This window comes from Brachybacterium sp. SGAir0954 (assembly GCF_005490785.1).
Taxonomy (GTDB): Bacteria; Actinomycetota; Actinomycetes; order Actinomycetales; family Dermabacteraceae; genus Brachybacterium; species Brachybacterium rhamnosum.
Genome location: NZ_CP027295.1, coordinates 1,189,524 through 1,245,280, shown reverse-complemented (window position 1 = coordinate 1,245,280; position 55,757 = coordinate 1,189,524). Strand labels below are relative to the sequence as shown.

General features: G+C 73.7%; 52 protein-coding genes and 2 tRNA genes (2 of these 54 cut by a window edge). 30 read left to right on the top strand and 24 right to left on the bottom strand.

Annotated features, from left to right (window positions below; genetic code table 11):
- Positions 1-203, bottom strand: the 5' portion of a protein-coding gene (locus C1N80_RS05425; RefSeq protein WP_137769848.1) for a hypothetical protein. The gene continues 91 nt to the left of window position 1, outside the view; 203 of the gene's 294 nt are visible here — the first part of the coding sequence; the start codon lies at positions 201-203; its stop codon lies beyond the left edge, outside the window.
- 14 nt (positions 204-217) lie between these two features.
- Between C1N80_RS05425 and C1N80_RS05420 the strand changes: the two genes are divergently transcribed.
- Entirely contained in the window at positions 218-1,015 is a 798-nt protein-coding gene (locus C1N80_RS05420) for a uroporphyrinogen-III synthase (protein WP_137769847.1), read from the top strand.
- 2 nt (positions 1,016-1,017) lie between these two features.
- Positions 1,018-1,398: a hypothetical protein gene (locus C1N80_RS05415; RefSeq protein ID WP_137769846.1), complete on the top strand. Its 381-nt coding sequence runs from the start codon at positions 1,018-1,020 to the stop codon at positions 1,396-1,398.
- Here C1N80_RS05415 and C1N80_RS05410 read toward each other — a convergent pair.
- Positions 1,363-2,769, bottom strand: a complete 1,407-nt coding sequence (locus tag C1N80_RS05410) for a glutamyl-tRNA reductase (protein WP_137769845.1) — start codon at positions 2,767-2,769, stop codon at positions 1,363-1,365. The two genes, C1N80_RS05415 and C1N80_RS05410, sit on opposite strands and share 36 nt — an antisense overlap.
- A 238-nt stretch (positions 2,770-3,007) precedes the next feature.
- On the opposite strand from C1N80_RS05410, the gene hemE reads away from it, so the two are divergent.
- From hemE to hemL, 8 genes are all read left to right on the top strand, one after another.
- Positions 3,008-4,048, top strand: coding sequence for a uroporphyrinogen decarboxylase (gene hemE / locus C1N80_RS05405; protein ID WP_137771664.1), 1,041 nt, complete (start codon positions 3,008-3,010; stop codon positions 4,046-4,048).
- Positions 4,045-5,541, top strand: a complete 1,497-nt coding sequence (locus tag C1N80_RS05400; RefSeq protein ID WP_137769844.1) for an NAD(P)/FAD-dependent oxidoreductase — start codon at positions 4,045-4,047, stop codon at positions 5,539-5,541. Before hemE ends, C1N80_RS05400 begins: the two co-directional genes overlap by 4 nt.
- Positions 5,538-6,275 (top strand): hydrogen peroxide-dependent heme synthase, encoded by a 738-nt coding sequence (gene hemQ / locus C1N80_RS05395; protein WP_137769843.1) that lies wholly within the window; start codon positions 5,538-5,540, stop codon positions 6,273-6,275. The genes C1N80_RS05400 and hemQ overlap by 4 nt, the downstream gene beginning before the upstream one ends.
- Positions 6,276-6,309: 34 nt before the next feature.
- Positions 6,310-7,560, top strand: coding sequence for a ferrochelatase (locus C1N80_RS05390; RefSeq protein ID WP_370297226.1), 1,251 nt, complete (start codon positions 6,310-6,312; stop codon positions 7,558-7,560).
- Positions 7,557-8,507 (top strand): hydroxymethylbilane synthase, encoded by a 951-nt coding sequence (gene hemC / locus C1N80_RS05385; protein ID WP_137769842.1) that lies wholly within the window; start codon positions 7,557-7,559, stop codon positions 8,505-8,507. Before C1N80_RS05390 ends, hemC begins: the two co-directional genes overlap by 4 nt.
- The gene (locus C1N80_RS05380; RefSeq protein WP_137769841.1) at positions 8,504-9,349 is read left to right on the top strand and encodes a uroporphyrinogen-III synthase; all 846 of its coding nucleotides are present in this window, start codon (positions 8,504-8,506) and stop codon (positions 9,347-9,349) included. The genes hemC and C1N80_RS05380 overlap by 4 nt, the downstream gene beginning before the upstream one ends.
- Positions 9,346-10,416, top strand: a complete 1,071-nt coding sequence (hemB, locus tag C1N80_RS05375; RefSeq protein WP_137769840.1) for a porphobilinogen synthase — start codon at positions 9,346-9,348, stop codon at positions 10,414-10,416. Before C1N80_RS05380 ends, hemB begins: the two co-directional genes overlap by 4 nt.
- A gap of 124 nt (positions 10,417-10,540) precedes the next feature.
- Positions 10,541-11,845 carry a glutamate-1-semialdehyde 2,1-aminomutase gene (hemL, locus tag C1N80_RS05370; protein ID WP_137769839.1) on the top strand — a complete coding sequence of 435 codons (1,305 nt, stop codon included), beginning with the start codon at positions 10,541-10,543 and terminating at the stop codon, positions 11,843-11,845.
- A 36-nt stretch (positions 11,846-11,881) separates the two neighbouring features.
- Here hemL and C1N80_RS05365 read toward each other — a convergent pair whose 3' ends face one another.
- The 3 genes from C1N80_RS05365 to C1N80_RS05355 all read right to left on the bottom strand — a co-directional run bounded on the left by C1N80_RS05365 (position 11,882) and on the right by C1N80_RS05355 (position 15,247).
- Positions 11,882-13,327: a tagaturonate epimerase family protein gene (locus tag C1N80_RS05365; protein WP_137769838.1), complete on the bottom strand. Its 1,446-nt coding sequence runs from the start codon at positions 13,325-13,327 to the stop codon at positions 11,882-11,884.
- Between the two features lie 216 nt (positions 13,328-13,543).
- Positions 13,544-14,506, bottom strand: coding sequence for an HNH endonuclease (locus C1N80_RS05360; RefSeq protein WP_137769837.1), 963 nt, complete (start codon positions 14,504-14,506; stop codon positions 13,544-13,546).
- 102 nt (positions 14,507-14,608) lie between these two features.
- Entirely contained in the window at positions 14,609-15,247 is a 639-nt protein-coding gene (locus C1N80_RS05355) for a hypothetical protein (RefSeq protein ID WP_137769836.1), read from the bottom strand.
- A gap of 151 nt (positions 15,248-15,398) precedes the next feature.
- Here C1N80_RS05355 and C1N80_RS05350 point away from each other — a divergent pair.
- Positions 15,399-15,472: transfer RNA gene (locus tag C1N80_RS05350), tRNA-Met, on the top strand.
- A gap of 31 nt (positions 15,473-15,503) precedes the next feature.
- On the top strand, positions 15,504-16,121 hold the full coding sequence (locus C1N80_RS05345) for a pentapeptide repeat-containing protein (protein WP_137769835.1): 618 nt from the start codon (positions 15,504-15,506) through the stop codon (positions 16,119-16,121).
- A gap of 64 nt (positions 16,122-16,185) precedes the next feature.
- Here C1N80_RS05345 and C1N80_RS05340 read toward each other — a convergent pair whose 3' ends face one another.
- Genes C1N80_RS05340 through C1N80_RS05310 form a run of 7 tightly spaced genes read right to left on the bottom strand, consistent with a single transcriptional unit; the run spans position 16,186 to position 24,219 of the window.
- Positions 16,186-16,764, bottom strand: coding sequence for a CoA-binding protein (locus C1N80_RS05340; RefSeq protein ID WP_137769834.1), 579 nt, complete (start codon positions 16,762-16,764; stop codon positions 16,186-16,188).
- Entirely contained in the window at positions 16,761-18,173 is a 1,413-nt protein-coding gene (locus C1N80_RS05335) for an O-acetylhomoserine aminocarboxypropyltransferase/cysteine synthase family protein (RefSeq protein WP_240811243.1), read from the bottom strand. The genes C1N80_RS05340 and C1N80_RS05335 overlap by 4 nt, the downstream gene beginning before the upstream one ends.
- Positions 18,170-19,354 carry a dimethylsulfone monooxygenase SfnG gene (gene sfnG, locus C1N80_RS05330; RefSeq protein ID WP_137769833.1) on the bottom strand — a complete coding sequence of 395 codons (1,185 nt, stop codon included), beginning with the start codon at positions 19,352-19,354 and terminating at the stop codon, positions 18,170-18,172. The genes C1N80_RS05335 and sfnG overlap by 4 nt, the downstream gene beginning before the upstream one ends.
- 50 nt (positions 19,355-19,404) lie before the next feature.
- Entirely contained in the window at positions 19,405-21,489 is a 2,085-nt protein-coding gene (gene acs / locus C1N80_RS05325) for an acetate--CoA ligase (protein WP_137769832.1), read from the bottom strand.
- Positions 21,486-22,316: an ABC transporter permease gene (locus C1N80_RS05320; RefSeq protein WP_137769831.1), complete on the bottom strand. Its 831-nt coding sequence runs from the start codon at positions 22,314-22,316 to the stop codon at positions 21,486-21,488. Before C1N80_RS05320 ends, acs begins: the two co-directional genes overlap by 4 nt.
- Entirely contained in the window at positions 22,313-23,392 is a 1,080-nt protein-coding gene (locus C1N80_RS05315; protein ID WP_137769830.1) for an aliphatic sulfonate ABC transporter substrate-binding protein, read from the bottom strand. The genes C1N80_RS05320 and C1N80_RS05315 overlap by 4 nt, the downstream gene beginning before the upstream one ends.
- Positions 23,389-24,219 carry an ABC transporter ATP-binding protein gene (locus C1N80_RS05310; protein WP_137769829.1) on the bottom strand — a complete coding sequence of 277 codons (831 nt, stop codon included), beginning with the start codon at positions 24,217-24,219 and terminating at the stop codon, positions 23,389-23,391. The genes C1N80_RS05315 and C1N80_RS05310 overlap by 4 nt, the downstream gene beginning before the upstream one ends.
- A gap of 426 nt (positions 24,220-24,645) precedes the next feature.
- On the opposite strand from C1N80_RS05310, the gene C1N80_RS05305 reads away from it, so the two are divergent.
- From C1N80_RS05305 to C1N80_RS05295, 3 genes are all read left to right on the top strand, one after another.
- A complete protein-coding gene (locus C1N80_RS05305) occupies positions 24,646-25,545 on the top strand; it encodes a C40 family peptidase (protein ID WP_137769828.1) in 900 nt (299 codons plus the stop codon).
- A gap of 266 nt (positions 25,546-25,811) precedes the next feature.
- Positions 25,812-26,204, top strand: coding sequence for a YciI family protein (locus C1N80_RS05300; protein WP_137769827.1), 393 nt, complete (start codon positions 25,812-25,814; stop codon positions 26,202-26,204).
- Positions 26,205-26,238: 34 nt separating this feature from the next.
- Positions 26,239-27,438 carry an RNA polymerase sigma factor gene (locus tag C1N80_RS05295; protein WP_137769826.1) on the top strand — a complete coding sequence of 400 codons (1,200 nt, stop codon included), beginning with the start codon at positions 26,239-26,241 and terminating at the stop codon, positions 27,436-27,438.
- A 24-nt stretch (positions 27,439-27,462) separates the two neighbouring features.
- Here the strand turns inward: C1N80_RS05295 and C1N80_RS05290 are convergent, their stop codons facing one another.
- Together C1N80_RS05290 and C1N80_RS05285 are read right to left on the bottom strand one after the other, a co-directional pair.
- Positions 27,463-28,581, bottom strand: coding sequence for a glycosyltransferase family 1 protein (locus C1N80_RS05290; protein ID WP_137769825.1), 1,119 nt, complete (start codon positions 28,579-28,581; stop codon positions 27,463-27,465).
- Positions 28,582-28,591: 10 nt separating this feature from the next.
- Positions 28,592-29,740, bottom strand: coding sequence for an NAD-dependent epimerase/dehydratase family protein (locus C1N80_RS05285; protein WP_137769824.1), 1,149 nt, complete (start codon positions 29,738-29,740; stop codon positions 28,592-28,594).
- 148 nt (positions 29,741-29,888) lie between these two features.
- Here C1N80_RS05285 and folP point away from each other — a divergent pair, with 148 nt between their 5' ends.
- Complete coding sequence (gene folP / locus C1N80_RS05280) at positions 29,889-30,815, top strand: dihydropteroate synthase (protein ID WP_137769823.1); 927 nt, start codon at positions 29,889-29,891, stop codon at positions 30,813-30,815.
- A gap of 68 nt (positions 30,816-30,883) precedes the next feature.
- Here the strand turns inward: folP and C1N80_RS05275 are convergent, their stop codons facing one another.
- Positions 30,884-31,696 carry a serine hydrolase gene (locus C1N80_RS05275; RefSeq protein WP_137769822.1) on the bottom strand — a complete coding sequence of 271 codons (813 nt, stop codon included), beginning with the start codon at positions 31,694-31,696 and terminating at the stop codon, positions 30,884-30,886.
- Positions 31,693-32,535 (bottom strand): serine hydrolase, encoded by an 843-nt coding sequence (locus C1N80_RS05270; RefSeq protein ID WP_137769821.1) that lies wholly within the window; start codon positions 32,533-32,535, stop codon positions 31,693-31,695. The genes C1N80_RS05275 and C1N80_RS05270 overlap by 4 nt, the downstream gene beginning before the upstream one ends.
- 224 nt (positions 32,536-32,759) lie before the next feature.
- Here C1N80_RS05270 and C1N80_RS05265 point away from each other — a divergent pair, with 224 nt between their 5' ends.
- From C1N80_RS05265 to C1N80_RS05225, 9 genes are all read left to right on the top strand, one after another.
- Complete coding sequence (locus tag C1N80_RS05265) at positions 32,760-33,524, top strand: L,D-transpeptidase family protein (protein WP_137769820.1); 765 nt, start codon at positions 32,760-32,762, stop codon at positions 33,522-33,524.
- Positions 33,525-33,774: 250 nt separating this feature from the next.
- A complete protein-coding gene (locus tag C1N80_RS05260; RefSeq protein ID WP_137769819.1) occupies positions 33,775-34,488 on the top strand; it encodes a DUF3662 and FHA domain-containing protein in 714 nt (237 codons plus the stop codon).
- Between the two features lie 7 nt (positions 34,489-34,495).
- Positions 34,496-35,008: an FHA domain-containing protein gene (locus tag C1N80_RS05255; RefSeq protein ID WP_137769818.1), complete on the top strand. Its 513-nt coding sequence runs from the start codon at positions 34,496-34,498 to the stop codon at positions 35,006-35,008.
- The gene (locus C1N80_RS05250) at positions 35,005-36,288 is read left to right on the top strand and encodes a PP2C family serine/threonine-protein phosphatase (RefSeq protein WP_137769817.1); all 1,284 of its coding nucleotides are present in this window, start codon (positions 35,005-35,007) and stop codon (positions 36,286-36,288) included. Before C1N80_RS05255 ends, C1N80_RS05250 begins: the two co-directional genes overlap by 4 nt.
- Position 36,289: 1 nt before the next feature.
- Positions 36,290-37,684, top strand: a complete 1,395-nt coding sequence (locus C1N80_RS05245) for an FtsW/RodA/SpoVE family cell cycle protein (protein ID WP_137769816.1) — start codon at positions 36,290-36,292, stop codon at positions 37,682-37,684.
- Positions 37,681-39,126 carry a penicillin-binding protein 2 gene (locus C1N80_RS05240; RefSeq protein ID WP_137769815.1) on the top strand — a complete coding sequence of 482 codons (1,446 nt, stop codon included), beginning with the start codon at positions 37,681-37,683 and terminating at the stop codon, positions 39,124-39,126. Before C1N80_RS05245 ends, C1N80_RS05240 begins: the two co-directional genes overlap by 4 nt.
- Complete coding sequence (locus C1N80_RS05235; protein ID WP_137769814.1) at positions 39,123-40,619, top strand: serine/threonine-protein kinase; 1,497 nt, start codon at positions 39,123-39,125, stop codon at positions 40,617-40,619. Before C1N80_RS05240 ends, C1N80_RS05235 begins: the two co-directional genes overlap by 4 nt.
- Before the next feature lie 62 nt (positions 40,620-40,681).
- Complete coding sequence (gene pknB / locus C1N80_RS05230) at positions 40,682-42,829, top strand: Stk1 family PASTA domain-containing Ser/Thr kinase (protein WP_240811242.1); 2,148 nt, start codon at positions 40,682-40,684, stop codon at positions 42,827-42,829.
- Positions 42,816-43,481 (top strand): aminodeoxychorismate/anthranilate synthase component II, encoded by a 666-nt coding sequence (locus tag C1N80_RS05225; protein ID WP_137769812.1) that lies wholly within the window; start codon positions 42,816-42,818, stop codon positions 43,479-43,481. Before pknB ends, C1N80_RS05225 begins: the two co-directional genes overlap by 14 nt.
- A 30-nt stretch (positions 43,482-43,511) precedes the next feature.
- Here C1N80_RS05225 and C1N80_RS05220 read toward each other — a convergent pair whose 3' ends face one another.
- Positions 43,512-44,264 (bottom strand): DUF881 domain-containing protein, encoded by a 753-nt coding sequence (locus tag C1N80_RS05220; RefSeq protein WP_137769811.1) that lies wholly within the window; start codon positions 44,262-44,264, stop codon positions 43,512-43,514.
- 113 nt (positions 44,265-44,377) lie between these two features.
- On the opposite strand from C1N80_RS05220, the gene C1N80_RS05215 reads away from it, so the two are divergent.
- From C1N80_RS05215 to C1N80_RS05200, 4 genes are all read left to right on the top strand, one after another.
- The gene (locus C1N80_RS05215; RefSeq protein ID WP_137769810.1) at positions 44,378-45,103 is read left to right on the top strand and encodes a cell division protein CrgA; all 726 of its coding nucleotides are present in this window, start codon (positions 44,378-44,380) and stop codon (positions 45,101-45,103) included.
- A 137-nt stretch (positions 45,104-45,240) separates the two neighbouring features.
- On the top strand, positions 45,241-46,293 hold the full coding sequence (locus C1N80_RS05210) for a FeoB-associated Cys-rich membrane protein (protein WP_137769809.1): 1,053 nt from the start codon (positions 45,241-45,243) through the stop codon (positions 46,291-46,293).
- Positions 46,294-46,433: 140 nt separating this feature from the next.
- Positions 46,434-46,506, top strand: a tRNA-Arg gene (locus tag C1N80_RS05205).
- A gap of 220 nt (positions 46,507-46,726) precedes the next feature.
- Positions 46,727-47,668, top strand: a complete 942-nt coding sequence (locus tag C1N80_RS05200; protein ID WP_137769808.1) for a sulfite exporter TauE/SafE family protein — start codon at positions 46,727-46,729, stop codon at positions 47,666-47,668.
- 110 nt (positions 47,669-47,778) lie between these two features.
- Here the strand turns inward: C1N80_RS05200 and C1N80_RS05195 are convergent, their stop codons facing one another.
- The 7 genes from C1N80_RS05195 to C1N80_RS05165 form a co-directional block, all read right to left on the bottom strand.
- Positions 47,779-49,023 carry a Gfo/Idh/MocA family protein gene (locus C1N80_RS05195; RefSeq protein ID WP_240811241.1) on the bottom strand — a complete coding sequence of 415 codons (1,245 nt, stop codon included), beginning with the start codon at positions 49,021-49,023 and terminating at the stop codon, positions 47,779-47,781.
- Positions 49,013-49,792, bottom strand: a complete 780-nt coding sequence (locus C1N80_RS05190; protein ID WP_137769806.1) for a ThuA domain-containing protein — start codon at positions 49,790-49,792, stop codon at positions 49,013-49,015. The genes C1N80_RS05195 and C1N80_RS05190 overlap by 11 nt, the downstream gene beginning before the upstream one ends.
- Positions 49,793-50,088: 296 nt before the next feature.
- Positions 50,089-50,523, bottom strand: coding sequence for a hypothetical protein (locus C1N80_RS05185; RefSeq protein WP_137769805.1), 435 nt, complete (start codon positions 50,521-50,523; stop codon positions 50,089-50,091).
- Positions 50,524-50,533: 10 nt separating this feature from the next.
- A complete protein-coding gene (locus tag C1N80_RS05180) occupies positions 50,534-51,139 on the bottom strand; it encodes a histidine phosphatase family protein (RefSeq protein WP_137769804.1) in 606 nt (201 codons plus the stop codon).
- A gap of 16 nt (positions 51,140-51,155) precedes the next feature.
- Positions 51,156-52,868 (bottom strand): FAD-binding oxidoreductase, encoded by a 1,713-nt coding sequence (locus C1N80_RS05175; protein ID WP_137769803.1) that lies wholly within the window; start codon positions 52,866-52,868, stop codon positions 51,156-51,158.
- The gene (locus C1N80_RS05170; protein WP_137769802.1) at positions 52,865-53,671 is read right to left on the bottom strand and encodes a lysophospholipid acyltransferase family protein; all 807 of its coding nucleotides are present in this window, start codon (positions 53,669-53,671) and stop codon (positions 52,865-52,867) included. The genes C1N80_RS05175 and C1N80_RS05170 overlap by 4 nt, the downstream gene beginning before the upstream one ends.
- Positions 53,672-53,673: 2 nt before the next feature.
- Positions 53,674-54,450, bottom strand: a complete 777-nt coding sequence (locus C1N80_RS05165) for an SDR family oxidoreductase (protein ID WP_137769801.1) — start codon at positions 54,448-54,450, stop codon at positions 53,674-53,676.
- Between the two features lie 152 nt (positions 54,451-54,602).
- On the opposite strand from C1N80_RS05165, the gene C1N80_RS05160 reads away from it, so the two are divergent.
- On the top strand, positions 54,603-55,757 hold the 5' portion of the coding sequence (locus tag C1N80_RS05160; protein WP_137769800.1) for an HAD-IB family hydrolase. 1,119 nt of this gene lie beyond the right edge of the window; the window shows 1,155 of its 2,274 coding nt (coding positions 1-1,155); the start codon lies at positions 54,603-54,605; the stop codon falls past the right edge of the window.

The window sequence follows — 55,757 nt, the reverse complement described above, 5'->3', positions numbered from 1 at the left end:
GGGTCGCCGCCGCTGCGGCGCTGGGCGTCCTTGACGAGCTCCTCCGCCTGGTACCAGGCGTCCTCGAGGTGACCGGTCTCGGCGGTGGCGAGGGCGAGCTCGCCGCGCACGGCCATGGCCTCCTCGGTCGTGGACTCGCCGGCCTCGAGCAGCTCGAGCAGGCGGTGGGTGGCGTCGTGGACACGCTGGGCGGGACTGGTCACGGCACAATGGTGCCATGACCGCCGCCAGCGCCCTCCCCGTCCTCGTCCCCTCCGCCGCGGGGCACGGGGTCCCGCTCATCGAGGCGCTGCAGTCCCGCGGGTACACGATCGACCACTGCCCCTTCCTCGAGCTGCGCCCGCAGCGGGACGCGGACACCCGGCTCGCGATCGAGGACCTCCTCGAGGGTCGCTACGCGCAGGTCGTGGTCGAGGGGCCGCTCTCCGCCCAGCTGCTCGTGGAGGACGTGCTCGGGACGGGCTCCGCGCTCCCGCCCGGGCTGCGCGTGGTCTCCGCCGGCTTCGAGACGACGGAGGCGCTCCGGGCGGGCGGCATCACCCCCACCGCGACCGCCTCGGACGCCGAGGCCTCGATCGCGCAGGCCGTCGGTCCTGCGGGCGGCGGTGCTGCCGGTGACCGCGCGGCAGCCGGGCCGTCCGAGCTGCTGCTGCTCGGCTCGGCCCTGCTCCCGCCGACCCTGCGCACCTCCCTCGAGCGCGCCGGGCACCGGGTGACCACGGTCGTCGGCTACCGGCCCCGCACCACGAGCCTGGACCCGCAGGTCGTCCGGGACCTGCGGCTCGCGGGGTACAGCGCGGTCGTGCTGCCCACGACGCTGCTCGCCTCCCTCGCGGGGCACCTCGGCATCCACCGGGACATCCGGGTGATCACCGTGCACCACGAGGCCACGGGCGCCGCCCAGGCGAAGGGCCTCACCGTCCACGGCGAGGCGGCCGAGCCCAGCCCGTGGGCGCTCGCGGCGGCGGTCGACGCGTCCGTCCGCGCCGCCGTCCCCGTCACGGGCAGGCCCTGAGCATGGAGATCAACCCGTACGACTCCCGGCTGCGGATGCTGCAGCAGGTCGACTCGGTCCAGCAGCAGCGTGAGGCGACGCCCGGCGAGGAGACCGCCGGATGCCCCGGCTGTCCCTACTTCTGGACCTGCCCGGTGCCGCACCGCGGCGAGGAGGTGCGGGCGCCCGAGCAGATCGAGATCGCGGACGTCGCCGATCAGCTGGCGCCGCGGGGCGAGTACCGCCCGCGGGACGAGAGCGACGTGGGCTGGACCGACGTCTGGATCGAGACGGACGAACCCGATGTGCCCGTTGAGGCCGAAGGGGCTGACGAGCCCGAGGTGCCGCACGCGGCGGCGCCCTCGCGCTCAGGCCGTCGTCGCCTCTTCCGGCGTCGCCGCTGAGATCCCGCGGCGCACGGCGGCCTGGGCGAGATCGCGCGCGGAGGACGGCGGGACCGTGAGGTCCACGCGCATCCACCCGGCGGTGTGCATCGGGTCGTCCTCGGCGGCGCCGGCGCCACCGGTCACCGCGGCGGCGCTCACGCCCTCGCCCGAGATGTCGATGCCGAAGATCGTGTGGAAGGCCTCGACGTAGGCGTCGGCCTGGCCGGTCTGCGCGAGGTGCCGGGCGCGCTCGGAGGGGTCGTGCATGACCTTCGCGAGGATCCGGCGGATGCTGCGCTCGAGGACGTCGGCCGTCTCGCCGTCGACGTCCTGGCGCAGGCGGTCGATCTCGGCATCGGCCGTGTCGGCGACCTGGCGGCGCAGGGCGGCCATCGCCGGGTCCACACGACGCACCTCCTGCTGCACGCGGAAGGCCTCGACGGTCTCCTCGACGATGTCCTGGGCGAGCAGCAGGGCCGGGTCGGCGTCGTCCGTCCCCACCTCGAGGTCGCGCAGGCCCAGCACGGTCACGCCGCGCAGGTGCCGCACGAGGGGGTGCAGGTCGGAGTGCAGGGCCAGGTCGAGGACGACGGTGCGGCCCGCGCCGAGGAAGCGGTCCGGGAACAGGCTCGTGCCGCGGCCGGAGCAGGCGACCACGAGATCCGCCTCCGCGATCGCCTGCTCGAGGCTCTCCGCGCCGACGGCCTCGATGCCGTGGCGGCGGGCGAAGCCGAGCTCGCGGCCCGAGGGCGAGTGGACCTGGATGCGCTCGGCGCCGCGGCGCAGCAGCTCGGCGACGCCGAGGCGCGCGTAGGCGCCGGTGCCGACCACGAGCGCCCTGCGCCCCTCCATGCCGCCGAGCTCCGCGGCAGCGCGGTCGATCGCGACGGCGGCGCCGGAGCGGCCGGACGCGCCGATCGGCGCCTGGGTGGCGACGCGCTTGGCGCAGCGGAAGGCGTGCTGGAAGAGGTCGTGCAGGAGGGAGGTGGTGTGGCCGGTGCGGCGCGCGGCCTCGTAGGCGGCGCGCACCTGCCCGGCGATCTCCGCCTCGCCGAGGACGACGGAGCGCAGCCCCGAGGTGACCTCGTCGAGGTGGCGGGCGACCGCGTCGCCCATCGCGGCCTCGAAGCAGAGGGAGACGATCTCGCGGTCCAGGCCCGAGGCGGCGGAGACGGCGTCGATCACGAGGTCCACGCCGTCGTGGAAGCGCACGGCGTCGAGGTAGATCTCGAGGCGGTTGCAGGTGGAGACGACGGCCCATCCCTCGAGCGCCCCGCTCGCGGCGTTGAGCTCCGCGATGCGGGCGGGAAGGGTGTCCGCGTCCTGTGTGAGGGCGTCGAGCACATCGAGATCGAGGTGCTCGTGGGAGGCGCGGAGGGCAGCGAGCATGGCCGCAGTCTAGGCCCGCGGCCTGGATCGGGCGCCCCTGGGAGCACGCTCGCCCCGAGGTGTGCACAATAGAGGCGTCATGGCACAGAACAGCACGTCAGAGCAGGTTTTTCGCGACAGCGCGTCAGAACCTACCCCCGTCCCGACGCTCCCGCAGGTGGGGGCGTCTTCCCGGACGGCCGCCCCGTCCCTCCTGCCCGCCTCCCATCCCGCCGCGCGACCCGTCGCCGACGGCGGCGTGAGCGATGCGCCACTCCTGCGGCATCTGCGCGGGGAGCGCGGTGAGAGTGAGGACACCTCCGCCCCGGTGTGGTTCATGCGACAGGCCGGGCGCTCCCTCCCCGAGTACCGCGAGGCCCGCGGGACCACCGCGATGCTCGACGCGTGCGTCACCCCCGCGCTCGCCGCGGAGATCACCGTGCAGCCCGTGCGCCGCCACCACGTGGACGCCGGCATCTTCTTCTCCGACATCGTCGTCCCCGCCCGCCTCGCCGGGCTCGGCGTCGAGATCCGACCGGGCGTCGGGCCCGTCTTCGACCACCCGATCCGCACCGCGGCCGACGTCGACGCGCTGCCCAAGCTCGGCGACGACTACGAGGCGGCGCTCGACCCCATCCGCGAGGCCGTCGGCCTGACCGTCGCCGAGCTCGGCACGACCCCGCTCATCGGCTTCGCGGGCGCACCGTTCACCGTCGCGAGCTACATGGTCGAGGGCGGTCCGAGCCGCGACCACCTCCGCACCCGCGCGCTCATGCGCACCGAGCCGGAGACCTGGCACCGCCTCGCCTCTTGGGTCGCCGAGCTCTCCGGCCGCTTCCTGCGCGCGCAGGTGCTCGCGGGCGCCTCCGCCGTGCAGCTGTTCGACTCGTGGGTGGGCGCGCTCGGCGCGGACCTCTACCGCGAGGCCGTGCTCCCCCACTCCGCCGAGGTGCTCGGCGCCGTCGCGGACCTCCCCGTCCCCCGGATCCACTTCGGCGTGGGCGCCGCGCACCTGCTGCGCCCGATGCACGAGGCCGGCGCGACCGTCGTCGGCGTCGACCACCGGATGCGGCTCGACGAAGCGCTCGAGATCCTCCCCGAGGGCACCCCGGTGCAGGGCAACATCGACCCCGCGGTGCTCTTCACCTCCGAGGAGGTGCGCTTCGCGGAGGCCCGCGCGGTGCTCGCGGCCGGCGCCGGCGCGAGCGGCCACGTCGTGAACCTCGGCCACGGCGTCCCGCCCGAGACGGACCCGCAGGTCCTCACCGACCTCGTCGCCTTCCTGCACGCCCAGCGATGACCGTTCAGGGGCAGGTGGCCGGCCGCACCCGCGAGGCCCGCACGGTCGTCGTCGGCGGCGGCCTCGCGGGGCTGCTCGCCGCGCGCTCCGCCGCCCGCGCGGGCCGCTCCGTCCTGCTGCTCGAGGCCGGTCCCGCCCTCGGCGGGGCGATCGCGGCCGGTCACGTCGCCGGGGTCCCGCTCAGCACGGGCGCGGAGGCGTACTCCGTCGCCGGCGGGCACGTCGACGCGCTGCTCGAGGAGCTGGGGCTCGACGGGTCGGCGCCCGATGCCGCGGGGTCCCCGACGGTCGTCACCCCGCGCTCCGGGCTCGGCAGCAGGATCGTCTCCGACGCCGGCACCCATCCCGCCCCGTCGGGCTCCGTGCTCGGCGTCCCCTCCCGCCCCCTCGCGCGGGACGCCCGGGCCGTGCTGGGCCTCGTGGGCTCGCTGCGCGCGGCGCTCGAGCCGCTGCTCCCCGCCCGCATCGGATCACGCCCCGGCGCGAGCGTCGACGCCGTGATCCGCGCCCGCTGCGGGGCTCGCGTGGCCGAGCGGCTGGTCGCCCCGATCGTCGGCGGCGTGCACTCCGCCGATCCCCGCACGCTCGAGCTCGCGAGCGCGTCCCAGCCGCTCGCGGCCGGCCTCGCGCGGCACGGCTCGCTCACCGCCGCCGTGCGCGCGATCACCGCGGAGTCCGCGCGCCGCGGCAGCCCCGGCACGCGGGTGCGCTCGCTCGCGCCGACCATGGGCGCGCTGCCCGAGGCCCTCGCCGCGGAGATCCGCGCGCACGGCGGCGAGATCCGCACGGAGGCGCCCGTGCGCCGCATCTCCCGAGAGGCCGACGGCGGATGGACGGTCGCGCTCGGCACCGAGTCCGTCAGCACCGAGGAGCTCGTGCTCGCCGTCCCGCCGGACACCGCGCGCGATCTGCTCGCCGAGGCCGCCCCGTCGCTCTCCGCCGCGATCCCCCAGGCCCCCGCCGCAGCGGTGCGCCTCGTCGCCCTCGTCGTCGACGCCCCCGCCCTCGACGCCTTCCCGGCCGGCACCGGCGCGCTGGTGGCCCCCGGGACCGCCGGTGTGCGCGCCAAGGCGCTCACCCACGTGAGCGCGAAATGGGAGCACGTGCAGGCCGCCGCCCGCGCGGCCCTGCCCGAGGCCCGCTCCCCGCACGTGCTGCGCCTGTCCTACGGCCGGCCCGGCGAGACCCTCCCGGACCCGTCGGACATCGTCGACCTCGCCCTCGCGGACGCGAGCGTCATCCTCGGGACGCCGCTGCGCCGGCAGGACCTCCTCGGCAGCGCCGTGATCGACTGGGACCGCGCCATGCGCCAGGCCCGGCCGGGCCACGCCGAGGCCCTCACCGAGGTCACCGCACTGCTCACCCGGCCCGAGCATGCGGGCCTCGACCTCGCCGGCACCTGGCGCGCCGGCACCGGCATCGCGGCGATCGTCCGCGCCTCGAAACCGACCTCGTCCACCACGCCCACCACCGCGGAAGGAACCCCCTCATGACCAGCGCTCCCCTCTCCTCGACGGCTCCCACGGCCGAGGGTCCCTCGGACCAGTTCACGACGACGAACTACACGAGCTACACCGTCTACCGCCGTCTCGCGGGCCTCACCCAGGACGGCACCACCACCGCCGCCCGCATCGAGGACGCCCTCGCCGCGGTCTCCGCCCGCATCGAGGAGCTCGGTGCGCACCTGCTGGGCTACTACGACCTCACCGGCTTCCGCGCCGAGGCCGACGTCATGATCTGGCTCCGCTCCGAGGACGCCGCCGCCCTGCAGGCCGCGATCCGCGTCTTCGAGTCCTCCGCCGCCGGCGGCTTCCTCGAGCGCACGTGGGCCGCCGTGGGCGTGGACCGCCGCGCCGAGTTCGCCTCGCGCCACGTGCCCGCCTTCATCGACCCCGAGCGGGACCGCAAGGAGTGGATCACCGTCTACCCCTTCGTCCGCTCCTACGAGTGGTACCTGCTGCCCGAGGAGGAGCGTCAGCGCATGCTGCGCGAGCACGGCCTCCTGGGCCGCGACTACCCTCAGGTCAATGCCAACACCGTCGCCGCCTTCTCCCTGGGCGACTACGAATGGCTGCTCTCCTTCGAGGCGGACGACCTCCACGACCTCGTCGACATGATGCGCCACCTGCGCTACTCCGATGCCCGTCTGCACGTGCGCGACGAGCTCCCCTTCCACGCCGGTCGCCGCCTCGCCTCCCTCGCGGACGTCGCGGCCCTGCTCGCCTGACCTCCCACCGCCAGCACCCCCCCACGAGGACACCGTGACCACTCCGTCCCACACCGATCAGCACCTGACCACCCCGCTCTCCGTCGATCCGCGCTCCGCGACGCACACCCGCCGGGCGGAGCCGCGCGACTTCGACGCGATCCTCTTCGCCTCCTTCGGCGGGCCGGACGGCCAGGACGACGTCATCCCGTTCCTGCGCAACGTGACCCGAGGGCGCGGCATCCCCGACGAACGGCTCGAAGAGGTCGCCGGGCACTACCGTGCGCTCGGCGGGCGGTCCCCCATCACGGCGCAGAACCTTGAGCTCATCGCCGCGCTGGAGCAGGAGCTCTCGCGCCGGGGCATCGATCTTCCCGTCTACTTCGGCAACCGCAACTGGGAGCCGTACCACGCCGATGCCGTCCGCGCGCTGCATGCCGATGGCAGACGCCATGCGCTGGCACTGGTCACCAGCGCATACTCCTCCTACTCCTCGTGCCGTCAGTACCGCGAGGACTTCGGGATGGTCCTTCAGGAGACCGGGCTGGCCGGCGAGGTCACCATCGACAAGGCCCGCGTCTACTTCAACCACCCCGGATTCCTCGAGCCCGTGCTCGACGGATTGCGCAGCGCGCTCGACGATCTCGCTGCTCAGGGCCACGATGCCGAGAACGTCCGAGTGCTGTTCTCCACGCATTCGGTCCCGCTGTCCATGGCCGAGGCCTCGGGCCCGGAGGAGACGCGCGTCGAGGGCTCGGGCGGCTGGTACGTCGAGCAGCATCTCGCCGCGTGCCGCTGGGTCATGGACCAGATCGACGACGACGCGCCGCATGCGCCGCAGTGGGAGCTCGTCTACCAGTCACGATCGGGTGCTCCCCACATCCCGTGGCTCGAGCCGGACGTCAACGACGTGATCACCAGGCTCGCGGAGACCGGCGACAGCGGGACAGAGCCCGCGGTCGAAGCTGTCGTCGTCGTCCCGATCGGCTTCGTCACCGACCATGTCGAGGTGGTGTGGGACCTCGACACCGAGGCGAAGGAGACCGCCGCCGAGCACGGGCTGGCGTTCCGCCGGGTGGCGACCTCGGGGACCGATCCTCGGTTCGTGTCCGCCCTCGCGGATCTCGTCCAGGAGCGCCTGGATCCCGCTTTCCCGCGCGAGGAGGTGACGGACTTCGGATCGACCCCCGATGTCTGCGGAGCGAACTGCTGCGTGGGCCGGGTCTGTCGTCCCACCACCAGTGGCGTGGACTCCGCCGAGGACGTCCGGCGCGCCGGACAGCAGCAGGCGGGCGCTGAGCGGTGACAGGGCGACCAGCACGATCACCCCTGCGCCTCGGCACCCGGGCCTCCGCTCTCGCCCTCACGCAGTCCGGGCTCGTGGGCGAGGCCCTCGTCGCCGGCACGGACCGCGAGGTGGAGCTCGTGCACGTGCGCTCGCAGGGCGACGTGGACCGCACGAGCCCGCTCGCCCGGATCGGCGGAACGGGCGTGTTCGTCACCGCCGTGCGCCAGGCGCTCCTGGACGGGGACGTGGACGTCATCGTCCATTCCTGCAAGGACCTGCCGACGGCCCCCGCGCCCGGCATCGCCCTGTCCTGCGTGCCCGCGCGGGAGGACCCCCGCGACGCGCTCTGCGCCGCGGGCGGCCGCACCCTCGACCAGCTGCCCCGTGGGGCCCGCGTGGGCACCGGGTCCCCGCGCCGCGCCGCGCAGCTGCTCCGCGCCCGCCCCGATCTCGAGGTCGTCGCGATCCGCGGCAACGTCGAGACCCGCCTCGCCCGCGCGCTCGGCGCCGACGCGGACCTCGACGCGGTCGTGCTCGCCGCCTCCGGCCTGCGCCGCGTGGGCAAGGAGGAGTCGATCAGCGAGCTGCTGCCCGTCGAGGTCATGCTCCCCGCGCCCGCCCAGGGCGCCCTCGCCGTCGAGACCCGCGAGAGCACGGAGCCCTGGCTCGCCACGGCCCTCGCCGGGCACGAGGACGCCGCCACGCGTGACGCCGTGACGGCCGAGCGGGCGCTGCTGCGCACCCTCGAGGCCGGCTGCTCCGCCCCCGTCGCCGCCTTCGCGGAGCGGCGTGCGGGCAGCCTGAACCTGCGGGCGCTCGCGATCTCGACCGACGGCGCCCGCGTCGTCGAGGGCGAGCGGAGTGCCCGCGAGGGCGAGTCGGCCGCGCAGCTCGGCCAGGAGCTCGCCCGCGACCTCCTCGACCGCGGCGCCGGCACGATCCTCGCGGAGGCGACCGCGCTGTGACGCCCCGCCCGGTGCTCCTCCCCCGCCCCCTCGGGCGGGGCGGGGATCTCGCGGCGCTGCTCGAGGCGCACGGAGTGCGCGTCGACCACCACCCGCTGCTCGCGCTCACCGCGGAGGACTCCCCCGCGCTGCGCACGGCCCTGGACGCTCTCGCGGCGGGCCGGTACACGCACCTCGTCGTCACGAGCCGCACCACCGTCGGCGCCCTGCTCACCGTCCGGGAGCGGCAGGGCGCGGCGGAAGGGATCGTGGTGCCCGCGGGCACGCTGGTCATCGCCGTCGGGCCCGGCACCGCCGCCGAGCTGCGAGCGGCGGGGATCCGTGTGGATCACGTCGCCGCGGGCTCCGGCGCCGCGCTCGTCGAGGAGTTCCCGACGCTCGCCGGCCCGGCCATCGCCGGCTCGTCGACGACCGGTGGCGGCGCCGCCCCCGCTCGCGTCCTGTTCCCGACCTCGGCGGCCGCCGCGTCGACCGTGCGCCGCGGGCTCGAGGCGCTCGGCGACCTGGTCGAGAAGGTCGATCAGGTCACCGCCTACCGGCCCGAGGCGCTCACCCCGCCGCCCGCCGTGGCGGCGGCGCTCCGCGAGGGCGGCTACGCGGCCGTCGTCCTCACCAGCCCGATGATCGCCCGCCACGTCGCCGGCATCGGCGTGGGCGCCGGCACCGCCGTCGTCACCATCGGCGCACCCACCACCGAGGCCGCCCGCGAGGCCGGTCTCACGGTGAGCGTGCAGGCCGACGCCCCGGACGATACCCGCCTCGCCGCCGCCGTGCAGCAGGCGCTGCACGGGCCCGGCCCCGCCTCTCAGACCCCCACCGACGACCCCCAGGAGGATCGATGACCACCCCGTCCCAGCCCCGCACCCCGTCGGATACCCGCAACTCCCTGCCCACCGGCCCGCTGCCCGTCGAGCGGACCCGCCGCCTGCGCTCCACCTCCGCCCTGCGCTCGCTCGTGCGCGAGCACACCCTGCGCCCCGCGGACCTCGTGCTGCCGATGTTCGCCGCCGAGGACCTCACGGGCGGCGATTCCCGCCCGATCACCTCCATGCCGGGCGTCGCCCAGCACTCCCTGGACTCCCTCGCCCGCACCGCCACCGAGGCCGTCGAGCGCGGCGTCGGCGGCATCATGCTCTTCGGCGTCCCCACCGCGAAGGACGCGATCGGCTCCGGGGCGACGGATCCCGACGGCGTACTCAACCAGGGCCTCGCCCGGCTCCGCGCCGAGCTCGGCGACGACACCGTGGTCATGGCGGACCTCTGCCTAGACGAGTTCACCGACCACGGCCACTGCGGCGTGCTCGACGCCGACGGCCGCGTCGACAACGACGCGACCCTCGAGCGCTACCGCGACATGGCCGTCGCCCAGGCGGAGGCCGGGGCGCACCTCGTGGGTCCCTCCGGGATGATGGACGGGCAGATCGCGGCGATCCGCGACGCGCTCGACGTCACCGGCCACGAGGACACCGTCGTCTACGCCTACACCGCGAAGTACGCCTCGGCGTTCTTCGGCCCCTTCCGCGAGGCCGTGGACTCCTCCCTCGTGGGCGACCGCCGCACCTACCAGCAGGACCCCGCCAACGGCCGCGAAGCGCTGCGCGAGCTCGAGCTCGACGTCGCCGAGGGCGCCGACCTCGTCATGGTCAAGCCCGGCATGCCCTACCTCGACGTGCTCAAGGAGGTCTCCCAGGCCTCCCCCGTGCCCGTCGGGGCCTACCAGGTCTCCGGTGAGTACGCGATGATCGAGGCGGCCGCCGCGAACGGCTGGCTGGACCGCGAGCGCACGATCCTCGAGTCGCTGCTGGCCTTCCGCCGCGCCGGCGCGAGCACCGTGCTGACCTACCACGCGAGCGAGGTCGCCGGGTGGTTCCGCGACGGCCTGCCCGAGGGGCTCCGCGAGTTCCTCTGAGCCCGGCCTCCGCCACGCATCGTCACCGCACCCCGCCACCGCATCCGACCCCGCATCCGACCCCACCGTCGCCCCCTCGCCACCGCACCTGACCTCGCCACCGCACCTGATACAGGAGCCCGCCATGACCTCGACCCCCGCCGGCCTCTCCGAGGAGCTCTTCGCCCGCGCCCGCCGCGTGATCCCCTCCGGCGTGAACTCGCCCGTGCGGGCCTTCGGCTCCGTGGGCGGGACCCCGCCGTTCCTCACCTCCGCCTCCGGCGCGCTGCTCACCGACGCCGACGGCCGTGAGTACGTGGACCTCGTCGGCTCCTGGGGGCCGATGATCCTGGGCCACGCGAACCCCGCCGTGGTCGAGGCCGTGCGCGAGGCCGCCGGCCGCGGGCTCTCCTTCGGCGCCCCGCAGCCGGGCGAGGTCTCCCTCGCCGAGGAGATCGCCCGGCGCGTGGGCCCGATCGAGCGGCTGCGCCTGGTCAACTCCGGCACCGAGGCGACGATGAGCGCGCTGCGCGTGGCCCGCGCCGCGACCGGCCGCGACGTGGTCGTGAAGTTCGCCGGCTGCTACCACGGGCACGTGGACGCGCTGCTCGCCGAGGCCGGCAGCGGCGTCGCGACCTTCGCCCTGCCCGGCTCCGCCGGTGTCACGGCCTCCACCGCGAAGGACACCGTGGTCCTGCCCTACGGCGACCTCGACGCGGTGCGCGAGCTGTTCGCCGCCCGCGGTGACGAGATCGCCGCGGTCATCACCGAGGCCGCCCCCTGCAACATGGGCGTGGTGACCCCGCCGGAGGGCTTCCACCGCGAGCTCGCGGGCATCGTCCACGGCGGCGGCGCCCTGGTGATCAGTGACGAGGTCCTCACCGGCTTCCGGGCGAGCGCCGCGGGTTACTACGGCATCGACGGCGAGGGCTGGACGCCGGACCTCATGACCTTCGGCAAGGTGATCGGCGGCGGTCTCCCCGTGGGCGCCTTCGGCGGCCGGGCGGATCTCATGGACCTGCTCTCCCCGGCCGGCCCCGTCTACCAGGCGGGCACGCTCTCGGGGAACCCGCTCGCGACCGCCGCCGGGCTCGCGACCTTCGCGGGCCTCGACGACGCCGCCTACGCCCACCTGGACCGGGCCTCCGCGGCGCTCCAGCAGCTCGTCGCCGAGGCGCTCACGACGGCGGGTGTTCCCCACGTGATCCAGACCGCCGGGACCCTGTTCTCGGTGTTCTTCCGCAGCGAGCCGGTGCGCACCTACGAGGACTCGAAGGCGCAGGACACCGCCGCCTTCACGCGGTTCTTCCACTCGCTGCTCGACAGCGGCATCTACCTGCCGCCCTCCGCCTTCGAGGCCTGGTTCGTCTCGACGGCGCACACTCCTGAGGTCATCGACCGGATCGCCGAGGCCCTGCCCGCAGCGGCACGAGCGGCCGCCTCCGCCTGACAGCCGGGGTCCTGTGGGCCCGGCGGGGCGAGGGTGTCAGCGGGCGGCCACGGTCCCGAAGGCCTCGAGGTGCCGGCTCAGGTGCGGGACCAGCACGGCCGCGTAGTCCTCGTGGCGCTCACGGAGCACCGCGCGCAGACGCTCCACGAGCGGTGTGCCGTCCACGAGCTCGGTGGTCAGCGAGTCGCCGTAGCCCACGTGGAGGATCTGCCTGCCGTCGGCTCCCTCCAGCAGCGCCAGCAGGTCCACACCCTCGAGGGACTCGGGCGTGTTCTCCACCTGCGCGGAGACCTGGTAGGACGCGGCGGCGCGGGCGTAGGCGGCCCGCGAGATCCGCCAGATCTCCGCGAACAGCTCCGGATCACGCCGGGCGACGACCTCGAGGGCGCACAGGTAGCTGGTGCCGGAGGTCTTCAGGTGCACGAGGCCCTCGGTGGCCTCGACGGCGAGCGGGTAGATCGAGTACTTGTCCGAGCCCGAGTGCAGCGAGATCTTGTAGCCGCCGAACAGCTCGCCGATCGCGTGGTGCGCGGCGAGGTTGCTGCGCAGCTCCTCGTGGTCGCCGAGGAACTCCAGCCCCTTCTCGAACCCGTCGACGTAGCGGGGGGCGAAGCTGAACCACTCGGCGCCGAGCCGACGGAGCTCCGCGGCGAGGAAGTAGTGCTCGAAGAAGGAGGTCTGCCACGCGGTCTCGTCCACCGCGATCTCGGCCTCGACCTCGTACCCGGCGCGCGCGGCGCCCTCGCGGAGGTGGCGGTACAGCCCGATGGCCTCCGCGACCGCGCCCGCGTACTTGACGACGGCGGTGAGGACCTCCTGCTCGTCCGGCTCGAGGACGAGGCCCGGCGCGACCTCGACCCGGATGCCGGCGTAGCGGGCGAGGGTGCCCTCCCAGGTGTCCTCGAGGACATCCCAGGGCAGGGCGAGCGCCTGCTCGAGGGTCGCCCCGGCGGTGACGTCCTGGACCGCGTCGCCGGGGTCAAGGGTGAACATCGTGAAGCCCGCGTCGAGGCCCCGGTCGATGCCCTCGGTGGTCTTGATGTGGTCGCAGTCCGCGCCGTAGCCGCGGTCCCAGCCCGCCTCGACGAGACCGAAGGTCGCCTCGTCCATGACCTCGCGGGCGCTGCGGCCCAGACGGTCCATCTCGCGGATCGACTGCTGGGCGAGAACGGGCAGCACCTCCCCGCCGACCGCGGCGAAGGCGGCGGCCTGGCCGGCGGTGGCGAGGCCGAGCCGGTCGCCGGTGCCCACGGAGGTGCGGTGACCGGTGACGAGCTGCGGGCGAAGCGCGGGGATCGCGGCCCGTAGGGCGACGGCGTTCTCGTGGGAGAGCGGGCCTGCGAGCAGGTGGTCCCCGCCGTCCGTGCTGAGCTCGCCGTCGAACCCGGCGAGGGCGGCGGCGTCGCTCGCGCGGAGCAGGAGCCTGCTGCCGTCGCTGGTGCGGGTGACGTCGGCGGTGAGGGAAGCGGTGCGCAGGGTCATGTCTGTTCGTGTCCTCGATGACGCGGGGTGCAGCGTGGTGCCGCGGAGCCTGGGACTGCAAACGTTTCCATACGTCGCGCCCGCCGGCAAGCCCTTTCCCTCGATGGTCTGCCTGAAACACGTTGCAGCTTCACGAGAGCCTCCCCCACCGGGGGCGGTTCAGCCAGGGTGGGGCGGGTCAGCCAGGGTGGGACGGGTCGGTCCGGTGGGGACGGGTCAGTCCAGGCCGGACGGCGGGGGCGCCTGTGCAGGCGGGGTGAGCGCCCGCGGTCCCGTGACCCGGGTGACCCCGTTGCGGCTCCTCCAGGAGACGCGGTGCCCGGGCATGCCGTCCTCCGCGCGCGCCACCGACCTCGTCTGCTCCGCACGGCCGAGGTTGCAGTACGCGCAGCCGCCCTGGCCGTCGTCCAGGCTCGTCGCCCCGCCCTCCGCATACGGCAGCACATGGTCCATGTGACGGATGGGCGCGTCGCAGAACGGCCCGCGGCAAGTCGTGTCGCGCCAGGTGAGGAACTGTCGCATCCCCGCGGGGAAGGCTCGAGCACGGGAGTCGGCCGCGATCAGCTCGCCGGTAGTGGGATGTGTGAACAGGCGCCGGAACACGGTGCGCACGCTCGCCCCCGCGAGCCCGAAGGGGTCCGGCTCCCCGGGTGGAGGTGGGTCCAGCGCCCGTCGGATCTGCTCCCGCACGGCCTCCGCAGGGACGGCGCCGTAGCCCTCGAGGTGCGCGACGTCCCCGGACTCGGGCGCGAGGAGCGTGCGCTCGGTGATGAGCACGCCGATCTCCAGGGTGACCCGGGGCGGGGAGCCCGACGGGCCCGCCCCCGGCGCCGCTGCCTCGTCCTCGGCCTCCGTCGTGCTCTCCGTCCCCTCCGGTGACGGCTCCGATCCCGGCGCCGAGTCCTCCACCGCCGCCGGCTCCGGATCTGCCGCCGACACCGGCTCCGGCGCGGACACCGGCTCCGGCGCCGTCTCCCTCTCCGGTCCCGTCTCCGACGACGGCATCACGCTCTGCACCGCGACGGGGCCGCCCAGCAGCACCATGGAGGCGAGGTCCGCCATGAGGGCGCCGTGCCCGGTGCGGTCGCCCGCCGCCCGCCGACGCTCCGCCTCGAGCGCGAATCGCTTGCCGATCAGCGCCCCGTCCACGGCGGGCAGGTGCAGGGTCACCGAGGCCATGCCGTCCTGCCGCCGGTGCACCCTCAGGTGCCGCCGCCGTCGCGCGATCAGGTGACGACGGGCCGCACCCTCCGGATCCGCGGCCTCGACCGCGGCGGCGGCCTAGTCCTCCCACTGCCGTGTCGAGGCGGCGTCGAGGTACGGGAGCCGTGCCGCGAGCGCCTGGTCCACCTGCGCGCGACCGTCCTCGTCGAGCACGCGGACGGCGCTCGCGACCCGCAGCGCGGCCTCCGCACCGATGCCGCCCACGGCGACCGCCTCGTGGATCGAGGGCAGGGAGCGGACGAGGCGCTGCGCGGCGGAGAGGGACCAGACGGCCCGCGCGGGCGACTGCCGCGTGACCATCGAGACCTCGCGCGCGGCGGCCTGGTCCGCGCCGCGGTCGGTGCTGCGCATCGCGCGCTGGTCATGGTCGCCCTCGGCGGTGGCATGGGCGTCCCGCTCCTCGCGTCGGGTCGCCTCCGCGATCGCCGTCTGCGCCGCGGGGGCCAGGGCGTCCAGCACGCCGCGGAGCTCGACGATGCGCTGCAGCAGGGCCGTGAAGTGCGCACTGGGGTGGATGCCCGCGTCGAAGGTGCCCTCGCTGTCCAGGAGCACGCCCAGCAGCGCATGCGCGTGGTCGCCCAGGATGGCGGCGAGATCCTGCGGCGCCGGTCCCTGCGCTGGGCCGGGCAGGCTCTCGCCGGCATCCGGCGGCGGCTCGCCTGCCGGGTGCTCGGGGTCCTGTGCGTGCTCGGTCATGTCCCCAGCCTCCGCCGGGTCACGCCCGCCCGCAGCGGATGACCGCCGGCGGTGGACGAGCAGGCGATGGGGAGGAACGATCGCCGGGCCCGCGACAGAAGATGACGCGACGCTGGCCCCGGGAGCCCGGTATCGGGCACGGTGGTGGCATCGCTTCGTAGCTCAGGCCGGTAGAGCAGCTCCCCCATAAGGAGTACGTCGCAGGTTCGAATCCTGCCGGAGCGTCTCGTCGGACCCGGATGGCAGGATCGGGCCCATGCCTCCGCTCCCCCGCCGCGCCCGCTCCCGCCTCCGCGCCCCCGCGCTCACCGCCCTCGACGCCGCCGCCCTCGAGCCGGCGGGCCCCGAGGCCCTGCGGCCGGACGAGCTCGCCGACTCCCTGCTCCTCGAGGGAGCGGACCTCACGGGCGTCGACCTGCGCGGTTCCCGGATCGTGGCCAGCCGCCTGGACCGCCCCCGAGCGCCCGAGCTGCGGGCGACCGACGGCTCCTGGCGCGAGGTCGAGCTGCTCTCGCCCCGGGTGGGCGCGCTCGCCCTCGACGGCGCCGCGCTCAGCTCGGTGCTGATCAGCGGCGGCAAGGTCGACTGGCTGAGCCTGCGCGGCGCCGAGCTCACCGACGTCGTCATCGAGGACGCGACGATCACGAGCCTCGACCTCACCGAGGCGCGGCTGACCCGGGTGGCGCTGCGGGACTGCCGCATCGACGAGCTCACGATGGACCGCGCGACCTGCGTCGACGTGGACCTGCGCGAGGTGCGCCCGGGCGTGGTGCACGGGGTGGACGCACTGCGCGGGGCCACCGTGGGCCCCGCGCAGCTGATGGATCTCGCCCCGCAGCTCGCCGAGCAGCTCGGGATCCGCGTCGCCGACTGACCCGCGGCTCCTCCGCTCAGGAGCTCACCGGCTCAGCAGCTCACCGCCTCACGAGCTCACCGCCTCAGGCCAGGCGCTGCTTCCGCGAGCTGATCTCGCCGGTGTTGAAGCCGGCCAGGTGCAGGCCGCCGTGGAAGCGGGCGTGCTCGATCTTCACGCAGCGGTCCATCACCACGTCGAGGCCGGCCTCCTCGGCGATCGCCGCGGCCTCCTCGTTCCAGGATCCGAGCTGCAGCCACAGCGCCTTCGCGCCCACGGCGACGGCCTCGCGGGCCACGCCGGGGAGGTCGGCGTCCTTGCGGAACACGTCGACGATGTCGGGCACCACGGGGAGATCCGCGAGGGAATCGTAGGCCGGGTGTCCCAGGATCGTCTCCGCCCGCGGGTTCACGAAGTAGACGTCGTACGGGCTCGAGGAGAGCAGGTACGTCGCCACGAAGTAGCTCGCCCGCGCGGGGTTCGCGGAGGCGCCGACGATCGCGATGGACCGCGCGCGCCGGAGGAACGCGAGCCGCTCGGGGGCCGTCGGGCCCTGCCAGCTGCGCCCGTCGGTCCCGTCCGACCCCGTACCGCCACCCGCGCTGCCGCCCACGGCGCAGGCCGCCCCGGCGCCCTCGATGCTGATGCCGTTCGCGCCGCTCATGCCTGCTCCTCCCGGGTGCGGCCGGTGGCCGCGGTGATCGCCTGGTCGAGGTCCCACAGGATGTCCTCGACGTCCTCGAGGCCGACGGAGACCCGGATGAGGTCCGGTCGCACGCCGCCTGCGAGCAGCTGCTCGGGGCTGAGCTGCTGGTGCGTGGTCGAGGCGGGGTGGATGACGAGGGTGCGGGCGTCGCCGATGTTCGCGAGGTGCGAGGCGAGCTGCAGGTTCCCGATGACGGCCTCGCCGGTCGCACGGGCCGCGGCGGCCTCCTCGGCCTCGTCGGCGAACTCGCCGGACGGCGTGACGCCGAAGGCGAAGACGCTGCCCGGTCCGAGCGGCAGGTACTTCTGCGCCCGCGCGTGATGGGGATGGTCCTCGAGGCCCGCCCAGGTCACGAAGGAGACGCGAGGGTCCGCGTCGAGCCACTGCGCGACGGCGCGCGCCCCGGCGAGGTGCGCGTCGATGCGCTGGGGCAGGGTCTCGACGCCCTGCAGCAGCTGGAAGGCGGACTGCGCGGACAGCGAGGGGCCGATGTCCCGCAGCTGCTCGGAGCGGAGCTTCGTGAGGAAGCCGTACTCGCCGAAGTTGTCCCACCAGCGGATCCCGCCGTAGGACTCGACGGGCTCGGTCATCGTCGGGAACTTCCCGTTGCCCCAGTCGAAGCGGCCCGCCTCGACGACGACGCCGCCGAGGGTGGTGCCGTGCCCGCCGAGGAACTTCGTGGCGGAGTGGATGACGACGTCGGCCCCGTGCTCGAGCGGACGCACGAGGTAGGGGGTCGCGAGGGTCGCGTCGACGACGAGCGGGACGCCGTGCTCGTGGGCGAGGGCCGCGAGCCCCTCGAGGTCCGCGATCTCCCCGGAGGGGTTGCCGATCATCTCGACGTAGAGGACCTTCGTCTCCGGCCGGAACGCCGCGCGGTAGTCCTCCGGGTCCGACGAGGCCACGAAGGTGGTCTCCACGCCGAAGCGGCGCAGGGTGACGTCGAGCTGGGTGACGGTGCCGCCGTACAGCTGCGCGGAGGAGACGACGTGGTCGCCCGCGCCGACGAGCGCCGCGAAGGTGATGAACTCGGCGCTCATGCCCGAGGCCGTGGCGACCGCGCCGATGCCGCCCTCGAGGGACGCGATCCGCTCCTCGAAGGCGGCGACCGTGGGGTTGCCGATGCGGGAGTAGATGTTCCCGTACTTCTGGAGGGCGAAGAGGTTCGCGGCGTCCGCGGCGTCGTCGAAGACGAACGAGGTGGTCTGGTAGATCGGGACCGCGCGGGCGCCGTGCTGGGCGTCGGGGGTGCCGCCCGCGTGCAGGGCGCGGGTGCGGAAGCCGAAGCTGCGCTCAGGAGTCGCAGAACCAGGAGCCTGAGAACCGGGGGTCGGGGAAGCGGGGGCCGCGGAGCCGGGGGTCGTCATGCGGCGGCCTCCTCGGCGCTCACGCCGGGGGCGACGGGGAGCAGGTCGGTGTTCAGCTCGGTGCCGTGGGCGCGGGCGAGCTCCGCCTCCTTCTCGCGCACGATCGGCAGCACGTCGCGGCCGAAGGCGGCGACCTCCTCGGCGAAGTGGAGGTAGCCGGTGAGCAGGAGGTTCACGCCGATCTTCTTGTACTCCAGGATGCGGTCGGCGATCTCCTCGGGGGTGCCGATGAGCTGCGTCCTGAAGCCGTCGTTGTACTGGACGAGGTCCTCGAAGGAGGAGTCCGCCCACATGCCCTTGCCGTCCTTCGTGGACTGGCCGGCCTCCTTGACGGACTGCGCGAAGCCCTCGACCGCGGGGCGGTGGGCCTTGGCGATGATCTCGCGCAGGGTCTCCTCGGCCTCCTTGCGGGTCTCGCGGGCGATGACGAAGCCGTTCAGGCCGAACCGCGGGTCGCGGCCGGCCTCGGCGGCGGAGGCCTGGACGCCGGCGACGTTCCCGGCGTAGCCCTCGAGGTCGCGGCCGTTGGAGAAGTACCAGTCGGCGACGCGGCCGGCGGTGGCCTGGGCGGCGGTGGAGTTGCCGCCGAAGAAGATCTCGGGGTGCGCGCGGCCGGGGATCTCGAGCGGCTTCGGGGAGAGGTCGATGCCGGAGACCTGGTAGTACGTGCCGTCGAGGGAGAAGTCCTCCTCGGTGAGCAGGCCGCGCAGCACGCGGATGAACTCCTCGGTGCGCACGTAGCGCTGGTCGTGCTCGAGCCACGGCAGGCCGAAGTTGACGAACTCGTCCTTGAGCCAGCCGGAGACGATGTTGACGGCGGCGCGGCCGCCGGAGATGTGGTCCGCGGTGATGAGCCACTTGGCGAGCACGCCGGGGTGCCACATGCCGGGGTGCACGGCGGAGATGATCTTCAGCCGCTCGGTCGCGCCGAGCAGGCCGAGCGAGAAGGCAGTCGCCTCGTGCTGGCGGTCCGCGCCGTAGCTCGCGGCGTAGCGGGCCTGGGTGAGGGCGTACTCGAAGCCGGAGTCCTCGGCGATGCGGGCGAGGCGCCGGTTGTAGTCGAACTCCCAGTCGGTGCGCTGCTCGATCGTGGAGACGACGAGGCCGCCGGAGACGTTGGGGACCCAGTAGGCGAGCTTGAGCGGCGTCTCGTAGGTGGAGCGGGGGACGGTGGGGGTCATGGTTCCTCCTGGGGGTCGATGCTGGTCGGGCCGGGTCAGGACGGCTCTGGTCAGGACACGGCCGGGTGGCCGGCAGGCAGGGCGGCGATCCGCGCGGCGACGGCGTCGACGGCCTCGGGGTTCTGCAGGCTCGTCACGTCGCCCAGCGGGGAGGGCTCACGGCCCGCGCGGCGGTCGCGCTCGGCATGGACGAGCTGGGCGAGCAGCCGTCGCATGATCTTGCCGGAGCGGGTGCGGGGCAGGTCCGGGACGTCCAGCACGTGGCGGGGCTTGGCGATCGGACCGATCTCCCGGGCGACCCGCTCGCGCAGGGCGGCGGCGTCCACCTCGGCGCGGCCGCTCGCGATGACGAACACCGCGACGGCCTGGCCGGTGAGGGGGTCGTCGATCCCGGCGGCGCCGGCCTCGGTGACGGAGGGCTCGGCGACCAGCGCGGACTCGATCTCGATGGTGGAGAGCCGGTGCCCGGAGACGTTGACGACGTCGTCGAGGCGGCCCAGGATCCAGACGCAGCCGTCGGCGTCCACGGTCGCGGAGTCCCCGGCGACGTAGAAGCCGCCGTGCTCGCCGCGGCCGGCGTAGGCCTTCCAGTAGGAGTCGCGGTAGCGCTCGGGGTCGCCCCAGACGGTGCGGGCCATGCCGGGCCAGGGGCGGCGCACCACGAGGGTGCCGGAGCGGCCGGCGGGCAGCTCCTCCCCCGCCTCGTCGACGACGGCGGCGTCGATCCCCGGCAGCGGCCGGGTCGCGGAGCCCGGCTTGAGGGTCGTCACGCCGGGCAGCGGCGCGATCATCGCCGCGCCGGTCTCCGACTGCCACCAGGTGTCGACGATGGGCAGCTCGCCGCGGCCGAAGGTGCGGTGGAACCACACCCAGGCCTCGGGGTTGATCGCCTCGCCGACGGTGCCCAGCAGGCGCAGCGTGGAGAGGTCGTGGCCCACGGGGAGCTCCTCCCCGAACCAGGTCATGAAGGTCCGGATGAGGGTGGGGGCCGTGTAGTAGACGGTGACGCCGTAGCGCTCGATGATCTCGAGGTGCCGCTCGCGGTGCGGCTCGCCGGGCGTGCCCTCGTAGATGACCTGGGTGAGGCCGTTGCTGAGCGGCCCGTAGATCTCGTAGGTGTGGGCGGTGACCCAGGCGAGGTCCGCCGTGCACCAATGGACGTCCTCCTCCTCGGCGTCGAAGACGGCCCAGTGGGACCAGGCGGCGTGGGTGAGGTAGCCGCCGGAGCTGTGGACGAGACCCTTGGGCTTCCCCGTGGTGCCGGAGGTGTAGATGATGAACAGCGGGTGCTCGGCGTCGAAGGGCTGCGGCTCGTGGATCTCGCTCGCGATGTCCACGCTCTCGTGCCACCACACGTCGCGACCCGCGGTCCAGGGCACGTCCTGACCGGTGCGGCGCACCACGAGCACGTGCTCGAGGGCGGGGAGGTCGGCGGCGGCGACGTCGGCCTGGCTCTTCACCTCGACGGCCTGGCCGCGGCGGAACTGGCCGTCGGAGGTGACGAGGAGCTTCGCGCCGGTGTCCTCGAGGCGGAAGCGCACGGCCTCGGCGCTGAAGCCGCCGAAGACGAGCGAGTGCACCGCGCCGATCCGGGCGCAGGCCAGCGCGATGACGACGGTCTCGACGAGCACGGGGAGGTAGACGACGACCCGGTCGCCGGGGCCGATGCCGAGCGCGGTCAGGGCGTTCGCGGCGCGGGAGACGCGCGCCTGGAGGTCCGCGTAGGTGACGGCCTCGCGGTCCCCCGGCTCGCCCTCGAAGAACAGGGCGACCTTCTCGCCACGGCCGGCGCGCACGTGGCGGTCCACGCAGTTCTCGGCGACGTTGAGGCGGCCGCCGTCGAACCAGCGGGCGCGGGGCACCGGCACCTCGCCGGTGGCGGGGTCCGGGACGGGGCCCTGCCAGTCGAGCACGGTGTGCCACGGCTCGGCCCAGTCGAGGCGGCGCGCGGCCTCCTCCCAGAAGGCGAGCGGGTCGGCGGCCGCGCAGGCGTGCTCCTCGGGGCCGACGTTCGCCCGCGCGGCGGCGGCCGCGGGGGCCGGGTAGCTGCGGGTCTCGACCAGGCGGAACTCGTCCGCCGGCGGGGCGGCAGTGGTCGTGGGGCTCGTGGCGGTTGTGGGGGTCGCGGTGGTCATGCCCACCTCCTCAGCAGGTGCTTCTCGGCGACGCCCAGCAGGGCGTTGGTCAGGCTGCCCAGCAGGGCGAGCAGCACGATGGCCAGCAGGATCCGGTCCACGCGACCGTTCTGCTGGGAGTCGTTGAGCAGGAAGCCGAGGCCCATCGAGGAGGCGATGAGCTCCGCGGCGACGAGGAACAGCCACGCCTGGGCGAGGGCGAGGCGCAGTCCGGAGACGACGGCGGGCACCACCGCGGGCAGCTGCACGATGCGCAGCAGGGACCATCCGCGCAGCCCGAAGGCGCGGCCGGCCTCGACGAGCTGCGGGTCCACGTGGCGCAGCGCGGAGGAGACGGTGGTGAGCACCGGGAAGAAGGCGCCGATCGCGATGAGCGTGATCTTCGAGCTCTCCCCGATCTGCATCCACAGGATCAGCAGCGGCACCCAGGCCAGCGAGGGGACGGTGCGCAGCGCGGCGAGGGTGGGGGCGAGCAGGGCGTCGCCGAGGCGGCTCAGCCCGACGACCGCGGCGAGCGCGAGGCCGACGGTCGCGCCGATCGCGAAGCCGATGAGCACGCGCTGCACGGAGATCGCGACGTGCAGCCCGAGGTCGCCGCCCTCGGCGAGCTGTCCCGCGGCCGTGAGCACGCTCAGCGGCTCGGGAAGGCGGTAGGCGGGCACGAGGCCGGTGGAGGTGACGACCTGCCAGGCCACGAGGATGACGAGCGGCAGCAGCGCGCCGAGCGCGAGCCGCACCCCGCGCCGCTGTGTGAGGGGCCGCGCCGCGAGCAGCGGCGTGCTGCGGGAGGCGTCGGCGGACTGCCCGGTCAGGAGCTCCGCGCTCACTTCCCGGACCCCGCTGCCGCGGCCGCCGCCTCGGCGAAGTCCGCGTGGACGATCGAGGAGAGGGCCGCGGCGACGACGTCGGCCCCGCCGGCGACGTCGCCGGAGTCGGCGAGGACGGGCGAGATCCGCTCGAGCACGGCGGTCTGGTCGTCGCCGGGCACGCCGGAGACGTCGAGGTTCGAGCGCTCGGTGATGACGGTGGTGGCGACCTCGGGGGCGATGCCGGCGACCTCGGCGAGCAGCGAGGCGGTCGCCTCGAGGTTCTCGAGGGCCCAGGCGCGGGCCTGCTCGTAGGCGTCGACGACGACCTGGGCGACGTCCGCGTGCTCGGTGATGAACTGCTCGGTCGCGTTGAGGAAGCCGTAGGTGTTGAAGTCGACGTTGCGGTAGACGAGCACGTCCCCGGACTCGACCTCGGCCGCGCCCATGATCGGGTCGAGCCCGGACCAGGCGTCCACGGAGCCGCCGTCGAGCGCGGAGCGGCCGTCGGCGTGCTGGAGGGCCTGCACCTCGACGTCCTCGACCTCCAGGCCGGCCTCGGCGAGCGCCTGCACGAGGAAGAAGTACGGGTCGGTGCCGGGGGTCGCGGCGACGGGCCGCCCGGCGAGGTCCGCGGGGCCGGTGACGTCGCTGTCCCCGCGGACCACGAGCGCGGACCACTCGGGCTGCGAGTAGATGTCGATGACCTTGATCGGGGAGCCGTTCGCGCGGGCGAGCAGGGCCGCGGAGCCGGCGGTGGAGGCGACGTCGGCGGAGCCGGAGCGCAGCAGCTCGTTGGCCTTGTTGGAGCCGGCGGACTGCACCCAGGTGACCTCCACGCCGTCGCCGAGCGCCTTCTCGATCAGCTGCTGGTCGCGGACGACGAGGCTGAGCGGGTTGTAGGTCGCGAAGTCGATCGTGAGGGTCGCGGTGGACCAGGAGCCGCCGCCGTCGGATCCGCCGGAGCCGGCGGAGTCCGCGTCGGCGTTCTCCCCGGCCACGCAGCCGGCGAGGGCGAGCGGCGCGGCGAGGGCGCCCGCGGCGAGCAGGCCGCGGCGGGGGAACGGGGAGCGGGAGGAGGGATCGGTGGGGGTCATCGGGGATCCTCGGTGTGGTGGTGGGTGGGAACGCCGAGGCCCTCGAGGAGCTCGGCGCGCAGCTGGGCGAGGGCGGGGTCGGTGCGGTCGCGCGGGCGGGCGCCGGGCACGTCGATCCGGCGGGCGAGGGAGGCGGCGCCGGCCTCCGCGCCGCGCAGGCTGCGCAGCAGGAGGACCTGGTCGGCGAGGTAGAGGGCCTCCTCGACGTCGTGGGTCACGACGAGCACCGTGGTGGGCTCCGCGGCGTGGATCTCGAGCAGGAGGTCCTGCATGCGCAGCCGGGTGAGGGCGTCGAGCGCGCCGAAGGGCTCGTCGAGCAGGAGCACCTCGGGGCCGCGGGCGAGCGCCCGGGCGAGGGAGGCGCGCTGGGCCATGCCGCCGGAGACCTCGCGGGGGCGCTGGCCGGCGGCGTGCTCGAGTCCCACGAGCTGCAGCAGCCGCCGCACGCGGTCGCGGCCCTCGCGGCGGGCGGTGCCGCGCGGCAGGCCGAGAGCGACGTTCGCCTCGAGGGTGCGCCAGGGCAGCAGCCGCGGCTCCTGGAAGGCGACGGCGGTGCGCTCGGCGCCGGGGGTCGTGAGGCGCCCGGTGCTCGGGGCGTCGAGTCCGGCGACGAGGCGCAGCAGGGTCGACTTGCCGCAGCCGGAGGGGCCGATGACGGCGTGGATGCCGCCGGGGGCGAGCTCGAGGTCGAGGGCGCGCAGCACCTCGTGGCGGCCCTGGGGGCCGTCGAAGCCGCGGGCGACGCCGTCCAGGCGCACTCCGCGGGCGGGCCGGGAGTCCGGGCCCGGGTCCCGGGTCGGGGCAGGGGCGGGGGCGGGTGCGGTCATGTGGCCGATCATGACGGCGCATGGCGGACTCGATCCACCGCCATGTCATCAGCCGTCATATGCCCCGTGCGAAGGTGACGTGAGGGTGACGGCCGTGCGGCGCCCGTCACATGGCCGGGCCGCTCCCCTCCCCCTGTCCCCCACCGCGCGGACGCCGCCCCGTATGGCGCACGCCATGCCGGGAGATCAAGCCGGACCACCGCCGCGTCAATGGCGGCTGCTGCGGGTCAAATCCCGTTCAACGGCTCGATGCGGCTCGTTCAACGCGCTTCAGGTCCGCCGGCACGGCTCCTAGCGTGGATGACCGCTCCCCGGACGCCCGGGCCCCACCCTCGACGTCACCGCATGTCGCCCGTGACCGGAGCGAGCATCGCGTCGAGGGACGCGAGAGACCCACAGCATCGCCACGAAGGAATCACCACCCCCATGACGCTCCAGAACACCCACCGCGCCGCCGGCCGCGCGGTCACCCCGCTCACCGCCTCCCGCCGTGCGGCGCACGCGATCGGCGGCAGCGCCGTGCTCGGCACCGTCCTCGTCGGCACCGCCTTCGCCGGCGGCACCGCCGCGCTGGCCGACGACTCCGCGCTCGCGGGCTCCGACGAGGCCGCGGTCACCGCGACCTCCGCCCCCGCCCAGGCCTCCGGCTCCGACGAGTCCGCCGAGTCCGCCGAGCAGGCCTCCGACGCGGCGTCCACCGACACCCTCCGCCGGGGCGACTCGGGCCGGGCCGTGGAGGACCTCCAGGAGGCCCTCAACGCGCAGGGCGCCGACCTCCCCGAGACCGGCTTCTTCGGCTCCCTGACCCGCGACGCGGTCATCGACCTCCAGTCCGGGGCCGGCATCGCGACCGACGGCGTCGTGGGCGCCGACACCCGGGCCGCGCTCGACGGCGGCTCCGCCGATTCCGGTTCCGACTCCGACTCGGGCTCCACGAACGGCACCCCGGCCGGCGCGACCGCCGTGCCGTCGAGCTCCTCGGACTCGAGCGGGAGCGGCTCGACGATCGTCGACGCCGCCCGCTCCGCGATCGGCACCCCCTACTCCTGGGGCGGCTCCTCGCTCGGCGGCATGGACTGCTCCGGCCTCGTGAACTACGCGTACAGCGCCGCGGGCATCGACGTGCCCCGCACCGCCGGCCAGCTGGCCGACCAGGGCCGCAGCATCTCCCAGTCCGAGGCGCAGCCGGGCGACCTCGTCACCTGGCCCGGCCACGTCGCGATCTACGCGGGCGACGGCGAGATCATCGACGCCTCCGGCTCCAAGCAGCAGGTCGTCGAGCGCGAGATCTGGGGCAACCCCACCGGCTTCGTCACCTTCCGCTGATCCTTCCCCCGGCCCGGCTCCTCCGCCTGAGCCCTGGGCCCTCCATCGAGGCCCGGTCCCGCATCCTGCGGGGCCGGGCCTCGGCGTCTCCCGGGCGGCGACATCGGCCGTCCGGCGGGAGATCCCCCCCGTCGGTGCGACCATGTCGAGAACTCGCCCGCAGCTCCGACGTGTGGGTGCAGGACGGCGGAGGCGCACCGCGCCACCGCCGCGCACGAGAGCGGTCACCCCGACCGATCAGCCGAGCAGGCCACGAAGGAGCAGTCATGAAGTACGTCATCCTCATCCACTCGAACCCGCAGCCCTGGGGACACCCCACACCGGATTTCCTGCCCGAGCACCAGGCGCTCCCCCAGGAGGAGCGCGAGGCCGGGAGCAGGGCGTTCGAGGAAGGCCTCGCCGCGATCACCGAGCGCGGCGAGCTCGTCCACGCCGAGGCCCTCGCCGCACCGTCCAGCTCCCGCCTGCTGCGCTGGGAGGGCGATCGCAAGGTCGCCGTCGACGGTCCGTACGCCGAGGGCAAGGAGCACCTCGCCGGGTTCTTCCTCATCGACGTCGACACCGCCGAGCGGGCCGAGGAGATCGCCGGGATCTTCGGGGCACGGGGCGAGACGATCGAGCTCCGGCCCGTCATGAGCGGCGAGCCCGACGTCTCCTGAGCGGCCCGGCCCGGGCGGTCCCGAGTGGGAGGACGTGTGGCGCCGCGAGGCGCCGCACGTCCTCTCCACGCTGCTGCGCCGCTACGGGGACTTCACGACCTGCGAGGACGCCGTCCAGCTCGCGCTCATCGCGGCCGCCGAGCAGTGGCCCCGCGAGGGGACGCCGAGGAATCCCGCCGCCTGGCTGACGCGGGTCGCCTCGCGCCGCGCGGTGGACCTCCTCCGTGCCGACGCCGCCCGGCGCGACCGGGAGGAGCGGGCGGCGACGCGCGAGCCCGGGCGGGCGTCGGATCCGGCGGACCCCGTCGAGTCCGACGCGCCCGACGACACCCTCCTGCTGCTGATGCTCTGCGCGCACCCGGCGCTGACCACGGCCTCGCAGGTGGCGCTCATGCTGCGCGCCGTCGGCGGGCTCACCACGGCCCAGATCGCGCAGTGCTTCTTCGTCGAGGAGCGCACGATGGGGCAGCGCATCAGCCGCGCCAAGCGCACCCTGGCCGGTCAGGGGGCCCGGTTCGAGGCGCCGACCGCCGCGGACCTCCCCGCCCGTCTGCACGCGGTGCGCCATGCCGTCGCGGCCGTCTACGCCCAGGACCACGCCCTCACCGAGCGGGTGCGCGGCACGGATCCGCTGCTCGCCGCGGCGGCGCTGGACCTCGCCCGGAGGATCCACCGGCTCGCGCCCTCGGACCCGGAGAACGCGGGCCTGCTCGCCCTGCTCCTGCTCACCCATGCCCGCGCCCCGGCGCGCCTGGACGCCGCCGGGGAGATCGTCCCGCTCGCCGAGCAGGACCGGTCGCGCTGGAGCCCTCGGCTGATCGCCGAGGGGATCGCGCTGATCGAGCGGGCGCTGCCGGTGGGGCCCGTGGGGCCGTTCCAGCTGCAGGCCGCGATCGCCGCGGTCCACGCGGAGGCCCGCTCGATGGAGGACACCGACTGGGCGCAGATCCTCGTGCTCTACGGGATGCTCGACGCCGTGGAGCCGGCGCCGTCGGTCACGCTCGGGCTCGCCGTCGCGACCGCCGAGGTCGCGGGGCCGGAGGCCGGTCTCGAGATCCTCGACCGGCTCCCCGAGGGGAGCCACCGGCGTCAGGCCGTCACCGGGCATCTCCTGAGCCGGCTCGGCCGGGCCGACGAGGCCCGGGAGGCCTTCCTCCGCGCCGCCGAGGGCACGCGCAGCCTGCCCGAGCAGCGCTACCTGCACCGCCTCGCCGGCGCGATCCGGCCGGGGTGATCCCGCCGGGGTGCCCCCGCCTGCTCAGCCGTGCTGCGCGATCGCCATCTCGTAGTAGCGCAGGAGGTCGTCCGACGCCGCCTCCCAGGAGTACTTCTCCGCCTCGGCGCGGGCCGCGGCGCGGATCCGCGTGCGCAGCTCCCCGTCGCCGAGCCGCTCGAGGGCGGCGTCGAGGGAGGCCTCGTCGCCGGAGTCGAAGAGCAGCCCGTCCAGGCCGTCGGTCACCTGCTCGAGGGTGGGGCCGGAGCGGGCGGCGACCACCGGGAGCCCGGAGGCCATGCCCTCGAGGATGACGAGCCCCAGGGTCTCGGTGACGGAGGGGAACACGAAGGCGTCGGCGCTCGCGAAGGCGCTCGCGAGCTCCTCCCCCTCCATGAAGCCGGGGAAGACGGTCGAGGTGCCGCGGAAGAGCTGCTCGAGCTCCCCGCGGAACGGCCCGTCGCCCACGATCGCGAGGGACACGTCGTCGCGGCGGTCCATCATCGGCCGCAGCCGGTGGATCTCCTTCTCCGCGGCGAGGCGGCCCACGAACACCAGGAGCTTCTTCTCCGGGTGCCCCTGCGTGAGCCGCTCGCGCATCGCGTCGCTCGCGAAGGAGGGGTGGAAGGTGCGGGTGTCCACGCCCCGTCGGACCACGTGGAGGTTCTCGATGCCGTGCTCGGCGAGCTCGGCGCGCATCGTCTCCGAGGTCGCGATGTTGACGTCCGCGAGGGCGTGGTTGCGCCGGATCTGCCACCACACGGCGGGCTTGCCCCACCGCCACGCCCGGTACAGGTCCAGGTAGCGCGGGATGTGGGTGTGGTAGCTCGCGACCAGCGGGATCCGCTGGCGGTGCGCGGCGAAGGCCCCCGAGGAGGCGAGCAGGATCGGCTGGGCGGCGTGGACGACGTCCGGGTGGAAGCCCCGGATGATGCCGTCCACGGTGGGGCTCGGCAGGGTGAAGCGCCGATGCTTGTAGAACGGCAGCGTCACCGGCCGCACGCCCACCACCCGCGCCCCGTGGTGCTCGGTCACGCCGAGGTCCGGCGCGATGACCATGACCTCGTGACCGAGGTCCACGTAGCGCTCGACGGCGTGGCGCAGCCTCGTCACCACGCCGTCCACGGAGGGCAGGAAGGTCTCCGTGACGATCGCGATCCTCACCGGGTGGTCGTCACTTCCAGGTGACGGTGGGCATGACGAGCTCGCGCTTGACGCGCTCGGTGTTCTGCTGGGCGACCTTCAGGACCTCGGCGAGGTGCTCGTCGGTCAGCAGGTGCGGCTCCAGGCCCAGGTCCAGGAGATTCGTGTTGACCGCGTTGTAGTAGTGGTCGTACTTCTCCACGCGCGGGTTCTCGGTGTTCGCGATCTCCGCCTGCATCCCGAGGTCGCGGGCGACCTTCTGGACCTTCTGCGCGAGCTCGAGCACGGAGAACTGCTCGGTGAACTGGTTGTAGACGCGGAACTCGCCGCGGTCTGCGGGGTTCAGACAGGCCAGCTCGATGCAGCGCACCGTGTCCTGGATGTCGAGGTAGCCGCGGGTCTGCGAGCCGTTGCCGTAGACCGTGAGGTCGTGGCCGATCGCCGCCTGGATGATGAAGCGGTTCAGGGCGGTGCCGAACACGGCGTCGTAGTCGAACCGGTTCACGAGGCGCGGGTCGAGGCGGGTCTCGTCGGTCTCGAGGCCGTAGACGACGCCCTGGTTGAGGTCCGTCGCGCGGACGCCCCAGACCCGGCACGCGAACATGATGTTGTCGCTGTCGTGCACCTTCGTGAGGTGGTAGAACGAGCCGGGGGCCTTGGGGAACGGGAGGCGGTCCTTGCGGCCCTTGTGCTCGATCTCGATCCAGCCCTCCTCGATGTCGATGTTCGGCTGGCCGTACTCGCCCATCGTGCCGAGCTTGACGAGGTGGCAGTCCGGCGCGTGGTCCTTGATCGCCCACAGCACGTTGAGGGTGCCCTCGACGTTGTTGCGGTGGTTCTCGATCGCGTGCTCGCGGTCGATCATCGAGTAGGGGGCGCTGCGGTGCTCCGCGAAGTGCACGAAGGCCTCCGGCTGGAGGTCCTCGAACAGGTGCGAGACGGTCTCGTAGTCGGTGAGGTCGCCGATGACGACGGCGATGTCCTTCCCGGAGACCTCCTTCCAGACCTGCACGCGCTCCTCGAGGGGGAGGATGGGGGTCACGGAGTTCGAGCCGAGCTCCTCATCGATCTCGCGGCGCACCAGATTGTCGACGATCGTGACCTCGTGGCCCTTCTGCGAGAGGTAGAGGGCGGTGGGCCAGCCGCAGAATCCGTCTCCGCCGGCGACGACGATCTTCATGGTTCGATACCTCCGATAGGTCGGTTCCCGGCGTTCGCGGGACGCCCTCGGCCGGATCGAGGAGCAGAGCGTCCGCTCTTAACGTAATGCAGGGCGACAGGCCGTCAAAGACGGACTCCCGCCGTCATGAACAGCAGAGGAATGACCGATGACCCAGGACCGACGCCCCGATGTCACCGTCGTGCCGGCGCCCGCGCCGACCCCCGACCACGTCGGCCCCCTCCGCCCGCGGCCGCTGCCGTCCACGGATCGCCGGGTGCTCGTCATGGGCATCGTCAACCGCACCCCGGACTCCTTCTTCGACCAGGGCCGCACCGACTCCCTCGAGAAGGCGGTCGCGGCGGGCCTCGCGGCGGGCACGACGGGGGCGGACCTCGTGGACGTGGGCGGCGTGAAGTTCGCGCCCGGCGAGCCGGTCCCGGTGGCCGAGGAGATCGACCGCGTGGTCCCCGTCCTCGAGCGCCTGCGCCGCGAGCTGCCCCATGTGCTGCTCTCCGTGGACACCTTCCACGCCGACGTCGCGGAGGCCGCGATCGCCGTGGGCGCCGATCTCATCAACGACACGACGGGGCTCTCCGACCCGCGCCTGGCCGGCGTGGTGGCCCGCACGGACGCCTCCCTCGTCATCACCCACTCGCTCGCCGAGCCCCGCCGGTCGCACCCGCATCCTGTCTACGGGGACGTCGTCGCCGAGGTGCGGGAGTTCCTCGCGGTGCGCGTGGAGCAGGCCCTCGCGGCGGGCATCGCCCCGGGGCGGATCGTCGTGGACCCCGGCCCGGACCTCAACAAGTCCACCGTGCAGACCCTCGAGGTGCTGCGCGGCTGGGAGCGCTTCGCCGATCTCGGCCATCCCGTGCTCGCGGCGCTCTCGCGCAAGGACGTCATCGGGGAGTCGCTGGGCCTCCCGGCGGCCGAGCGCCTCGAGGGGTCGCTCGCCTCCGCCGCCTGGGTCATCGAGCGCGGCGCCCGGCTGCTGCGGGTGCACGACGTCGCCGCGACGGTGCGCCTGGTGCGGATGCTCGAGGTGATCCGGGGCTGGCGGGACCCGGAGGGCCCGCTCGTGCACAACGTGTGAGGCCGACGGCGGCGCCGGCGTCAGCGTCGGCGCCGGCGTCGGCGTCTGTGTCGGCGTCTGTGTCAGCGTCAGCACCGGTGCTCGGCGAGCACGGCGTCGGCCAGCCGCGGCATGACCTCGCGGTGGGCGTCGCAGAAGTCGTGCGAGGTGCCGACCACGAGCGCGAGGTCCGCGACGGGGTCCACCCAGAAGGCGGTGCCGCGCATGCCGAAGTGGCCGAAGGTCTCCGGGGAGTTCCCGCTCCCGGTCCAGTGCGGGGACTTGTGGCCGCGCACCTCGATGCCGAGGCCGAAGGGGTTCGGGTCCTGCTTGCCGAAGCCCGGCATGATGCCCACGAGCTCGGGCAGCTGGGGGGTGGTGAGCTCGCGCATCCACGGCGCCTCGAGCAGGGTGGGCCGCAGCAGCTCCCCCGCGAGCAGGGCGAGGTCCGTGAGCGCGCCGTGGGCGCCCACGGAGGCGGAGCCGGTCCAGTCGAGGCCGGTCATGCCGAGGGGGTCCGCGACCCGCTCCTGCACCCAGTCGCCGAAGTCGCGGCCGACGGCGCGCTCGACGTGGCGGGCCGCCTCGTCGATCCCGAAGTTCGAGTAGTGGCGGCGCAGCCCGGGCGCCTGCAGCGTCGAGTCCGACTCGTAGAAGTAGCCGGAGGCGTGCGCGAGCAGGTGGCGCAGGGTGGAGCCGGGCGGGCCGGCCGGGTCCTCGAGGTCCGCGCACCCCTCCTGGAGGGCGATCGCGCAGGCGGTGCCGGTGACGGTCTTGGTCACGGAGCGCCAGGGACGCACGAGGTCGAGGTCGCCGCGGGCGGCGCGCACCCCCTCCGGGCCGATGACGATCGCGGCGGCCTCGAAGCCGAAGCCGTCGAGGAGGTCGAGCGCGGTGCTCACGGGCCGCTCTCCCCGGGCAGGGCGTCCGCGAGCAGGGCGTCGGTCAGGCCGGGCCAGGCGGCGACGTGGGCGGGGCCGAAGGGCTCCGCGCCGAGGTAGGCGGCGGTGAGGCCCGCTACGGGGTCCACCCAGAGGAAGGATCCGGACTGGCCGAAGTGGCCGAAGGTCCGCTCGCTGCTGCGGGAGCCGGTCCAGTGCGGGTGCTTGCTCCCGCGGATCTCGAACCCGAGGCCCCAGTCGTTGGGGCGCTGGCGGCCGTAGCCGGGGAGGATGCCGTCGAGCCCGGGGAACTGCACGGTCGTCGCCTCCCGGTGGAGGTCCTCGGGCAGGAGCGTGGGGGCGAGCAGCTCGCGGCCCACGGCGAGCAGGTCGCGCACACTGCCCCGGTAGCCGGCGGCCGGGGAGCCGTCCACCTCGAGGTCGGTGAGGCCCAGCGGCGCGAGGACGGTCTGCTCGACCCAGTCGGGGAGGTCGTGACCGGTGGCGTCCTCGAGGACCGCGCCGAGCACCTCGAAGCCGGCGTTGGAGTAGATGCGGCGGGTGCCGGGCTCGGCGATCGCCTCGGCGCCCTCGAAGGGGAGGCCGGCGGTGTGGGCGAGGAGGTGGCGCACGGTCGCGCCGGCGGGGACGCCCTCGCGGTCCACGGCGTCCTCGAGGTCGATCAGCGCGCGGTCCACGGCGACGAGCGCGGCGAGCGCGGTGATCGGCTTGGAGACGCTCGCGAGGGGGCGGACCCGGGCGGGGTCGCCCTCCGTGCGCAGCACGGCGTCGGCGTCGCTCAGCCCGAGCTCGTGCGGGGCGGGCAGCGGCTCGGGGGGCGGGGGCGCGACGTTCTCCACCGGGCGATGATCGCACAGCGCCCGCCGGGACGAGGGGTGGCCGAATCGTGATCCGGGGCCGGCCGTGCCCCGCACCTGGGGGATTCTCGACTACTGACCAGAAACCTGCTAAGCGGGAACTCTTTACCCCTTGTTGACTCGAGTGCGGCTCGTGCATGATGTCCCAGAGGGCCGGAGATAACGGACGACCCAGGCAATACCGGCATCACAGGGGGAAGACCATCATGAACCGTCCGCTCATCCATCTCTCCGCGCGGCCGCTGCCGTCGGAGTCCGACCCGGCCCCGCCGGTCGACCAGCTCCCCGTCACGTCGCGGCGCGGGCTGATCCTGCTCGGCGTCGGCACCCTCGGCGCGGGCCTCACGCTCGGCACCGGCACGGCGCTCGCCGCCCCGGTGCTCAAGAAGGGCTCCCGCGGCTCCGCCGTCACCACGCTCCAGAAGAACCTGAGCGCCCTCGGCTACTGGTGCGGCACGGCGGACGGCAGCTTCGGCCACGTCACGGAGCAGGCCGTCTACGCCATCCAGAAGGTCGCCGGGCTCGGCAAGGACGGCGTCGTCGGCGCGAAGACCCAGGCCGCGATCGCCGCGAAGAAGAAGCCGAGGAGCGCCGTCACGAGCGGCTCCTCCTTCGACATCGACCTCAAGCGGCAGATCCTCATCTGCTACACCGGCGGCCGCGTGAAGTGGACCTTCAACACCTCCACCGGCAGCGGCGAGCGCTACTACTCGGGAGGCCGCTGGAAGACGGCGACGACGCCCAAGGGCAGCTTCCGCATGTACCGCCTCCACAGCGCCGGTTGGCAGACGGGCTCCCTGGGCCGGCTCTACCGCCCCGGCTACTACGACCGCGGCTGGGCCATCCACGGATCCACCTCGATCCCGCCCTACCCCGCCTCCCACGGCTGCGCCCGCATCTCGACCGCCGCCACGGATCTGCTGTGGCGGGAGAACTGGATCGTCAAGGACCGCCGCGTCCTCGTGCGCTGACCGCGCCACGACCGTCCCTCGCCCCGTCCCCGGCAGTCCGGGCCGAGGGACGCCCGGAGGAGCCCCGCCGCACGGCGTGGCTCCTCCTCCATGAGGCCCCTCCTTCACGAGGCCTGCACGATTCCCTCGCCGTCCTGCCGCGCGGCCCCCGCTCCGCGCCCCCACCTGCACGCTACGATCGGGGGGCGAACAGCCCCGCGCGGCACGGGCCGGCGGAGCACCGATGGCACGAGGACAGCGAGGGTTCACCGTGGGGATCTTGGACCGGATCGAGCGCGGGCTCGACCGCGGGGTGACGAGCGTGTTCTCCCCCGGGCGCGGACAGCTCAAGCCGCTGGACCTCGCCCAGGGTCTCAAGCGCGAGTGCGACGACCAGATCCAGGTCATGGACCGCGTGCGCACCCTCGCGCCGAACGCCTACACCGTCTACCTGCACAGCCAGGACTTCGAGCGCTTCTCCTCGTGGCAGGACACCCTCGTCGAGGAGCTCGTGCGCGTGCTCATGGAGCACGCCGAGAAGCAGCGCTACATGTTCGTCGGCCCCGTCCACGTCGACCTCGCGCAGGACGACGACGTGCGTCCCGGCCGGTTCGAGACCGAGTCCCGCACCGAGCGCGGCAGCGTCGCACCCGCCACGGCGGCCGGTCGCGCGGGCGCCGGCGGCCACCCGATCGTCGAGATCGACGGCCAGCAGTACCTGCTCACCGGTCCCGTGACCGTGATCGGCCGCGGCGGCGACGCCGACATCATCCTCGAGGACACCGGCGTGTCCCGGCACCACATCGAGCTGCGCACGGAGGCCGACGGCACGCTCGTCGTCACCGACCTCGGCTCGACCAACGGCACCCACGTGGACGGCGAGCGCATCCGCACGCCCGTGGTCCTGCACGACCGCTCGCTGGTCAAGATCGGACGCACCCGGCTCACCGTCCTGCTCCCGGCCGGTGCGCCGGAGAGCTGGTGAGCGACGCATGAGCGAACTGACCATCGTCGCCCTGCGGCTCGGCTTCGTGCTGGCCCTGTGGCTCTTCGTCATCGCGGTCGTCATCGTGCTGCGCGGGGACCTCTTCGGCACCACCGTCGTGACCCGCTCGAGCAAGGACCCGCGCCGTGAGCAGCGGCCCTCCGCCGCGGGCGCACCGCCCACCGCGGGCGGCGGCGCCGCGCGCACCGATCCCGCGGTGACCGCGACGACGCTCGTCGTGACCGCCGGCCCGCTGCGCGGGACGTCGCTGACCCTCGGCTCGACCCCGATCCTCATCGGCCGCGCGCCCGAGTGCACGCTCGTGCTCGACGACGACTACGCCTCCAACCGCCACGCGCGCGTGTTCCAGCGCGACGACGAATGGGTGGTCGAGGACCTCGGCTCGACCAACGGCACCCTCGTGTCCGGCCGCCGCATCGAGGGCTCGGTGCCGTTCCGGCCCGGCGCCCAGGTGCGCATCGGCCGCACCGAGATCGAACTGAGACGAGGCCCCCGATGACCATCGCCCTCCGCTATGCCGCACGCTCGGACGTGGGCCTGGTCCGCTCGAACAACCAGGACTCGGGATACGCCGGCAGCCACCTGCTCGTGGTCGCCGACGGCATGGGCGGCCACGCCGGCGGCGACGTCGCCTCCTCCGTCGCGATCGGCCACCTCGCCCGCCTCGACGCGGACACCCCCGCCTCGGACATCGTCGCGACCCTCGAGGAGTCCGTCCTCGAGGCGAACCAGGAGATCCTGCGCCGCGCCCGGGACGAGCCGCAGCTCGCCGGGCTCGGCACCACGATCACCGCGCTGCTGCGGCTCGAGGGCCGCTTCGCGCTCGCCCACATCGGCGACTCGCGCGCCTATCTGCTGCGCGAGGGCGAGACCACGCAGGTCACCAAGGACCACACCTTCGTCCAGCGTCTCCTCGACGAGGGCCGCCTCACCGAGGAGGAGGCCGAGCGCCACCCCCAGCGCTCCGTGCTCATGCGCGTGCTCGGCGACGTCGACGCCGATCCGGAGCTGGACCTCTCCCTGCGCCCCGCGCACGTGGGCGATCGCTGGATGCTGTGCTCCGACGGTCTCTCGGGGCTCGTCTCCCTCGACACGATCGACGCGACCCTGCAGGAGATCGAGGACCCGGGCGAGTGCGCGGACGCGCTGATCCAGCTCGCCCTCAAGGGCGGCGGCCCGGACAACATCACCTGCATCATCGCGGACGTCCTCGACCTCGACGACCTCCCCCGCGGCGAGGAGGCGCCCTCGACGACCCCGCAGATCGTGGGCTCCGCCGCGCGCACCCGGCACGCCCCGACGACCGCCTCCGGTCCGGCCGCGAAGGCCGCCGCGCTCACCCGGGACGAGCCCGAGTTCCCCTACGCCGACGAGGACTTCGCGGAGGACGAGCCCCCACGGCGCAGCCCGTGGCCCGTGCTCGTCGCCGTCGCCCTGCTCGTCGCACTGCTCGCCGGCGCCCTGTGGGCCGGGTACGCGTGGAGCCAGCGGCAGTACTACGTGGGCTCCGACGGCACGCACGTCGTCGTCTACCAGGGCCTCTCCCAGGACCTCGGCCCGATCTCGCTGTCCTCCGAGGTCGAGGTCACCGACGTCGCCATGGCGGACCTCCCCGAGGTGACCCGCCAGCAGGTCGAGGCGACGATCACCGCCGCGAACCGCGACGCCGCCGAGCAGATCGTGGGCCGCCTCGAGCAGTCCGCGATCACGGACATCCCGGTGGACCCGCAGGGCACCGGCTCGCCCTCCGACGGCAGCGACTCCGGCGAGGCCGGCTGACATGGCCACGATCGTCTCCTACACCGCACGGCCGCGGCGCATCACCCAGGCGCTGCTGCTGCTGGCCGCCGTCGCGATCGGCGTGACCGCCTACGCGCTCGTCTGGCTGGGCCGCTTCGACGAACTGCCCCCGGGCCTGGTCGAGCACGCCGTCGGCGCCCTCGTGGTCGCCGTCGTGCTGCAGGCCGTGGTCATGTGGCGCGCGCCGTACGCGGATCCGGTGATCCTGCCGCTCGTCGTGCTGCTGAACCTGCTGGGCATCGCGGTGATCGCGAGCGTGGACTCCGCGCGCATCCTCTACCAGGACCGCAGCAGCGCCGTCGCGGACCGTCAGATGCTCTGGGCGGGCCTCGGTGTGATCCTGTGCGCCGCGCTGCTCGTGGCCCTGCGGGACCATCGCTGGCTGCGCCGCTACACCTGGATCGCGGCCGTGACCGGTGCGGTGCTGCTGCTGACCCCGCTCGTCCCCGGGCTGGGCTCCTCGCGCTACGGCTCGAAGATCTGGATCTCGATCGCCGGCAACAGCTTCCAGCCCGCGGAGCTCGCGAAGATCTGCTTCGCGGTGTTCTTCGCCGGGTACCTCGTCTCGCGCCGCGACACGCTCGCGCTCGCGGGCCCCAAGGTGCTCGGGATCCGGCTCCCCCGCTGGGCGGACTTCGGTCCGATCCTCGTGGCCTGGGCCTTCGCCATGGCGGTCCTCGTGTTCGAGACGGACCTCGGCACCTCGATCATGTTCTTCGGCCTGTTCGTCGCGATGCTCTACGTCGCGACGGACCGCCTCTCCTGGCTCGTCATCGGCGCGGTCCTGTTCCTGCCGCCGGCGGTCATCGCCGCGACCCAGATGAGCCATGTGCGCACGCGCCTGACCTGCTGGCTGGACCCGCTCTCGAGCGAGAACTTCGACCGCTGCGGTCAGATCAACGCGGGCCTGTTCGGCCTCGCCAACGGCGGCATCACGGGCGCCGGCCTCGGCGAGGGGCGCCCGAACGTGGTGCCCTTCGCGGAGTCGGACTTCATCTTCTCCGCACTCGCGGAGGAGCTGGGCCTCGTGGGCGCCTTCGCCCTGCTGCTGCTCTACCTGCTGCTCGTCGAGCGCGCCTTCCGCGCCGCCGTCGGCATCTCCGACGGCTTCGGCACGCTGCTCGCCGCTGGCCTCGGCTTCGTCATCGCGCTGCAGGTGTTCGTCGTCATCGGCGGCGTCACCCGGGTCATCCCGCTCACGGGCCTGACCCTCCCCTTCCTCGCCGCGGGCGGCAGCTCGCTCGTGTGCAACTGGATCATCGCCGGGATCCTCGTGCGGCTCTCCGACGCCGCGCGCCGCCCGGCCGCGCGGCAGGTGCCGGGCGCCCCCTCCCCGGCCCCGGCCGGCGGCTCCCCCGCGGAGGCGATCGCATGAACCGTCCCCTGCGCCATCTCTGGCTCGTGGTCAGCGTGCTCTTCGTGCTGCTGTTCACCTCCACCACCTACTTCCAGGTGGTCGCCCAGGGCCGCCTGAACGCCGACGGCCGCAACGTCCGCACGATCTACAACGAGTTCGGCCGCCACCGCGGGCCGATCGTCGTGGACGGCACCGCGATCGCCTCCTCCGCGCGCTCCGACGACTCCTACGGCTACCTGCGCAGCTACGACCCGGGGGCGATGTATGCCCCGGTCACCGGCTACTACTCGGTGGTCTACGGCTTCTCGGGCCTCGAGCGGGCCCTGAACGACACCCTCTCCGGGGACGCGGACGCCCTGTTCTACCAGCGCATCTCCGACATCCTCTCCGGCAAGCAGGGGCAGGGCGCGACGGTCGAGCTCACGATCGACGCGAAGGCCCAGGAGGCCGCCTACGACGCCCTCGACGGGAAGAAGGGCGCGGCGGTCGCGCTGGACCCGGAGACGGGCGCCGTGCTCGCCATGGTCTCCGCCCCCAGCTACGACCCCGACGACCTCGCCTCGCACAGCACGAAGGACGTGCAGGCGGCCTGGTCGGAGCTCAACGACGACCCCGACCGCCCGCTCACCAACCGGGCGATCGCGGGCGACCTCTACCCGCCGGGCTCCTCCTTCAAGCTCGTCACGGCCGCGGCGGCGCTCGAGTCCGGCGGCTACACGCCGGAGACGCAGATCCCCGGCCCGGGCACCTACACGCTCCCGCAGTCCAGCTCCGTGATGAACAACCACGCGGGCGGCGGCACCGAGGCCTGCGGGCCGGACGACTCCTCGACGCTGCAGGCGGCGCTCGAGCAGTCGTGCAACACCTCCTTCGCCCTGCTGGGCCAGGAGGTCGGCGAGGACCAGCTGCGCACCACGGCCGAGGAGTTCGGCTTCGGGCAGAAGCTCTCGATCCCGCTCTCGGTGACCCCCTCGACGATCGGGGATGACCTCGACGCCTCGCAGCTCGCGACGACGTCGATCGGCCAGTACGAGGACCGCGTGACGCCGCTGCAGATGGCCATGGTGGCCTCCGCGATGGCGAACGACGGCGCGGTCATGCAGCCGCAGCTCGTGCAGAAGGTCAGCACCTCGGACCTCTCCACGATCTCCGAGCTCACGCCCAAGGAGCTGGGCCGGCCGCTGAGCGCCTCGAACGCCGCGCTCATGCGGCAGATGATGGAGGGCGTGGTGAGCGAGGGCACGGGCACCGCCGCCCAGATCGACGGCGCCGAGGTGGGCGGCAAGACCGGCACCGCCGAGTGGGGCGACGGCCGCACCGCCCACTCGTGGTTCGTGGGATACGCGCAGCAGGACGACAGGAAGGTCGCGGTGGCCGTGGTGGTCGAGGAGGGCGGCTACGGCTCGCGGACCGCCGCGCCGATCGCCCGTGACGTGATGGAGGCGGTGATCCAGCCATGAGGACCGAAGCGGGACTGGTGCTCGAGGGACGGTACGAGCTGAGGAGCCTGATCGCCACCGGCGGCATGGGCCAGGTGTGGCGGGGTGTGGACACCGAGCTCGACCGCGAGGTCGCGATCAAGGTGCTGCGCGAGGAGTACGCCTTCGACGAGGGCTTCCTCAAGCGCTTCCGCGCGGAGGCGCGGCACACCGCCGCGCTCTCGCACGACGCGATCGCCGCGCTGTACGACTACGGCGAGCTCGAGGGCCGCGCGTACATCGTCATGGAGCTCTGCCCCGGCCGGCCGCTCTCCGAGATCATCGAGGAGAACCCCGGCGGGCTCCCCGAGCGGCGGATCATCCCCGTGCTCATCGACCTCGCCCGGGCGCTCGACGCCGCCCACTCCAAGGGCGTGGTGCACCGTGACGTGAAGCCCGAGAACGTGCTCGTGGACGAGAAGAACGACTGGTCCATGAAGATCACGGACTTCGGCATCGCCCGCAGCTCCGATCAGGCGCGGCTGACGAAGACGGGCCTGGTCATGGGCACCGCCCAGTACCTCTCCCCGGAGCAGGCGATGGGCAAGCAGGCCACCTCGCTCTCCGACATCTACGCGCTCGGCATCGTCGCCTACGAGATGCTCGTGGGGCATCGCCCCTTCACCGGCTCGAGCCAGGTGGAGATCGCGATGGCCCAGGTGAAGAAGCAGCCGCCGGAGCTCCCCTCGGGGATCCACCCGGACCTGCGCCGCCTGGTGATGATGTGCCTCGCGAAGGCCCCCGCGAACCGTCCCCGCTCGGCGGCGGCCGTCGCCCGGATCCTCGAGGCGATCCAGCGCGGCGAGGAGCCCCGCTTCACGACCGGCGCGATCCCGGTGACCCATGTCGAGGACCACGATTGGACGGGCGAGAACCCGACCGGCTCCGCGGCGCGCGGTCGCGGCGGCTCGGCCGCCTCGGCCACCTCGCCCGCGGGCTCCCCGGGGACGGGCCCGCACGCGACGGGGCCCACCCGCACCGCCGCGATGCCGCTGCCGCTCTCGGGCCGCGGCCGCGGGATCCGCCACCGCTCGGGCGCCTCGGGGCCATCGGCGCTGTCCGCCTCCTCGGCGAGCTCGGCGCCGGCCATGCGCTCCGCGGCCTCGCCCTCGCCGGCGGCTCCGGCGGCAGGGGCCGGCCGGTCGGGGGCGGGAGCCGCCGCCGGTCCGGACCAGGCGGGTCGGCGCGAGCGCACCGACCGCACGGAGCGCACGAGCCGCGGCTCGGTCACGGGCCGCAAGGTCATGGGCATGTCCCTGCCGGGCTTCGTGCTGCTGCTCATCCTGCTCGTCGTGGTGCTGGCCGCGGTCGCGGGCGGCATGGGCTGGCTGCCGGTCCCCGCCGCGGGGGCGGCGCAGGGCGCCGCAGTGGGCCTGCTCGCACCGGGCCTGAACAGGCCGGGGGCGGAGCGCCCACGCACTACGATGGGACGATCGGCCCGCAGCGGCCACGGCACGAGGACGGGTGTGGAGTGAGCGGAGAGAGTCTGGTTCTGGGGGGCCGTTACTCCCTCGGGCGGATCCTCGGCCAGGGGGGCATGGCGGAGGTCTTCCTGGCGGAGGACAAGCGCCTGCACCGCACCGTCGCGGTGAAGGTGCTGCGCTCGGACCTCGCGCGCGACGACTCCTTCCAGGAGCGCTTCCGCCGCGAGGCGCAGAGTGCCGCCGCACTGAACCATCCCTCGATCGTCGCCGTGTACGACACCGGCGAGGAGCACCACACCACGGTCACGGGCGCCGAGGTGACGATCCCGTACATCGTCATGGAGTACGTGCGCGGCACCACGCTGCGCGAGCACATCGATCCCGAGCACCCCATGGACCCGCACCGCGCGGGCGAGATCATGGCGGCGCTGCTGAGCGCGCTGGAGTACTCGCACCGCTCGGGGATCGTGCACCGCGACATCAAGCCCGGCAACGTCATGATCACCGACGCGGGCACCGTGAAGGTGATGGACTTCGGCATCGCCCGCGCCGTCGCGGACGCCACGAGCGCGATGACCGCGACCCAGGCCGTCATGGGCACCGCCCAGTACCTCTCCCCCGAGCAGGCGCGCGGCCAGCTGGTCGACGCCCGCTCGGACATCTACTCCGCCTCGTGCGTCTTCTACGAGATGCTCACGGGCCGCCCGCCCTTCACGGGGGACACGCCCGTCTCGATCGCCTACCAGCACGTGCGCGAGCACCCGGTGGCGCCCTCGGCGATCAACCCGAGCATCACCCCGGCGCTGGACGCCGTGATCCTCACGGGCCTGACGAAGGACCGCGAGCAGCGCTACCCGAGCGCGGTCGCGCTCTCGCGGGACATCGCCGCGGCCGTCGCCGGTCGTGAGCCGAAGCTCGTGGACGGCGCCGTCCCGGTGGGCGCGGCGACCGGGCCCGGGGACGACACTCCGGCGACCACGGTCCTCGGGCCCGTCGGCGACGAGACCGAGGCGCTGCCCGCGGTGACCTCGGCGCAGTCCGCGGTCCCCGCGGGGGCCGCGCTGGCCGGCGCGGGGGAGGCGGGAGCCGCGACCGGTCCGGCGACGGGCCAGGTGGCGCCCCGCTCGGCGGACGAGGTCCAGGAGGACGAGCGCCGCAAGCCGTGGTGGCTGATCGCGCTCGTCGTCCTCGCCGTCCTCGCGGTGCTCGGCGTGCTGCTGTGGTTCTGGCAGCCGTGGGCGCAGCAGGCCTCCGCCACGGTCGCCGTGCCGACCCTCCAGGGGCAGACCCAAGACGAGGCGGCGCAGAGCCTGGAGGACGCGGGCCTGAAGGGGAAGTACACCCAGGAGGCCTCCGCCGACGTCGACGAGGACACCGTCATCTCCTCGGACCCGGGCGCGGGGCAGGAGGTCGCGAAGGGCTCCACGGTGAACGTCGTGGTCTCCTCCGGCCCCGCCCCCGTGGACGTCCCGGACCTCACGGGGAAGTCGAGCGACGACGCGCGCGCGGCCCTCGAGGAGGTCGGGCTGACGATGACCGTCGCGGGCGAGGAGGACGCCGTGAAGGCGGAGGCCGGCACGGTCACCCGCTCGAGCCCGCAGGCGGGCTCCTCCGCGACGCCCGGCGACGAGATCCAGGTGTGGGTCGCGACCGGCAGCTACACGGTGCCGAGCGTCGAGGGCCTCACCGAGGAGGAGGCGACCAAGCGCCTCGAGGACATCGGCTTCCAGGTCGAGACGACCGAGGCGGAGTCCTCGGACGCGACGGCCGGCACGGTCACCGACCAGACCCCGCCCAAGGACTCCTCGGCGAAGATCGGTGCGACGATCCAGCTGACGATCGCCACGGCCCCCGGGCCGGTCGCGGTCCCGAACGTCACGGGCCGCTCCTACGAGGACGCCAAGACGATCCTCGAGAACGCCGGCTTCGGCGTGGAGCGCGGGGACACGGAGTCCTCCGACTCGATCGACGAGGGCAGCGTGATCCGCACGGATCCGCAGGCCGACGACAAGGTCGACGCGGGCTCGACGATCACGGTGATCGTCTCGACGGGCCCGGAGGCGACGCCGACGCCGACCCCCACCACGGAGGAGCCGACGACCGAGGCCCCCACGACGGAGGCCCCGACCACGGAGGAGCCGACGACGGAGGACCCGACGACCACCGAGGCGCCCACCACGACGTCGAACGGCAACGGGAACAACGGCAACGGCAACGGCAACGGCAACGGGAACGGGAACAACGGCAATGGCAACGGCTGAGCCCGGTCACGGCGCACGCGTGCTGGTGATCGACAACTACGACAGCTTCGTCTTCACGATCGTCGGCTACCTCGAGCAGATGGGCGCCGTGTGCACCGTGGTGCGCAACGACGCCGTCCCGGAGACGGCCGACGGCGCCGTGGACCTCACCGGCTTCGACGGCGTGCTCGTCTCCCCCGGTCCCGGGAACCCCGGCACCGCGGGCCGCTCCCTCGACGTGATCGGCCGCTGCGCCGAGCAGGAGGTCCCGATGCTCGGGGTGTGCCTGGGCCATCAGGCGCTCGGCGAGCACTTCGGCGGGACGGTCGCGCACGCGGAGCAGCTCATGCACGGGCGCACGAGCGTCATCGAGCACGAGGGCCGCGGCGTGTTCGCCGGGGAGCCGAGCCCGCTGACGGTGACCCGCTACCACTCGCTGACGGTGCTGCCGGAGTCGGTGCCGGAGGTCCTCGAGGTCACCGCCCGCACCGCGGACGGCGTCGTCATGGGCCTCTCGCACCGGGAGCTGCCGCTGCACGGTGTGCAGTTCCACCCGGAGTCCGTGCTCACCGAGGGTGGGCACCTCATGCTCGCGCGCTTCCTGGAGATGTGCGACGGGATCGACGCGGAGGAGCGCTCGCGGGGTCTCGCCCCGCTGCTCGCCTCCTCCTGAGCGCCTCGCGGCAGGGCCCGGCCCCGTGCCTCAGGGCGTCGTTGTCGCGGCGTCGAGGGAGAGCGAGCCGTCGTAGGCCGGCAGCGTCGTCGTGTCCAGCGTCTCGATCTTCTCGCCGAGCCCCACGTAGTCCACCCATTCCCGGTACACGCTCACGCCGGGATCGGCGTCGAGGGCGGCGAGCATGCGGTCCGTCGGCCCGATCACGGTGATGACGAACGGCGGGGAGTAGACCCGGCCCTCGAGCAGGAGCGTGTTGCCCGCGCAGCGGAAGGCGCTGCCGCCCACCACGCGCTGGTCCATGAGCATCATCGACTCGGCGCCGCCGGCCCAGAGGGCGTTGATGAAGGACTCCATGTCCTGCTGGTGGACGACGAGGTCGTCGGGCTCGACGCCGTCCATCGAGCCGAGCACGCCCGTCGGCGCATCGGTGAGGGTGATCCGCAGGGCGGGACCGGAGACCTCGCTGAGGCCCACCTCGTCGGTGAGCACCTGCGTGCGGGCCTCGGTCTCGGCGTCCGCGCCCTGCGCGGTGAGGCCGTCGATCGCCTCGCGCTTGGTGCGCGCCTCGTCGCCCAGGCGGGAGATCTCCACGTCCCGCTCGCGGAGCACGGAGGCGACGTCCCCGGAGTCGTCGCGCAGGGAGTCGCCACCGGCGAGGCGCGCAGTGGTCACGAACAGCACGCCGCACAGCGCCATGACGACGGCCACGCCGATCCGGCCGCCGAAGGGGCGCCGCGGGGCGTCCGGGTCCGGTGCGGGGGTGCTCTCCTCGCTCGCCATGTCGCCTCCTCTCGTCGCGCCCTCCAGGCACGCCCATTACCCTAGGTCACGGCTCGCACCCGCCGAGCCCGCGCGGCACGCCCGCACGACCCCGATCCGAGGAGCAGCGCCCGATGGCGAGGAGCACGAGGAAGCAGTCCGCCCGCGCGACGGCGAAGGCGAGGACCGCCGCCCCGGCACCCGAGGAGCAGGACGCCCTCGTGGCGGACACCGCGGACGCTGCCGAGGACGCCGCCGACGGCGGCGCCGAGGACGCGGGCGACGCGTCGGGCACGACCTCCCCTGCGTCCGGCACCGCCTCCACCGCCGCCTCCGCCAAGGATCCCGTGCGCCGCGGCCGCCGTCGTGCGACGGTCGCCGAGGACGCCGCCGGCTCCGACGACACCGTCGACACTGCTGCCGACGCCGCCGATGACGCGGACACCGACGAGGTGGACGACCTCGCCGAGACGGACGAGGACGCGGAGAAGGACGCCGCGACGGGGAAGGGCGCGAAGGCCGCGCGAGCGAAGAAGGGCAAGGGCGCGAAGAAGGCCAAGGACCGCGCCCCCGTCCCCGAGGTGCCCGAGGAGGCGAAGGACGCCACGCGCTCCTCCTCGCCCCGCCGCAGCGCCGCCGCGGAGACCGCCCGCACGAACCGGCGCCGCGTCGCCGCCGTGGCCCCGAACCCGGTGTGGCTCGCGCCGACGGCGGTCGTCCTGCTGATCCTGGGACTGCTCTACCTGGTGGTCTACTACCTGTCCTCGGCGACGCTGCCCCTGCCGATCGGCGACTGGAACCTCGCCGTGGGCTTCGGCGTGATGCTCACCGGCGGCGGCATGCTCATGTTCTGGAAGTGATCCCGGGAGCCCGAGGAGTGGACACCTGTCCATGATGGGGAGTTCTCCCCAGGGCGAAGTGGCGAGTCTCTCGCTAGGCTGAGGCTGCGGCCGCCGCTCGGCGCGTCCGTGCCGACACCTTTCCCCAGGGGCTCCTCATGCACACCCTCACCTCACGCAGGCGGCGGCTGGCCGCACTGCTGATGCTGCCGTTCCTCCTGCTTCTCGCCGGCTGCGGCAAGATCGACGCGACCTTCGACGTCAAGGACGTCGACTCGATCGACATCTCGATGGACCTCGCGATCAACACCGACGTCATCCAGGAGTACTACTCCTCGGCGGAGGAGTTCTGCGCGAGCTCGGAGTCCGAGGAGTCCGGCGGCTTCGGCACCGCGACCTGGGAGCCGTACGAGAAGGACGGCATGTGGGGCTGCACGATCGAGGGCACGCTCACCCGTGACGACTTCGACTCGGACTTCGAGCTCACCGAGGAGAACGGCGAGCTGCACCTCGTCATGAACATGGGCAGCTCCGCGGTCACCGAGGAGGACCTCGCCGTCTTCCCCGAGGCGGACCAGCTCCAGGTGAACGTCGTCTTCTCCTTCCCCGGTGAGGTCACCAGCTCCCAGGGCGGCACGATCGACGGCAACACCGTCGTCTACACCGACATCGTCGACCTCTCGCAGGGTGTGGACATCACCGCGAAGTCCGGCGGCTTCCCGTGGCTGGTCGTCATCATCATCCTGGTCGTGCTCGGCTTCCTCGCCCTGCTCGTGATCGCGGCGATCGTGTTCTTCGTGGTCCGCTCGCGCCGCAAGAAGAACGGCGGCGGCAACGGCTCCGCGCAGGCCCCCGTGGCCCCCGCCGCCTTCGGCGCCGCCGCGTACCCGGGCGCCCCGGCCGCCCCGGGCTCCCCGGCCGTGGGCCAGGGCTCCGCGCCTCAGGCCCCGCAGGCACCCCAGTCCCCGCAGGGTCAGCAGCCGTGGGGGCAGCCGCCGCAGCAGGGCGGTCAGGACCAGTTCGGCCAGCAGGGCGGGCAGCAACCGTTCGGCCAGCAGCCCGGCCAGCAGGGCGCGCAGCCCTGGCAGCAGCAGGGCGGCCAGCAGTCCCCGCCGCCGGCCCCTCAGCAGCCGTGGCAGAACCCGCCCCAGCCGGGCCAGGGCGGGAACGGTCAGCAGGGCGGGAACGGCCAGGGCACCTGGGGCTCCTGAGCCCCGCGACCGGCCCCTGAGCGGTCCCGACGGCTGGTCGGGACCCGGGCGGCGCCGCGGATGTGAGCCGACTCATGGCCGCTCAAGTGGCGCCGCCCCGGGCGGGCCGGTAATGTATTCCAGGTCAGCGCAGCTGGCAGGCGCCCGTAGCTTAACGGATAGAGCATCTGACTACGGATCAGAAGGTTGGGGGTTCGAATCCCTCCGGGCGCACCGACGAGGAACCCGGGACATCGGCGACGATGTCCCGGGTTCTCTGCATTCCGGGCCCCGCATCCGGGCACTCCTCGCGACAGGGACGCGCCTCCCCCGCCGCGCCGCACGCCCCCATCATCGTTCTTTATGACGCGTCGTGTCTGCACTATTGTCCTATCGGGCCGCATCGAGGAGACTCCCTCGAGTGGACAGCTCTCGCCCCGGAAGGACCTGATCGATGAGACGACTCATCCTGCTCGCCCTGGTAGGGCTCGGCGCCCAGCTCGTGGACGGCAGCCTCGGCATGGCCTACGGCGTCACCTCGACCACGCTGCTCCTCGCGATCGGCACCAATCCGGCCTCCGCCTCCGCGACCGTGCACCTCGCGGAGATCGGCACCACCCTCGCCTCCGGCCTCTCGCACTGGAAGTTCGGGAACGTGGACTGGAAGGTCGTGCGCCGCATCGCGCTGCCCGGGGCGATCGGCGCCTTCGCGGGCGCCACGTTCCTCACCTGGCTGTCCACCGAGGTCGCCGCCCCGGTCATGTCCGGGATCCTGCTCGCGCTCGGCGTCTACGTGCTCGTGCGCTTCACCGTCAAGGGGATCGACCGCAGCAGCCTCGGCAAGCCGCTGCGCCGCCGCTTCCTCGCCCCCGTGGGCCTCGTGGCCGGCTTCATGGACGCCACCGGCGGCGGCGGCTGGGGCCCCGTCGGCACCCCCGCGCTCCTCGCGAGCGGCCGCATCGAGCCCCGCAAGGTGATCGGCTCGATCGACACGAGCGAGTTCGTCATCTCCGTCGCCGCCTCGCTCGGCTTCCTCGTGGGCCTCGGCACCGCCGGCATCGACCTCACCTGGGTGCTCGCGCTGCTCGCGGGCGGCCTCGTCGCGGCCCCGATCGCCGCCTGGCTCGTGCGGCTCGTCCCGCCGCGTGTGCTCGGCTCCCTCGTCGGCGGCATCATCGTGCTGACCAACGTCCGCACGATCCTCCGCAGCGACCTCGTCGACGCGCCGGACGACGTGCGACTGCTGTCCCTCGGCGTCGTCGCCGTGGTCTGGGCCGCGGCCGTCGTCCACTCGGTGCGCGCCTACCGCCGCGAGCTCGCCGCCGCCCCGCCGGCCGACGCCCCCGCGGCCCCGGCCGACGAGGACCGCGAGAAGGCCCTCGCGACCGAGGGCTGAGCACCGCGCGTCCCCGACGCGCTCTCCGTACCGCACGCGGGCCGGGACCTGAGGAAGTCCCGGCCCGCGGCCGTCGGGAGGCGAGACGCAGCCCGCGCCTAGCAGTTCCGTCAGCGGGCCGTGAGCGCCTCGCGCACCGATCCCCAGCCCTGCATGATCGCCCGCGCGTCCGGATCGAGCTCCGCGGCGATCGCCTCCGCGCGGGCCTCCTCGAGCAGCTCGTCGATGACCACCCGGGCGTCCCGCTCCACGGAGGCCACCGCCGCCTCGACCATCGCGAAGCTCAGGATGTTCTCGTGCACCTCGCACAGGGGTGTGCGGCCCTCCCGCAGGGCGGTCGCGAACTCGATGATCGAGGCGTCGATCTGGTCCGGCTCCGGGGTCGCGAGCGCCTGCTCGAGGGCGGCCTGCAGCTCGCGCGTGCGCTCCTCGTCCTCCGTGGCGAGCACGGGCGCACCGGTGCCGTCCCAGGTCGCGGATCCGTGCTCCGCGCCGATCCGCCACTCGCTGTTCCAGTAGGTGGGCAGGCCCCGCGCGTTCCAGGACCCGTTGTAGACGAACAGCGAGCCCGTGCCGTCCGCCCCCGCCATCTCGAAGGTGCAGGTGACGGTCGCGTCCCCGGCGTAGACGCTCCACGACGGGTTCGCCCCGAGCGCGGTCACCGCGACCGGGTCGGTGCCGGTGATGTAGCGCGCGGTGTCGAAGGCGTGGATGCCCATGTCCCGCAGCAGCGGGTGCTGCTGCTGCGCGCGGAAGCCCTCGTGCTCGGTGAACAGGGAGAAGAACGCGCTCGTGAGGACCGTCGGCCCGTGGGCGGCGACGAAGCGGCGCAGCTCGCGCACCTGCGGGAAGAAGCGCCGGGACTGGGAGACCATGAACGGCACGCCCGTGAGCTCGCTGTGCGCCATGAGGCTCAGCGCCTCCGGGAGCGTCTCGGTGACGGGCTTCTCCCCCAGCACCGGGATACCCGCGTGGAGCGCCTTCACGGTGACCGGGTGGTGGGCGACGGGGACCGTGGGGTTGATGAGGACGTCCGCCCCGACCTCGAGCGCGAGGTCCACGCCGTCGGTGCCGACGGCGACCGCGGAGGGGTCCGGGACGCCGGACTGCGCGATCGACTCCTCGGGCATGCCGGGGACGAGGTCCGCGACGCCCACGAGCTCGGTCATGGGGCTGTCGTGGATGACGCGCGCCCACCAGCGGCCCATGCCGCCGGCGCCCACGACGACCGCGCGCAGCGGCTCCTGCCCCGCGGCGGCGGCGAGCGCGGCGTTCGGATCCGCCTCGGCGGAGCGGGTCGACGTGGGGACGGCCGCCCCGACGCGGGCCGCGTGCGCGGCGCTCTCAGATGACACGGGTGGTCTCCTCGTCGCGGTACCAATCGCGGGGCGCATTGGCGATCTTCACGGGGGCGATCTCGCGGGGCTCGGGGCGGGCCCACTGCACGGCGTTGGCGAGCACGCGCTGGATCTCCGCCTGGTGGTAGACGGGGTACTCCTGGTCGCCGGGGCTGAAGTAGAAGACCTTGCCCTTGCCGCGACGGAAGCAGCAGCCGGAGCGGAACACCTCGCCGCCGCTGAAGGAGGAGACGAAGACGAGCTCGTCCGGGGCGGGGATGTCGAACATCTCGCCGTACATCTCCTGCTCGGGGATGACGATCGGGTGCGGCACGCCGCGGGTGATCGGATGGGAGCCGTTCACGGTCCAGACCCGCTCCTCGTCGCCGTCGTTGCGCCACAGCAGGTTGCACGAGGTGCCCATGAGGAGGCGGAACACCTTGGAGTAGTGGGCGGAGTGCAGCGGGACCAGGCCCATGCCCTCGCGCACGCGGCGGGCGACGCGCTCGGCGATCTCATCGGGCACGTCGTCGTGGGCCATGTGGCCCCACCAGGTGAGGACGTCGGTCCGGGCGAGGGCCTCCTCGGAGAGGGACTCCTCGATGTCGTCGAGCAGGGCCACGCGCACCTCGGCGTCGACGCCGTCGGCCGCGAGGGTGGTGCGCAGCGCCTCGGCGATCGTCGTGTGCATGCCGTCGGGATAGAGCTCCTGGACGCGCGGGTCGACCTTCTCGTGCCGGTTCTCGCCGAAGACGGCGACGCGCAGGGTGGTGCTGCCCTGAGTCATGGGGGATGCCCTTCGTGGTGGGTTCCGGGGCGCGGCGTGCCCGCGCCGATGCGGTCCGATCCATCGTAGGGGCGGGCGGCGCCGCAGGGTGCGACACGCCGGGACGGATTCCCACGTGCCCAGGAGTCAAGGCCCGGGGCGCGCGACGACCGGGGAGCATGGGCAGCCCGACAGCAAATGACCAGGTAGTAACGGAAAACGTGACCGTGGTGTGACCTGGTTCGCACGGATCCTGGACTATGGTCGTCCGGAGGTTCCCTCAATGGCGAGGGAACCTCTTCCTCTCCCCCGGGCGCTCAGCCCTCGCGGCGCACCTGCACCAGCAGCCCCTGCTCGCGGAGCGCCGACTCCAGCGCCTGGGAGAGCTCCGCATGGGCGCGCGCCGCACGGGCCCGGCCCAGGGTGCCGCCCAGCACGAGGCCCGCCCCCGCGCCCCAGCGGTGCTCCACGAGCGTGCCGCCCTCCCCCGCCCGGGTGCCGATCCGGGCGCTCAGGTAGAAGGCACGGCCCGCGAGGGATCCCAGGACGATCGTCCGGCCGCGGCTGCCGCGCTCGAGCAGCAGCTCCTCCCCCGGCGCGTCCGTGACCCGCCAGCCTCGCTCCGCGACGAAGGCTGCGAGGCGGGCGCGCACCTCGTCCACGTCCCCCCGCACCACCAGCAGGGCCCGACCGGCACCGCAGGCACTTCCCGTGCCGCCCGCGCCCTGGCCGCCTCGCGTCGGTACGCTCATCGTCGCGCGCTCACGCCCGCGCCGACGCGTCGGCCGGGACCGGCCGCGCCGGGCCCAGCTCCCGCAGCTCGGCATTGCCCAGGTGCGGCACCTCGCGATGCTCGTGCGGGTCCCGCCCCTCCCCGAGGGCGAGGGCGATCTGGAGCACGTCCCCGTGGGCCACGAGCACCACGGAGCGGCCGTCGGCGGCGAGCGCATCGGCCTCCGCGAGCACCGCGCCCACGCGGCGGGCCACCGACGCCACGGGCTCGACCCCGTGCTCGCCGCTGCGACCGGCGGCGTCCGCCGCCCAGATGCCGTCGTAGGCCGAGGCGGGCCCCTCGTCGAAGGGCCCGAAGTCCCGCTCCCGCAGCCGCGCATCGATCCGCGCCCCGCGGGCGCCGAGCTCCGCCGCGAACACCGCGGCGGTCTCCGCCGCACGGGCGAAGTCGCTGCTCAGCACGATGGTGCCCGCGTCGAGACCCGCCTCGCGGGCACGCCTGCCCGCCTCCGTGGCCTGCTCCCGGCCGCGGCGCGAGAGCCCCACCTCGGTGAGCGCACGCGCCCCCGGGGAGGAGACGATGACGCCCTCCACGTTCGCCGTGGACTCGCCGTGCCGCAGCACGAGCACGCTCATCGCCGGGCCCCCGCGCTCAGGACGCGACGATCTTGCCGGGGTTGAGGTTCCGCCCCGGGTCGTTGTCCGCGAACAGGCCCTCGACCATCCGCACGCCCACCTCGCCGATGTCCTCGGTGATCCAGGGCCGGTGCTCGACGCCCACCGCGTGGTGGTGGGAGACCGTCGAGCCGAGGTCCACGAAGGTCTGCTGCACGGCCTCCTTCGCGCGGTAGTACTGCTCGAGCGCCTGCTCCTCGCTGGAGTAGGGGAACGCGAAGGTGAAGTAGAGGCACGCGCCGGCGTGGTAGCTGTGGGACATGTGGCAGAACATGAAGCCCGGCAGGTCCTGGGCGCGCTGCACCTCCTCGAAGGCCTCGTAGACCTTCGTGTGGACCTCGTTGATGCTCGACCAGGTCGCCCCGGTGTCGCACACGTCGCCGAAGACCTGGTGGCCCAGCAGGAAGTCGCGCAGGTAGGGCGTGTCGAACTTCTTCTGGTCGTAGACCTTGCCGACGCTCGCGCCGAGGGTCACGCCGCCGTTCGCCTTGACGATCCTCTTGACGATCGACTTCTGCTGCTCGACGGAGGCCTTCGACCCCTCGAAGCAGACGTAGCTCAGGCACATCTCCTCGGACGTGTCCCAGCCCTGCGAGCGCAGGTAGGCGAACAGCCCGTCCTGCACCTTCGCGGAGACCTTCGCCTTCGTCGTCGTCGGCGTCTTCGAGGAGAGCGCGAGGGAGAACTTCGTCTCGGGCCCGTCGGAGAGCCGGGTGAAGGTCGGTGTGACGTCGGTGGAGCGGGCGATCGCGTGCATGCCGCGAATCCCGTGCTCCCAATCCGGGTACATGTAGCCGATCACCTGGCGCACCGGCGCGGAACGGTGCACCTGCACGGTGACCTCGGTGATCACGCCGAGGCGGCCCTCCGAGCCGAGGATCATCTCGTGGACGCTGGGGCCCGAGTCGCGGCCCGGGATCGCCTTCGTGACGGCGACGCCGTCCGGGTGCACGAGCCGCAGCCCGCGCGCGATGTCCTCGATGTCGCCGTACTTGTCCGACTGCATGCCGGAGGAGCGGGTCGCCGCCCAGCCGCCCACGGTGGAGAAGGTGAAGGAGTCCGGGAAGTGGCCGACGGTCCAGCCCTTCGCGTTGAGCTCCGCCTCCATGTCCGGCCCGTACATGCCGGCCTGCACCCGCGCGAGGCCTGAGGTGTCGTCGATCTCGAGGATCCGGGAGAGCCGGCCCAGGTTCATCGTGAGGATCGGGCGCTGCTCCTCGGCGTCGGGGGTGACCGAACCGGAGATGCAGGTGCCGCCGCCGTAGGGGATGAGGACGAGGTCGTGCTCGAGGACGATCCGCAGCACCGCGGCGACGTCCTCCTCGCTCCCCGGGTAGACCACGGCGTCGACGAGGCGCTCGAAGGCGCCCGTGCGCACGCGGAACAGGTCCGGCAGCGAACGGCCGAAGGAGTGCAGCACCCGGTGCTCGTCGTCGTCCCGGATCGCGTCCTCGCCGAGTGCCTGCGCGAGCTGCTCGCGCACCGCGCCGGGGAGCCGCGTCGCGGGCACCTCGTGGTCCGTGAGCACCGGCGCCACCGGGGCCGGCGCGTTCGCGAGATCGATCCCGATCTCGTTGCGCGCGAGGTCGATGAAGGCCGGACGGTTCGTCACGGAGAAGGCGACGTCGTCCTGCCCCCATCCCCACCACTTGTGTCGGGTGACGTCGGCGGCGGCGATCGGTGCGGTCATGCGGACTCCTCTGTCCCCGGGTGCGGATGCCCCAGGATCTCCTCGTAATGGTCGTCGTACAGCGACTGCACCCGGTCCCGGATGCGTGCGGTGAACGCGACGGCCGATTCGCCCTCCTCGGCGAGCATCGGCTCCCCGTAGACCACGCCGACGGGCGGGCGGCCGGGGACGGGCCAGCTGCGCCCCTTGGGCATGGCCTCGTAGGCGCCCACCATCGCGGCGGGGATCACGGGGACCCCCACGCCGATCGCGAGCGCGGCGCCGCCCGGCTTGAAGGAGCCGATGCGGCCGGTCTGCTGGCGCGTCCCCTCGGGGAACACCAGGATCGGCACCCCCGAGCGCAGCAGGCGCCGGGAGAAGCCGGAGTTCTTGCGCGAGCCGTCACGGTCGATCGGGAACGCGTTGAACAGCGCGCGCACGAAGATCCGCCGGTACCAGACCCGGAAGAAGTAGTCCGCGGCGACGCCGGTGGAGAGGTAGCGCGCCTGCGCCCACGGCAGCCCCTGGGCGAGCATCGGCGCGTCGGTGTGGCTCGAATGGTTCGCGACCAGCACGAACGGTCCGCGCACGGTGCGCACGCGGCGGTGGACGATCGTGCGCGGCGTGATCGCGGCGCTCACCACGATGCGGAACACGCCGCGCTGCAGCACGAAGCGCAGGGCGGAGCGCGTGCGCGAGCGGTACTTGGCGAGGTCCCCCTCCGGGGCCTCCCAGCCCTCACCGCGGGAACGGGCGGAGAGCGAGGCCAGCAGGCCCGGCTTCCGCTCGCCGCGGGGGTCCTGGCGCGGGCCCTGCTCCGCCATGCTCAGCGCTCCTTGTCGCGGCGGTGGGTGAGCAGCGAGCTGAGGTTCGCCACGAGGCCGCGCGGCGTGGTGCGCAGCACGGCGACGATCGCCTTCCAGCGGAGGCTCGGGATCGAGACGGGGCGCCCCCGCGCCACGTCGCGCAGGCACTGCTCGACGAGGAAGTCCGCGTCCAGCCACAGCGGCCCGGGGATCGAGGAGCCCTTGATCCCCGCGCGCGAGTGGAACTCCGTGCGCACCCAGCCGGGCATGAGGCACGTGACCCTCACACCGGTTCCGGAGAGCTGCACGCCGAGGGACTCGGAGTAGTTGCCCACCCAGGCCTTGATGGCGGAGTAGTTGTTCTGCGTGACGAGCGAGCTCACGGAGCCGACGTTGACGATCCAGCCGCCGCCCCGCGCGCTCATGCCGCGGCCCGCGGCGCCGCCCAGCTTGAGGACCGCCCGGATCATGACCTCGAAGCCGAGGTCGTGCTGCGAGAGGTCCTCGTCGAGCAGGGAGGAGCGCACGGAGAAGCCGGCGTTGTTGACGAAGACGTCGACCGGATCGGCCGCGGCCTCGAGGCGGTCGGCGACGCGCTGCTGCGCGTCGCGGTCGGAGAGGTCCGCGGCGATGGTCTCGACGTGCACGCCGTAGGTCTCGGTGAGAGAGGCGGCGACCTCCGCGAGCCGATCGGGGTGCCGGGCGACGAGGACGAGGTCCGTCCCGCGCGCCGCGAATGCTCGTGCGAACGCGGCCCCGATGCCTGCGGTGCCGCCGGTGATCAGGGCCCTGTGCATGGCGGCTACGATACACTAGACCCGCCCTGACCTGCGCAGGGATGACCTGCACCAACGCTTCCGGCGGGCGTGTGAGGGCGCAGGAACGCCGCCCCCGGGAACCCCGGGCGGCCGCCGCGCCGCACACGCCCCACCGTCCACCGAGGGATCCCATGTCGAACACCACCCCCGCCCCCGCCGCGACCGCCACGGCCGGCGATCCGACCACCGGGAAGCGGAGGATCCTGCTCACGGGTGTCACCGGGTTCCTGGGCCAGGCCGTGCTGCGCAGCCTCCTCGAGACCACCGAGGACACGCACGTCACCGCCGTGATCCGCCCCAAGGGCGCCGTCCCCGGCGCGAAGCGCCTCGAGGGCCTGCTGCGCAAGCCCGTCTTCGCGACCTGGGTGGAGAAGGTCGGCGGCGGCGACCGCGAGAAGGCGGCCGAAGTCTTCCGCTCGCGCGTGGACGTGCTCGAGGGCGACCTCACCGACATGCCCGCGATCGACCGACCGCTCGACGTCGTGATCCATTCCGCGTCCTCGGTCTCCTTCGACCCGCCGATCGACGAGGCGTTCCGCACGAACGTGGGCGGCGCGCGCAACCTCTATGAGGCGCTCCTCGCCTCCGGCCAGGACCCGCACGTCATCCACGTCTCGACCGCCTACGTGGGCGGCGCGGCCAAGGGCCTGCGCCAGGAGGGCAGCCTCGACCACACCGTCGACTGGCGCACCGAGTTCGATGCCGCCCTCGCGGCCCGCGAGCGCGTCGAGGCGGAGAGCCGCCGGCCCGAGACCCTGCGCGGCCAGATGCGCAGCGCCCGCCTGCGCGACGGCCGCATGGGCCCCAAGGCCGTCGCCTCCGCCGCGGAGGACGCCCGCAGCGCCTGGGTGGACGAGCGGCTCGTGGACTTCGGCCGCACCCGCGCCCAGTCCGTGGGCTGGACCGACATCTACACCTTCACCAAGGCCATGGCCGAGCGCGTGGCCGAGGAGCTCTGGGCCGGGAACGGCCATCGCCTCTCCGTGGTGCGCCCCTCGATCATCGAGTCGGCGCTGCGCAGCCCCTACCCGGGCTGGATCGACGGCTACAAGGTCGCCGACCCGCTGATCATGGCGTACGGCCGCGGCATGCTGCCCGAGTTCCCGGGCCTGGCCGACTCGATCCTCGACGTCATCCCGGTGGACTTCGTCGTCAACGTGATCGTCGCCCTCGCCACGCAGGACGTCTCCCGGCGCGGTGACGACGCCTACTACCAGGTGGTCTCCGGCGCCTCGAACCCGCTGCCGCTGCACGTGATGTTCTCGGCCGTGCGGAGCTACTTCCTG

Coding starts and splice junctions, on each gene's coding strand:
- C1N80_RS05300 (WP_137769827.1), top strand. CDS start 25,812: ATGAAGTACGTCATCCTCATCCACTCGAACCCGCAGCCCTGGGGACAC.
- hemQ (WP_137769843.1), top strand. CDS start 5,538: ATGACCAGCGCTCCCCTCTCCTCGACGGCTCCCACGGCCGAGGGTCCC.
- C1N80_RS05345 (WP_137769835.1), top strand. CDS start 15,504: ATGCCTCCGCTCCCCCGCCGCGCCCGCTCCCGCCTCCGCGCCCCCGCG.
- C1N80_RS05400 (WP_137769844.1), top strand. CDS start 4,045: ATGACCGTTCAGGGGCAGGTGGCCGGCCGCACCCGCGAGGCCCGCACG.
- C1N80_RS05310 (WP_137769829.1), bottom strand. CDS start 24,219: ATGACCGCACCCGCCCCCGCCCCTGCCCCGACCCGGGACCCGGGCCCG.
- C1N80_RS05365 (WP_137769838.1), bottom strand. CDS start 13,327: ATGACCCTGCGCACCGCTTCCCTCACCGCCGACGTCACCCGCACCAGC.
- C1N80_RS05360 (WP_137769837.1), bottom strand. CDS start 14,506: ATGGCCTCGGTGACCCTGCACCTGCCCGCCGTGGACGGGGCGCTGATC.
- C1N80_RS05410 (WP_137769845.1), bottom strand. CDS start 2,769: ATGCTCGCTGCCCTCCGCGCCTCCCACGAGCACCTCGATCTCGATGTG.
- C1N80_RS05420 (WP_137769847.1), top strand. CDS start 218: ATGACCGCCGCCAGCGCCCTCCCCGTCCTCGTCCCCTCCGCCGCGGGG.
- acs (WP_137769832.1), bottom strand. CDS start 21,489: ATGACCACCGCGACCCCCACAACCGCCACGAGCCCCACGACCACTGCC.
- C1N80_RS05235 (WP_137769814.1), top strand. CDS start 39,123: ATGAGGACCGAAGCGGGACTGGTGCTCGAGGGACGGTACGAGCTGAGG.
- C1N80_RS05180 (WP_137769804.1), bottom strand. CDS start 51,139: ATGAGCGTGCTCGTGCTGCGGCACGGCGAGTCCACGGCGAACGTGGAG.
- C1N80_RS05170 (WP_137769802.1), bottom strand. CDS start 53,671: ATGGCGGAGCAGGGCCCGCGCCAGGACCCCCGCGGCGAGCGGAAGCCG.
- C1N80_RS05355 (WP_137769836.1), bottom strand. CDS start 15,247: ATGACCGAGCACGCACAGGACCCCGAGCACCCGGCAGGCGAGCCGCCG.
- folP (WP_137769823.1), top strand. CDS start 29,889: ATGACCCAGGACCGACGCCCCGATGTCACCGTCGTGCCGGCGCCCGCG.
- C1N80_RS05265 (WP_137769820.1), top strand. CDS start 32,760: ATGAACCGTCCGCTCATCCATCTCTCCGCGCGGCCGCTGCCGTCGGAG.
- hemB (WP_137769840.1), top strand. CDS start 9,346: ATGACCACCCCGTCCCAGCCCCGCACCCCGTCGGATACCCGCAACTCC.
- C1N80_RS05415 (WP_137769846.1), top strand. CDS start 1,018: ATGGAGATCAACCCGTACGACTCCCGGCTGCGGATGCTGCAGCAGGTC.
- C1N80_RS05200 (WP_137769808.1), top strand. CDS start 46,727: ATGAGACGACTCATCCTGCTCGCCCTGGTAGGGCTCGGCGCCCAGCTC.
- C1N80_RS05285 (WP_137769824.1), bottom strand. CDS start 29,740: ATGAAGATCGTCGTCGCCGGCGGAGACGGATTCTGCGGCTGGCCCACC.
- C1N80_RS05250 (WP_137769817.1), top strand. CDS start 35,005: ATGACCATCGCCCTCCGCTATGCCGCACGCTCGGACGTGGGCCTGGTC.
- pknB (WP_240811242.1), top strand. CDS start 40,682: ATGGCGGAGGTCTTCCTGGCGGAGGACAAGCGCCTGCACCGCACCGTC.
- hemL (WP_137769839.1), top strand. CDS start 10,541: ATGACCTCGACCCCCGCCGGCCTCTCCGAGGAGCTCTTCGCCCGCGCC.
- C1N80_RS05225 (WP_137769812.1), top strand. CDS start 42,816: ATGGCAACGGCTGAGCCCGGTCACGGCGCACGCGTGCTGGTGATCGAC.
- C1N80_RS05240 (WP_137769815.1), top strand. CDS start 37,681: ATGAACCGTCCCCTGCGCCATCTCTGGCTCGTGGTCAGCGTGCTCTTC.
- C1N80_RS05340 (WP_137769834.1), bottom strand. CDS start 16,764: ATGAGCGGCGCGAACGGCATCAGCATCGAGGGCGCCGGGGCGGCCTGC.
- C1N80_RS05210 (WP_137769809.1), top strand. CDS start 45,241: ATGCACACCCTCACCTCACGCAGGCGGCGGCTGGCCGCACTGCTGATG.
- C1N80_RS05315 (WP_137769830.1), bottom strand. CDS start 23,392: ATGACCCCCACCGATCCCTCCTCCCGCTCCCCGTTCCCCCGCCGCGGC.
- C1N80_RS05255 (WP_137769818.1), top strand. CDS start 34,496: ATGAGCGAACTGACCATCGTCGCCCTGCGGCTCGGCTTCGTGCTGGCC.
- C1N80_RS05190 (WP_137769806.1), bottom strand. CDS start 49,792: ATGACTCAGGGCAGCACCACCCTGCGCGTCGCCGTCTTCGGCGAGAAC.
- C1N80_RS05165 (WP_137769801.1), bottom strand. CDS start 54,450: ATGCACAGGGCCCTGATCACCGGCGGCACCGCAGGCATCGGGGCCGCG.
- C1N80_RS05215 (WP_137769810.1), top strand. CDS start 44,378: ATGGCGAGGAGCACGAGGAAGCAGTCCGCCCGCGCGACGGCGAAGGCG.
- C1N80_RS05220 (WP_137769811.1), bottom strand. CDS start 44,264: ATGGCGAGCGAGGAGAGCACCCCCGCACCGGACCCGGACGCCCCGCGG.
- C1N80_RS05175 (WP_137769803.1), bottom strand. CDS start 52,868: ATGACCGCACCGATCGCCGCCGCCGACGTCACCCGACACAAGTGGTGG.
- C1N80_RS05335 (WP_240811243.1), bottom strand. CDS start 18,173: ATGACGACCCCCGGCTCCGCGGCCCCCGCTTCCCCGACCCCCGGTTCT.
- C1N80_RS05185 (WP_137769805.1), bottom strand. CDS start 50,523: ATGAGCGTACCGACGCGAGGCGGCCAGGGCGCGGGCGGCACGGGAAGT.
- C1N80_RS05245 (WP_137769816.1), top strand. CDS start 36,290: ATGGCCACGATCGTCTCCTACACCGCACGGCCGCGGCGCATCACCCAG.
- C1N80_RS05305 (WP_137769828.1), top strand. CDS start 24,646: ATGACGCTCCAGAACACCCACCGCGCCGCCGGCCGCGCGGTCACCCCG.
- sfnG (WP_137769833.1), bottom strand. CDS start 19,354: ATGACCCCCACCGTCCCCCGCTCCACCTACGAGACGCCGCTCAAGCTC.